The following is a 56,978-nucleotide window of genomic DNA, read 5'->3' as shown; positions in this document are numbered from 1 at the left end:
TCTCGGCAGCGGCCGAGGCAGCGCGGCTGGCACGCGCGGGGCGCGCAGCGATGGAGCCAGCAGACAGAACATGAGATGCAGACATTGCCATGGTGTTTTCCTTTGCAGGGCCCTGGTCTCGTTTCGATCCTAGGGTTTACCCGATATGCGTATCTTGCGCCTGGGCAGCGCCTGCGTCCAATGAATAAAACAGGGCCGATCGATGCAGCCGCAGCATTAATGGTTTACCCTAGGTTTTGGTCTTTCCGCAGCCCCAAGGCCACACCAAGCCAGCGGCAGCTATCGAAGCAGGAGCATGATGGTTGGCCTGCCCCGGGCATACACCCTGGCGCAGTGTGTACTTCTTGCTACAGTGCCTCCACCATGCCAGACCTGCCTCTGCCGCCTTCCCTGCTCCGCACCCGGCCCATCGCCGTGGGCCATCTGCGCGCTTTTCTGGCGGTAGCTCGCTACCTGAACTTTCGCGCCGCTGCCGAGGAGCTGGCGTTGACCCAGTCGGCCGTCAGCCGGCAGATCCAGGCGCTGGAAGACGAGGTCGGCATTGCGCTGTTTTTGCGCCATACCCGCGCGGTGGAGCTGACCAGCGCTGGCGCCCAGCTGCAGCGCGCCGTCTCGCCGGCCATCGAGCGCATCGACTCGGCCGTGCGCCTGATCCGCCAGACCAGTGGCCGCAAGAGCGTGGCCATCACCACCTGGGCCAGCTTTGCGTCGATGTGGCTGATCCCGCGCATGGAGGCTTTTCAGCGCGACAACCCCGAGATCGACATCCGCATTGATGCCACCGACAACGTCCTCGACTTGGAAACCTCGGATGTGGACCTGGCGCTGCGCTACAGCCTGCCCCAGCACGCCACCGCCAACGCGCAGCGCCTGTTTGGCGAGCAACTGGCCGTTGTCGCCAGCCCCTGGCTGCTGCAAAGCCACCCGCGCATCAGCCAACCCGCCGACGTGGCCCGCCACACCTTGATCGAGGCAGGCGACGCCCACCGCCTGCAGCACCTGGACTGGCTGACCTGGGAGCGCTGGCTGGAGCTGCACGGCTGCGGCAATCTGCAACCCAAACGCTGGCTGTACCTCAACTACGCGCACCAGATCGCACAAGCCGCCCTGACCGGCCAGGGCCTGGCGCTGGCACGCATGCCACTGGTGGCCGATGCGCTGGCCAATGGCGATCTGGTCGAGGTGCTGCCCGAATACCGCATGGATTCACCGCTCGCCTACTGGCTGATCATTGGCCCGCGCAGCCAGCAACGCCCCGAAGTCACCGCCTTTTGCGCCTGGCTGCAGTTGCAGGCCGCCGCCACGCGCACGGCGATTGGTGACCGACCGGAGCCATGAGCGAGGAGCGCAAAGCGCCGCACATCAACCAGCACTTTCGGCGCGAGGGCAAGCTGATGCTATGGTGGCTGCTGGGGGTGCCGGTGGTCTTGGTGGCGTTGGCCGGCTTGGTGGCGCCCTATGTACTTAAGCACCTGAAAACCTCATCCCACAGCGAAAGCGCCATGACCGAAGCACAATGTTGGACATTGATTGAGCAAGCCAAAGGCCCAGGTGGCGATGCGGAGCACGCGCAGCGCCTTGCGCAGTTGCTGGCACAGCGCCCTGCGCAAGACATTGTCGATTTTCAAATGCAGCTTGAGCGGTTGCGTGGAAAGGCAGACCAAGGGGATGTCTGGGCTGCGGGGCTGCTGCTCAACCGGGGCCATGGGACGGACAGTGGCTTTGAATACTTTCGCCTATGGCTGATCGGGCAAGGGCAAGCCGTGTACGAGCGCGCCTTGACCGATGCCGACTCGCTGGCTGAACTGGCAGCGGTTGTTGCCAGCCATCCCGATGAGGGAGCCGAGTGGGGAACCTACGGTACTGCCCCTTATTACGCCTACCAGGCAGTGACAGGAAAAGACCTGTTTGACGCGATGCCCACGCGTCCACCAAAGGGCATGCCAAAAACCACTTGGAATTGGCAGGACTACAGCGACCTGGTGCTGGAGCAGCGCCTGCCACGCCTGTGGGCAAGGTTTGGCAAGGACAAGCAGGACTCAGACCTGGCCGTACAAGCCGCCATCGACGCCTACCAAAGCCCGGAATCGCTTCCAGTCGCGGACCTGGGTACCGTTTCGCTGGGTGATGTTCTGATTCACAAGAACTACGGGCCTGCCCGTGTCAAAACCTTGTTCGCCAACGATGGGCAACACGTCACCGCGATCATGGTCTTTGAAGACCGGGAGAGCAATATGTCGCTGGTCACGCTCGACCCCAACAGCCCGGCGCTTTGGTCAAAGCCCGCCTCTTGATACACCTGACGTATCAACCCCAAGCAAATCGCACATAGACAGGCCTGAGCACCCTCCCTACAGTCAAAGCGGCTGCATGCGCGTTCCACGCCCGCAGGCAGCCACCTATAACGACACAAGGAGACAGCCATGTTCAACCCTCGCTTTGCCCGCCGGCGGGCGCTGGCGCTGTGTGCGGCGCTGCTCGCGGGCGCCGCCAGCCCGGCGCTGCAGGCCCAGGACTTTCCCAGCAAGCCCATCAAATTCATCGTGCCCTTTGGGCCGGGCAGCGGCACCGATACGTCGGCGCGCTACTACGCCAAAAAGCTGCAGCAGCTCAGCGGCCAGCCGGTGGTGGTGGAGAACCGGCCCGGCGGCAATGGTTTTATAGCGGTCAAGCAGGCCTTGTCGGCCCCGGCCGATGGCTACACCGTCTTTATTGGCAGCAACTCCACCCTGGCGGTGAACACAGCGCTGTTCAAGGAGCTGCCCTATGACCCGCAAAAGGACTTTGCACCGCTGACGATGATGATGCGCGCCCCGGCCATCGTCGTGGCGCCGGGGGATGCCGATACCAGGCAGCTCAAGGATCTGGTGGCCAAGGCCCAGGCCAGCCCTGGCAAGATCAACTTTGGCGCGGGCTCGGCCGGCTACCAGCTGATGGGTGAGCTGTTCAACGATGTGGCCAAGGTGCAGACGGTGCATGTGCCCTTCAAGGGCGCGGGCGAAGTCGCTACCGCTGTGGCCGGCCACACGGTGGATTACGCCTTTGCCGAGGCCACCTCGGTGCAGGAGCTGATCAAGGCCGGGCGGCTGACGGGTCTGGCCGTCGCCTCCGACAGCCGCGTGGCCGCCCTGCCCCATGTGCCCACCGCCCGCGAAGCGGGCCTGCCCGGCATCGAGGCCTACACCTGGGTGGGCGCGATGGTCAACAGCAAGACGCCGGCGGACACCAGCGCCAAGCTGGCGGGCTGGTTCATGCAGATTGCGGCCGAGCCCGAAACCCAGCAGTTCTATGCCAACCTGGGCGCCACGGCGATGAGCGGCGGCCCGGCGCAGATGCGCCAGTTCCAGGCCGATGAGATTGCGCTGTGGAAGCGCATTGCGACCCAGGCCAAGATCGAGCTGCAGTAGGTCTGCCTGCTGACTGGCGCATGCCAGCAGCCGTCAAAAAGAAGCGCTCAGAAAAAAGAGCCGCTTCCCCACAAAGGGAAGCGGCTCTTGGATCAAACAGCCAGCCGGGCCAGACCAGCCCGGCCAACCCAGCTTTAGGCCAAGGTCACGCGGGCAAACTTGCGCTTACCCACTTGCACGACAAAGCTGCCGGCGGGCAGCTTCAGGCCCTTGTCTTCGATCACCACGCCGTCCACCCGCACACCGCCGCCGTCGATCAGGCGGTTGGCTTCGCTGGTCGAAGGGGCGAGGTTGGCCTGCTTGAGCAGGGCGCCAATGCCCAACGGCGCGCCGCTGAGCGCGACTTCGGGGATGTCGTCCGGGATACCGCCCTTGCTGCGGTTGATGAAATCCTGCTCGGCCGCCTCGGCTGCAGCGGCGCTGTGGAAGCGCGCGGTGATTTCCTTGGCCAGCAGCACCTTGGCGTCCTTGGGGTTGCGGCCGCCTTCGATCTCCAGCTTGAGCGCGGCGATTTCCGGCAGGCTCATGAAGGACAGCAGCGTGAACCAGTCCCACATCAGGTCGTCCGAGATCGACAGCACCTTGGCGAACATGGTGTTGGCGTCTTCGGTGATGCCGATGTAGTTGTTCTTGGACTTGGACATCTTGTGCACGCCGTCCAGGCCCACCAGAAGCGGCATGGTCAGCACGCACTGCGATTCCTGGCCGTACTCGGCCTGCAGATGGCGGCCCATCATCAGATTGAACTTCTGGTCGGTGCCGCCCAGCTCCAGGTCGCTCTTGAGCGCCACCGAGTCATAGCCCTGCAGCAGCGGGTAGAGAAACTCGTGCAGGCTGATCGAGCTGCCTTCGTGGAAGCGGGTGTGGAAGTCGTTGCGCTCCATCATGCGCGCCACGGTGTACTTGGCCGACAGCTCGATCATGCCGCGCGCGCCCAGCTTGTCGCACCACTCACTGTTGTAGCGCAGCTCGGTCTTGCTCGGGTCGAGCACCTTGTAGGCCTGCTCGCGGTAGGTCTCGGCATTCACCTGGATCTGCGCCGCAGTCAGCGGCGGCCGGGTGCTGTTGCGGCCCGACGGGTCGCCAATCAGGGTGGTGAAATCGCCGATCAGGAAGATCACGGTATGGCCCAGGTCCTGCAGCTGGCGCATCTTGTTGAGCACCACGGTATGGCCAATGTGGATGTCCGGGGCGGTGGGATCCAGGCCCAGCTTGATGCGCAGGGGCACGTCCGTCGCCTCGGATTTGGCCAGTTTTTTGACCCATTCCTCCTGTGGCAGCAGCTCATCCACCCCACGCAGACTTACCTGCAAAGCCTCTTGCACACGGTCGGTAACAGGGTAAGTTGTAACAGTCGATTGATTCATATGGGGTTTCTCAGGTTGCCAGCAAAGCCGAGGGCGTTATACTGCGTCCCTTGCGTTGCAGCGTTTTATTCTAGCCGCGTCTGTCAGACGATGTCCCAAGGGGACTTCATCCAGACCCGCGAACGCTGCTCATGAAGTTTTTTTGTGCCATCTTGTTAAAAAACACCCTACCGCGCCTGCAGACGCGGTTTGTTTTGGCTCCGACTACGCAGCCGGCAAGATGGCCATCCATAACCGGGATGGAACATTGAACAACGGATTCATCACCGCTGGCAGCCTCGTCATTCGCCAGCTGGTCAATACCGCCCAAGCACACCCCAAGCGTCTCGCTGCAGCCCTCGCCGTCATGTTGATGACTGGCGGCGGCGCCGCTTTTGCCGTGGCTGAGCTGGGCCCCAATCCGTCCGACATGCCAGTGCAGACCGTGGAATACCCCGTCGAGTCGCTGGTTTCGGACATTTCGATCGCAGACCTGGTCGACGGACCAGGTTTTTCTTTGTACCGCACCGATGAAGTGCGCAGCAACGACACGCCGGAATCCCTGCTGCGCCGCCTGGGCGTGGCGGACCCGGCAGCCGCGGCCTTTATCCGTAGCAACGCCAAGGCGCGCAGCGCCATCATTGGCAAGGCTGGCCGCCAGATCACCGCCGAGACCACCCAAAGCCATGAGCTGACCACCCTCACGGTACGCTGGGCCGGTGACAGCAGCGATGTGTTCCAGCGCTTTAGCATCCGCAAGGCCGATGGCAAGTTCGACACCCTGACCGAATTCCTGCCGCTGACCCATGGCACGCGCCTGTCGGGCGGCATCATCCGCAGCTCGCTGTATGCGGCCACCGATGCAGCCAGCCTGCCTGACAACGTCTCGAACCAGATGGTCGAGGTGTTTGCCGACAAGATCGATTTCCGCCGTGCGCTGCGCGCCGGTGACCGCTTCTCGCTGGTCTACGAAACGCTGGAAGCCGATGGCGAGGTGCTGGGCACCGGCCGCCTGCTGAGCGCCGAGTTCCGCAACAACGGCAAGACCCATGAGGCGCTGTGGTTCCAGGACTCGCCCAAGGACAAGGGCGCCTACTACAACTTCGCCGGCGAAAGCGGCGAGCGCAGCTACATCGGCTCGCCGGTCAAATACACCCGCGTCTCCAGCGCCTTTGCGATGCGCGTGCACCCCATCCACAAGACCTGGTCGGCCCACAAGGGCACCGACCTGGCAGCCCCGCAAGGCACGCCGGTGCGCACCGTGGGCGACGGTCTGGTGACCTTTGCCGGCGTGCAAAACGGCTACGGCAATGTGATCTACATCGACCACGGCAACAAGCACGAAACCGTCTACGCCCACCTGAGCCGCATCGCCGTCAAGCAAGGCGCGCGCGTGGGCAAGGGCGACGAGATCGGTGCCGTCGGCCAGACCGGCTGGGCCACCGGCCCACACCTGCACTTTGAGTTCCGCGTCGCTGGCGAGCAGCGTGACCCGCTGGCCATGGTGGCCGAGAGCGAAACCAGCAAGCCGATCAGCCGCCAGGCCCGCGCCAAGTTTGACAACCTGGCCAACAGCATGCGCCTGGCCCTGAACGACCAGATGCTGATGCTCGAGACCAGCGCCAACCAGTAAGCCGTTACGCCCGTCCGCCGGTAAGCAGCACGTAACAGCCGCTGCCGCTGCCCCCAGGCCCCCACAATCTTGGTATTGTTGGGGCCTTTGCTTTTGCACCTTTGAAGACAATGACTGAACGCTTTATGGGCCTGATGTCCGGCACCTCGCTGGATGGGGTGGATGGGGTGATTGCCCAGTGGCAGGACGGCCGCATGGAGGTGCTGCAGTACGCCAGCACCGGTTTTGCCCCCGAGCTGCGGGCCGAGCTGCTGGCGCTCAACAGCGCCGGCGAGCAGGAGCTGCACCGCGCAGCACTCGCGGGCAATGCGCTGGCACGCAGCTATGCGCAGGTGGTCGATCGGCTGCTGGCGCGCAGCGGCCTGCAGCCCGGCGATATCAGCGCCATTGGCGCCCATGGCCAGACCGTGCGCCACCAACCAGGCCTGTGGGATGGCACTGGCTATACCTTGCAGCTCAACAACCCGGCGCTGCTGGCGGAGCTCAGCGGCATTGCCGTGGTGGCCGATTTCCGCAGCCGCGATGTGGCCGCTGGCGGCCAGGGCGCGCCGCTGGTGCCCGCCTTTCACCACAGCGTGTTTGGCGGCGGCGACGCGGCAGGCAGTCTGCGCTGGGTGCTCAATATCGGCGGCATCTCCAACATCAGCCGCCTCGACGGCGATGACATCCGCGGCTGGGACTGCGGCCCGGGCAATGCGCTGATGGACCACTGGTGCCAGCTGAACACCGGCAACCCCTATGACGATGGCGGCCACTGGGCGGCCAGCGGCCAGGTGATTCCGGACTTGCTGGCGGCCTTCATGGAAGAGCCTTTTTTCCAGCTGCCACCGCCCAAGAGCACCGGGCGCGACCTGTTCAACCCCGGCTGGCTGGCCCCGTTGCTGGAGCGCCATGCGCCCGGTGCGGCCCCTGCCGATGTGCAGGCCAGCCTGACCGCCTTCACCGCGCTGGCGATTGCGCAGGACATGCAGCGCCATGGCGCAGCCGAGGGCCAGACCTTGATCGTCTGCGGCGGCGGCGCGCTCAACCAGCAGCTGCTGCAACGCCTGGCGGATCTGCTGCCCGGCATCGCGGTGGACAGTTCGGCCGCACATGGCCTGCCCCCGCAGCAGGTCGAGGCCAGCGCCTTTGCCTGGCTGGCCCGCCAATGCTGGCAGCGCCTGCCCGGCAACCTGCCGGCGGTGACCGGTGCGCGCGGGCCCCGGGTGCTGGGGGCGATCTACCCACGTTGAGCGGCTAAGAATTGACGCTCAAGCATCCCCGCCATCGGGCGCCGGCTTGACCGGCTCATCCTTGTCGAGCTGGCTGAACACCAAGGTGGCAGCCAAGGTCATCAAGGCCACGGTCAGGAAGGTGGCGTGGATGGCGCGCAGCGACTTGTCCGGGTCGGTGATCCAGCGGTCGGCATAGCCTGACAGCAGCGCGCCGGCCAAGGCCACGCCAATGCCCATGGCCAGCATCTGCACCATCGACAAGAGACTGTTGCCGCTGCTGGCAAATTCGCCATCCAGGTCCTTCAGGGTGACCGAGTTCATCGCCGAGAACTGCATGGAGTTGAAGCCGCCAAACACAAACAGCTGCAGCAGCAGCAACCAGGGCGGCTGCTGGGCGCTGGTCAACGCAAAGCTCGCCAGCATGAAGGCGACCATCACCGAGTTGACCTGCAGCACGCGGCGGTAGCCAAAGTGCTGCACCGTCTGCACCGCAAAGCGCTTGACCAGCATGCTGCCCATGACGGTGGCCAGCATCATCATGCCGGCGTTCATCGGTGCCATGCCCAGACCCACCTGCAGCAGCAGCGGAATCAGAAATGGCGCAGCCCCCGTGCCGAAGCGGGCAAACAGATTGCCCAGCAGGCCTACGCGCAGCGAGCGCACGCGGAACAGCATCGGCGGAAACAGCGGCTCGGGCACACGCAGCGCATGCATCCAGTAGCTGGCCAGGCTGGCCAGGCCAAACACCATCAGCACCACGACCATCGCCATGCCCAGGCCCATGCCGGACATGCCATCGAGGGCCACCGAAATGGCCACCATGCCAAAAGACAGCAGCGCATAGCCCAGGCCATCGAACTTGCGCGGCACCGACCAGGTGGTCTCGGGCATCCAGCGGCGCGCGGCCCAGACGCCAAAGAGGCCGACCGGCACATTGATCCAGAAAATCCAGTTCCAGGTCGCCACCTCCACCAGCCAGCCGCCCAGGGTCGGGCCCAGCAAGGGGCCGATCTGGCCGGGAATGGCGATAAAGCTCATCGCGCGGATGAAATCCCCCTTGGGGTGGCTGCGCAGCACCGCCAGGCGTCCGACAGGCAGCATCATCGCGCCGCCCACGCCTTGCACCACGCGCGCGGCGATCAGAAAGCCCAGGCTGGGCGAGAGCGCGCAGAGCACCGAGCCCAGCACAAACAGCGCAATCGCCCACATGAAGACGCGGCGCGTGCCAAAACGGTCGGCGATCCAGCCCGAGGCCGGAATCAGCATGGCCGTGGTCAGCGAGTAGGCGACAATCACCGACTGCATTTTCAGCGGGCTTTGGCCCAGCGAATGGGCCATGGCCGGCAGCGCGATGTTCAGGATCGTGGCGTCGAGCGATTGCAGAAAAAAGGCAATCGCCACCAGCCAGAGCAGGCGCTCCTTGTGGGGCGCAACGGGGCGGGGGGTCAGTTCAGCGGACATGGACAAAACAAAAGCCGCTGGTCAACAGCGGCTTGTGGCAAGGTGGTGGACCAGAAGGCAAGCACAGGAGCAATGCCTTCCATCACAGACTGCGCGGCTTATACCGAGAAGCTCGATCCGCAACCGCAGGTGGTCGTGGCGTTCGGGTTCTTGATCACGAACTGCGCGCCCTGCAGGTCTTCCTTGTAATCGATCTCGGCGCCCAGCAGGTACTGGTAGCTCATCGCATCGATCAGCAGCGACACGCCATTCTTGGTCATGGTCGTGTCGTCGTCGTTGGCAATCTCGTCAAAGGTAAAGCCATACTGGAAGCCCGAGCAGCCGCCGCCTTGCACGAACACGCGCAGCTTCAGATCCGGATTGCCTTCTTCGGCAATCAGATCGGCCACCTTCGCCGCTGCACTGTCGGTAAAGACAATCGGGGTGGGCATTTCCGTCATGGTGTTTTCAGCAACTTCGCTCATGGGAGACGACTCCTGTCTTATTTGATGTACTGCAAAGAATGGTACTCCAATCGCATGTTTCTCGCAGCCTGGGGGCCGGGTGACGCCAATTGCAGTGTGGGAATAGCCCACCCGCAGCGAGCAGCCATAAAAAAAACCGCCCCGAGGGGCGGTTTCTTGGCAAGTAGCCAGCAATTAACGCTTGGAGAACTGCTTTGCGCGGCGTGCAGAGTGCAGACCGACCTTCTTACGCTCGACTTCACGTGCGTCACGGGTCACGAAGCCAGCTTGGCTCAGTTGCGACTTCAGTGCTGCGTCGTAATCGATCAGAGCGCGGGTGATGCCGTGGCGGGTGGCACCGGCTTGGCCGGATTCACCGCCGCCGTGCACGTTGACCTGGATGTCGAAGGTTTCGACATTGCCGGTCAGCACCAGGGGCTGCTTTGCAATCATGATCGAGGTTTCGCGGCCGAAATATTGTTGAATGTCCTTGCCATTCACAACAATCTTGCCGGAGCCCTTCTTCAGAAACACACGGGCGACGCTGGATTTGCGACGGCCGGTGCCATTGTTCCAATCACCAATCATCTCGGGACTCCTTAGATTTCCAGCACTTTAGGCTGTTGGGCGGTGTGAGGATGCTCATCACCACCGTAGACCTTCAGCTTCTTGATCATGGCGTAGCCCAGAGGACCCTTGGGCAGCATGCCCTTGACAGCCTTTTCGAGAGCACGGCCAGGGAACTTCACTTGCATGTCGCGGAAGTTGGTGGCAGTGATGCCGCCTGGGAAGCCCGAATGACGGTAGTACACCTTGTCCGTGTTCTTGGTACCAGTGACCTTGATCTTGGAGGCGTTGATGATGACGATGTAGTCACCGGTGTCAACGTGAGGTGTGTAAATGGCTTTGTGTTTGCCGCGCAGACGGAGTGCCACTTCGCTGGCGACACGTCCGAGCACCTTATCGGTGGCGTCAATCACAAACCACTCGTGTTGCACCTCAGCGGGTTTTGCGCTGAATGTAGACATGAGTTTTCTCTTTCAATAGAGGGTTTGGCGAATCCTTTTCCGCGGTCGGTGCTTCTTCTAGACGCAACTCTCGTCACGCAGGAAGCCTCTTAGGCGGTACTCCCTCACATGCAGCGCCTGGGCACTGCACGCAAAGTCTTCGCCGCGGGATTCATAAAAATCGCTGCGAAGCTCTCCATTATAAAAGTTTTTCGGCAAGACGTAAAGTGCCTCCTTACATCCCACCAATGGACACGGTTCAGGCATTTTTTCGGTGTTTTTGGGGCTTGTAGCAGCTGCTGCATGCCCCTTTGGCGCCGTAGCGTGGCGCATATCGCTACCATTGGCGCCCTATGTTCAGTTACCGCCACGCCTTCCATGCCGGCAATCACGCCGATGTGCTCAAGCACACCATCCTGATTGCCTCCCTGCAATACATGACGCAAAAAGAGGCGGCATTGGTTGCACTGGACACCCATGCCGGGGCGGGCCTGTACCGCCTGGACGGCGACTATGCCACCACCAGCGCCGAGGCCGACGAGGGCATTCGCCGCCTTGAAGGTGCCAAGGACCTGTGCCCGATGCTGCAGGACTATGTGGACATGGTCAAAGCCTTCAACACCAGCAATACCTACAAGGTCTACCCGGGCTCGCCCTTTATCGCGCAGCGGCTGCTGGGCGACCGCGACAAGCTCAAGCTGTTTGAACTGCACCCCACTGACTGCCGCTCGCTGAGTGGCAATATCGCGCAGCTGAAGGCCGGCCGCCAGGTCCAGGTGCTGCTGGAAGACGGTTTTGAGGGCGTGAAGAAATTCTTGCCCCCGCCATCGCGCCGCGCCTTTTTGCTGTGCGACCCCAGCTACGAAATGAAGACCGACTACGGCCGTGTGCTCGACATGGTGGCCGACAGCATGCAGCGCTTTCCCACGGGCACCTATGCGGTCTGGTACCCGATCATTCCGCGCCAGGAAGCCCATGACCTGCCGCGCCGCCTCAAGACCCTGGCCAACAAGTTTGGCAAGAGCTGGCTCAATGCCGAGCTGACGGTCAAGAACAGCAAGATCACCACCGCCATGCGCCAGGGCGAAGAAAAGCGCCCCGGTCTGCCCGCCAGCGGCATGTTCCTGATCAACCCGCCCTTCACCTTGAAGGACCAGCTCAAGGTGGCCCTGCCCCAGATGGCCGAGCTGCTGCAGCAGGACAGCAATGCCGGCTATGTGCTGGAGAGCGGCGGCAAGTAAGCAGCGCAGGCGGGAAACACACCACCGGCCGGGTCAACCCCGGACAGAAAAACGCAGGCCATCGCCAAAGATGGGCCTGCGTTTTTGCTTTTGTGTGCTGCGGTTTTACTTTTTGCGCCGTGCTGTGGGCGCAGCCTTGGCAGGCTTGGCCCGGGCCTTGGTGGCGGGGACCACGGCCCGCACGCGGCCATGGTGTGCCGCGGCCTTGGCGTTCTGGTGACCGCGGGGCGCCGCATCACCGGCCAGTGCCCCGCTGCCGCGCCGCCCGGCCAGCACAAATGAGGGGCAGTCGTCGTCATCGTCGTCCAGGGTCCAGAGCTCCACCGGCTTGATACCCAGGCCCAGCATGCCCAGCTCCTGGGCGGCGCCCTGGCTCAGGTCGATGATGCGGTCGCCCGCATAGGGGCCCCGGTCATTGATGCGCACCACCACCGCCTTGCCGGTGACCATGCTGCGCACGCAGACCTGGGTGCCAAAAGGCAGGGTCTTGTGTGCTGCTGTCAGCCCTTCCTTGTCAAAGCGCTCGCCATTGGCCGTCTTGCGGCCATGGAACTGGCCGCCATACCAGGAAGCCATGCCTTGCTGGTCGGCCGAGCGGTAAGGGTCTTGCTTGAGGGCGGGAGGAATATCGGGCACATCCCAGGGGCGCGAGAGCCCATCGATGCTGCTGAGCGGCGCCGACGGCGGCAGCACCAGGCCCAGGCCTCGGCGCTCACCGGACAGCGCGGCCAGCTCCTCAGGCGCGGTGGAGGTGATGGCCGACTCGGCGGCCGAGCGCTCGGGTGCTGTGAATGCGGCTTCGGGATGCACAGGGCCTTGCGCTGTGCTCTGCGCCACGCCATCGGGCGCCGCGCCATCGCTGTCGCTGGGCACATGCACGCAGCCACCGGCGAGCGCAGCCAGGCTGACAGCGGCCAGCCAGCCTCGGCATCGCGATCGTGTGGATGAGGACAACAGCAACTCCTGGTCTTTCCGCGTTCGGCACATTCGGGGCCACCGCGCTGCAAGACCACAGCGCTGTTGGCTACAGCCCCAGCCGGTCGCAGATCGCCAGTGTGGCTGCGCTTTGGTTCATGGTGTAGAAGTGCAGACCGACGGCACCACGGCGGCGCAGGTCCTCGCACATCTGGGTCACCACATCCAGGCCAAAGGCACGGATGCTGGCAACATCATCTCCATAGCCTTGCAGTCGCAGACGAATCCAGCGCGGGATCTCGGCGCCGCAGGCATCCGAAAAGCGCATCAGTTGCGTCGATCCGGTGATCGGCATAATACCCGGGATGACCGGCAGGTCTACCCCGCGTTTTTGTAAATCTTCTTGAAATCTGCAAAAGGCATCGGCGTTGAAGAAGTACTGCGTAATGGCCGAATCGGCACCGGCTTTCACCTTGGCCAGAAAGGCCTGCAGATCGGCCTCGGGGTTGCGCGCCTGCGGGTGCATCTCCGGATAGGCGGCCACTTCGATGTGGAAATCCTGGCCGAATTCGTCGCGGATAAACGTCACCAGATCGCTGGCGTAGTGGAACTCGCCGCCCAGGCCATAGCCGCTGGGCAGGTCGCCGCGCAAGGCCACCAGGCGCTTGACGCCCATGTCCTTGAGCTGCTGCAGCTGCGCACGAACGGTCTGCTTGGTCGCGCCCACGCAGGAGAAGTGCGATGCCGCATCCACCCCCTCGTCGAGGATGGCCTTGACCACGCCAAAGGTGCCCTCTTGCGTGGAGCCGCCCGCCCCATAGGTCACCGAGCAGAACTGGGGCTTGCGCGCATACAGCGCCTGGCGCACCACGCGCAGCTTGTCAGCGCCCTCGGGCGTCTTGGGCGGGAAAAATTCAAAACTGATGGGAAAGGTCATGGCCGTCTTCCAGGTCGTCAATACTCAGCGCTCGTTGCGTTTTTTCTGCTTGCTGCGTGCCGGGCCGGGCTGGCCAAAGCTGGCCGCTTCCGGGTCCACATACAGCTCCTGCAGATCGCGCTTGGCTCGCATATCGGCCCGCGATGGGCGCTTGGCAGCGGCCTTCTTCGCTGGCGCGGCAGGGGCCTCATCGCTGGCATCGGCTGCCGCAGACGCAGGCAGCTTCACCACGGCGCCTTGCTGGGCATGCACAAAGAACTCGTGGTTGCCGTCACCGCCATCGATGGCCGAATCCATCCATTGCTTGACCTCCAGGCCCAGCTCGGCGAGGCAGGCGCGGATGCGCTGCTCCACCTCGGCGTACAAGGCCTTGTCGCGCACAATGCCGCCCTTGCCGATCTGGCCGGGCTGCAGCTCGAACTGGGGCTTGACCAGCATCAGCAGCTGGCCGCCGGGCTTGAGCACGCTCACCACCGCTGGCAGCACCAGGGTCAGCGAGATAAAGGACAGATCGCCAGTGACAAAGTCAAACTCGGGGCGGATATCGACGTTCTCGGTGCCGGCGCGGCGGCGGCGCTCGACCGGAGCCGTGCCTTCTGCCTTGGCGCGCTGCTTGGCATTGCGCTCGGCCTTGAAGTCCTCGATCTCCTGCTCTTTGGCGTCCTGGCTGTCGTCGTATTCCTCATCGACCTGGCCGCCATTGCGCATCCAGGCATAAGGGGCCACCGGCTGGGTGTCGTTGTCCTCTTCTTCGAGCACGATCTCGGTCAAGGCCAGATCGCAGGCCGCCTGCAAGGACTCAGGCGTCAGCGCGCGGGCATTGAAGCCCTCGACACAGACCACGCGCGCATCGGCGCGCAGGCGCTCGTGCAGTTGCCCCGTGCCCACATCGACACCGATCACCTGCTGGGCGCCGGCCTGCAGCAGGCAGTCGGTAAAGCCCCCGGTGCTCTGGCCCACGTCCAGGCAGCGCAGGTCCCGGACCACCAGGCCCGTCGCGGCCAAGGCGCCTTCGAGCTTCAAGCCGCCGCGCGAGATGTACTTGGCTTCCGAGTCATCGAGCAGCTCCACATCGGCGCCTGCTGGAATCTCGTCCCCGTTCTTGGCCACCTTGATCCAGGGGGCCAGCGAGGTGGTGCGCCATTGCACACCCGCAGCAATCAGGCGCTGCGCCTGCGAGCGGGTCGACGCCAGGCCCGTTTCCACCAAAAACACATCTGCGCGCATGCGCGTTCCTTCAATCAAAACGACCGGCTGGCCCGCCCAAGCGGAGCAGCCCGTCTTCACAACAAATGCCCAACAGGGCTGCAGCGCCTGGCGGCACACAAGGGTGTCACCAGGCGCTGGGATTACCGCTCCATTTAATAACGGTAGGTTTCAGGCTTGTACGGGCCTTCCTTCTTCACGCCGATGTAGTCCGCTTGCGCCTGGGTCAGCTCGGTCAGCTGGGCGCCCACCTTCTTCAGGTGTAGGCGTGCAACCTTCTCGTCCAGCACCTTGGGCAGCACATAGACCTTGCCCACTTCGTAGGCGTCGGGGCGGGTGAACAGCTCGATCTGCGCCAGCGTCTGGTTGGCAAAAGAGTTGGACATCACAAAGCTGGGGTGGCCGGTGGCGCAACCCAGGTTCACCAGTCGGCCCTTGGCCAGCAGGATGATCTTCTTCCCATCGGGGAAGGTGATGTGGTCGACCTGCGGCTTGATCTCCTCCCACTCGTACTTCTCGATCGATGCGACATCGATTTCGTTGTCGAAGTGACCGATGTTGCAGACGATGGCCTCGTCCTTCATCGCGACCATGTGCTCGTGGCGGATGATGTCCTTGTTGCCGGTGGTGGTCACGAAGATGTCGCACTTGTCAGCGGCGTACTCCATGGTCACAACCTTGTAGCCTTCCATCGCCGCTTGCAGGGCGTTGATCGGGTCGATTTCGGTCACCCAGACTTGCGCGCGCAGCGCAGTCAGCGCCTGGGCGCAGCCCTTGCCCACGTCACCGTAGCCAGCCACCACAGCCACCTTGCCGGCGATCATCACATCGGTGGCGCGCTTGATGCCGTCCACCAGCGATTCGCGGCAGCCGTAGAGGTTGTCGAACTTGGACTTGGTCACCGAGTCGTTGACGTTGATCGCGCGGAACAGCAGCGAGCCGTTGGCCGACATTTCGTTCAGGCGGTGCACGCCGGTGGTGGTCTCTTCGGTCACGCCCATGATCTGGGCCGACTTGCGGCTGTACCAGGTCGCGTCCACGGCCAGCTTGGCCTTGATCGCGGCAAACACGATCTTCTCTTCTTCGCTGCCGGGGTTGGCCAGCACGGAGATGTCCTTTTCGGCCTTCTTGCCCAGGTGCATCAGCATGGTGGCATCGCCGCCGTCGTCCAGGATCATGTTCGGGCCTTCGCCTTCGGTGCCCTTGGCGCCGAATTCAAAGATCGCGTGGGTGTAGTCCCAGTAGTCCTTGAGCGACTCGCCCTTGATCGCGTACACGGGCACGCCGGTCTCGGCGATGGCGGCAGCGGCGTGGTCCTGGGTCGAGAAGATGTTGCACGAGGCCCAGCGCACTTGGGCGCCCAGCGCCGTCAGCGTTTCGATCAGCACAGCGGTCTGGATGGTCATGTGCAGCGAGCCGGTGATGCGCGCGCCCTTCAGGGGCTGGGCAGCGGCGAACTCTTCACGCACGGCCATCAGGCCAGGCATTTCGGTTTCGGCGATCTTGATTTCCTTTCGGCCCCAAGCGGCCAGGGAAATATCGGTAATCGCGGAGTCAGCGGGATTGAAGCGAACAGCAGCGTTCATGGTTTTCTCCAAAAATTGAATGAAAAACCACGTTCCGCGGAAGAAGGGAAGGACCATCTCACCGCACAGAAAGCGTGGGTGAGCGTCGTTGCGAGATGAAATCCGAGCCTCACGCCCCAGGGTGGTCTGGCGCCTGGCCAGACTGGGAAACGTTGCAACGCTCCTCGGATGGAGTGCGATTATAAGGGCATCAGCCCTGTAACCCCACCAGGCGGTAGCCCACTTGCAGCTCGGTAAGCAGATGGCGGGGCTGGGCCGGCTCGGCCTCGATCTTCTGGCGCAGGTTGGCCATGTGCACGCGCAGGTAGTGCGGCCGGTCCAGGTATTCCGGCCCCCAGACCTGCAGCAACAGCTGGCGATGCGTCAGCACCCGGCCCTGGCCGGCGATCAGCGCTGCCAGCAGCCGGAACTCGATCGGCGTCAGGTGCACGGCAGCGCCCGCCTGGCGCACCTCGTGCGTGGCCAGGTCCACCTCCACATCGCCAAAGTGCACCGTGCTGCCGGGCTGCTCGCCGCCACTGCGCTGGCTGCGGCGCAGCATCACGCGCAGGCGCGCCAGCAGCTCGGGCACGCCAAAGGGTTTGCTCAGGTAGTCGTCCGCGCCCGCATCGAGCGCCGCCACTTTCTCGTCCTCCTGGTCGCGGGCCGAGAGCACCAGCACCGGCAGGCCGCTCCAGCCGCGCAGCTCGGTGATCAGCGTCTTGCCATCGGCATCGGGCAGGCCCAGGTCCAGCACCAGCGCATCGGGCTGGCGGCTGGCCGCCTCGATCAGGCCACGCCTTGCGCTGTCGGCCTCGAAGACCTGCCAGCCTTCGTCCTCCATGGCCAGACGCACAAAGCGGCGGATATGCGGATCATCGTCCACCAAGAGGATGCGGGGGGCAGCAAGCGTCATGCGCCCGATTGTGACAAAAAACCGGGGTGGTTTGCGCCTGCTGCCCGGCGGCAAGCGGGCACTTCGCTACACTTCAGCACCCCGGCATTGCGACTGCGCTGCCGCCTGCTCCATGTTTGCCACCCCACCCTCTCCCCTTCCACAGACCCAAGGCTGGTGCCCTGGCGCCTGGCAGCCCATGGCTTCTGGCGATGGGCTGGTGGTGCGGGTGCGCCCACCGCTGGGCAGGTTGTCGGCCGCGCAGGCGCTGCGCTTGGCCGAGCTGGCCAGCGAGCATGGCGCCGGCCTGCTGGAGCTCACCAGCCGCGCCAATATCCAGCTGCGCGGTGTCGCCCCCAATCAGCACGGCGCGCTGCTGGCGGCCCTGGCCGCCCAGGGCCTGCTCGATGGCGATGCCCGCCAGGAGCAGCTGCGCAACCTGGTCATCGACCCGCTGAGCCAGCCCGCTGACGGCGTGCTCGCACTGGCCGAGCCCTTGCAGCAGGCGCTGCTGGCCGATACCGCGCTGGAGGGCCTGCCCGCCAAGTTTGGCGTCTCGCTGGCCAGCGGCCGCCATGGCGGCCTGGCCGAGGTCGCGGCCGATGTGCAATTGGTTCGCGATGGCGCCCAAGGCTGGCTGCTGCAGGTACCCGGCTACCCCATCGCCTGGCAGGCAGACACCCCCCTACTCAGCGTGCAAGCCGCCCTGGCGCTGGCCCGCTGGTGCGCGGCGCAGGCGCGCGCGCGGCGTGCGGCCGGCGAACACCCCGGCCGCCTGCCCCAGCTGCTGCGCCAGGCGCAAGCCAAGCCAGGCGCGCAGCCACCGCTGGCCTTGCCCGCTGGCCTGCATGAAGCGCCCCCTTACCTGCCCGCAGCGAGCCAGCCAAAACCGGGCTGGCAGTGCGGTCTTGGCCTGTTGGTGGCCGCTCCGCTGGGCCGGGTCGCTGCCAGTGCGCTGGCGCGCCTGGCACGCAGCGGCATCATGGGCCTGCGGCTGACACCCTGGCGCATGCTGCTGGTCGAAGGCCTTGCGCCCCAGGGCATGCCAGGGGCGGGCTTGAACGAGCACGAACACTGGATCTGCGATCCGCAAGATGCGCGGCTGCGCGTCTCGGCCTGCAGCGGCGCGCCTGGTTGCCGCCAAGCCTTGGCCCCCACGCAGGATCTGGCGCTGGCCCTGGCCCCCCATGTGCCCGAGGGCGCCCACCTGCATGTCTCGGGCTGCAGCAAAGGCTGCGCACGCCAGCTGCCCGCCAGCGTCACTTTGGTGGCCCAAGCGGGCAGCGAAGGCCCCCTGTTTGGACTCGCCCGCCATGCCACGGCCCAGGCCGTCCCCGATTCCCGCTGGAGCGAGCGCAGTCTGCGCGACAATCCCGGGCTGTTGTTTGAAGAAATGTAATGGTTCATACCTACGAAACCAATGGCGCCGAGATCTACCGGCAGTCCTTCGCCACCATTCGCCGCGAGGCCGATCTGCAGCGCTTCACCCCCGGTGAGGAGCGCGTGGCGGTGCGCATGATCCATGCCGCCGGCATGGTGGAGCTGGCCGCGCATGTGCAGTTTTCCGCCGGTGCGGTCGCCGCAGGCCAGCGCGCGCTGGAGGCCGGCGCGCCCGTGCTCTGCGATGTGCGCATGGTCAGCGAAGGCATTACCCGCTCGCGCCTCCCCGCTGGCAACCCGGTGATCTGCACCTTGCACGAGCCCGCTGTGGCCGAGCTGGCGCAGCAAATGAACAATACCCGCAGCGCTGCGGCGCTGGAGCTGTGGCGCCCGCACCTGGCCGGCGCCGTAGTGGCGATTGGCAATGCGCCGACCGCCCTCTTTCACCTGCTCAACATGCTGCAGGACCCGAGCTGCCCCCGCCCTGCGGCCATCATTGGCTTTCCGGTCGGTTTTATCGGCGCGGCCGAGTCCAAAGAGGCGCTGATGCAGGACCTGCCAGTGCCGGCGATGATCGTACGCGGGCGCCTGGGCGGCTCGGCGATGACCGTGGCCGCCGTCAACGCCATGGCCAGCCATGTTGAATAAGACCAGCGTCGCCGCACCGGGCATCATCTGCGTGGGCCTGGGCCCGGGCGACCCCGAACTGATGAGCATCAAGGCCGACCGCCTGGTGCGCGGCGCCCGTCATGTGGCCTTTTTCCGCAAGAAAGGCCGGCCCGGCAAGGCGCGCCAGCTGGTCGAGGGCATGCTCAGCGTCCAGGCCGCCGAGTACCCGATGGAGTACCCGGTGACCACCGAAATCCCGGTGGACAGCCCCGCCTATGTGCAGCAGCTGGCCCAGTTCTACGACGACTGGTGCCTGCGTCTGGCCGCGCTGGCCCGGCAGGAACAGGTCATCGTGCTCTGCGAAGGCGACCCCTTTCTCTACGGCTCCTTCATGCACCTCTACACCCGGCTGCGCGCAAGGGGCGATGTGGACCTGCAGGTGGTCCCCGGCATCCCCGGCATGGTGGGCTGCTGGCATGCCACCGGTGAGCCCATCACCTGGGGCGACGATGTGCTGAGCGTGATGACCGGCACCCTGTCTGAAGACGAGCTAGTGCGCCGCATGGACACGGCCGATGCGCTGGTGGTGATGAAGGTGGGCCGCAACCTGCCGCGCATCCGCCGCGCGCTCGCCCGCGCGGGCCGCGCCGACGCCGCCTGGCTGGTGCAAAACGGCACCACCGAGCAGCAGCAGGTGGCGCGCCTCAGCGACGTGGGCGACGAAGTCTGCCCCTATTTCGCGATCGTGCTGGTGCATGGCCAGGGCCGCCGCCCGGAGGCCGCATGGTAAGCAACGGCCAGCTGACCATTGCCGGCCTGGGCCCCGGCGACCTGGACCAGATCACGCCTGCGGTGCTGCAGGCCTTGCTGGCGGCCGACGCGGTTGTGGGCTACTTCCCCTATGTGGCGCGTGCGCAGGCCTTGCTGGCGCAAAGCGCGCCGGCTGGCAGCCGCGAGCCGCAGTGGCTGGCCTCGGACAACCGGGTGGAGCTCGACCGCGCCAGGCAAGCGCTGGAGTTGGCCGCCCAGGGCCGGCAGGTCGTCGTGGTGTCGTCTGGCGATCCGGGCGTGTTCGCCATGGCATCGGCAGTGTTTGAAGCCATCGAAAGCGCCGAGGAACCGCAGGCACAGGACTGGCTGGCGCTGGACGTGCAGGTCTTGCCCGGCGTTACCGCGATGCTCGCCGCCGCCGCCCGCGCAGGCGCGCCGCTGGGCCATGATTTTTGCTGTATCAATCTGTCGGACAACCTCAAGCCCTGGCCGGTGATTGCCCGCCGGGTGGAGCTGGCGGCCGAAGCCGATTTTGCGATGGCCTTTTACAACCCGCGCTCGCACAGCCGGCCGCAAGGCTTTATCCGCCTGCTGGAGCTGCTGCGCAGGCATTGCGAGCCCGAGCGCCTGCTGATTTTTGCCCGCGCCGTCTCTACGCCCGAGGAATCGCTGCAGGTCTGCAGCCTGGCCGAAGCCCAGCCCGAGATGGCCGACATGCGCACCGTCGTGCTGGTGGGCAATAGCCTCACCCGCCGCGTGGGGCGCTACGCCTATACGCCACGCTACTACGGCGCAGTGGATGGCAAGGCGCCATGACGGAGCCAATGCATGACCGCCGCCACGCTGTCGGTACGCGGCCGCAGCGGCAGTGCCGGGCGCTGCACCATCAGGACCGGCAGACCCAGCGCACGGGCGGCATCGATCTTGCCGCGCGTGGCCGATCCACCGGCATTCTTGGCCACCAGCCAGGCGATGCCGTGCTGCTGCAGCAAGGCCAGGTCGTCCTGCATGCCAAAGGGGCCCCGGCCCAGCACCACGGTGTGCCGGGGCAGCGGCAAGCTGCCGGGCACAGGTGCATCGACCAGGCGCAGCAGGTAGTGGTGCTGCGGGTAGGCGGCAAAGGCATCGAGCTGTTTGCGCCCCACGGCCAGAAACACCCGGCTGGGTGCCTGGGGCAGCGCGCTGGCGGCATCGGCCATGCTGGCGACCTCGGTCCAGCTATCGCCGGGCTGCGCCTGCCAGGGCGCGCGCTCCAGCGCCAGCAAGGGCGTGCCGGTAGCGGCGCAGGCCGCGCAGGCATGGCGGCTCATCTGCGCGGCAAAGGGATGGGTGGCATCCAGCACATGGCTGATGCCCTGGGCGCGGATAAAGGCGGCCAGGCCTTCGGGCCCGCCAAAGCCGCCGCTGCGCGTGGGCAGCGGCTGGGCCAGTGGTTGCTGGGTGACGCCGGCATACGAGAAGCAGGCGCGCACCCCCGCCTGGTGCAGGGCCTGGGCCAACTCGCTGGCGCCGCTGGTGCCGCCCAGCAGGAGAACATGCGTCATGGCTGATCCGTGGTTGACATTGATAGGGTTGAACGAGGATGGATTGTCAGGCCTGAGCGCTGCGGCCAAAGACGCATTGGACCAGGCCGAGCTGGTATTTGGCGGCCCCCGCCATCTGCAGCTGGCCGCCATCGATGCGCGTGGCCGCCCCTGGCCCCAGCCTTTTGATGTGGCCCCGGTGCTGGCCGCGCGCGGCCGGCGGGTGGTGGTGCTGGCCTCGGGCGACCCCTTCTGGCATGGCGTGGGCGGCAGCCTGGCGGCGCACTTGTCGCCTGAGGAATGGCGCTGCCATGCCCAGCCCTCGACTTTTTCACTGGTTGCCGCCCGCCTGGGCTGGCGGCTGGAAGCCTGCGACTGCCTGGGTCTGCATGCCAGCCCGATTGCGCAGTTGCTGCCCCGCCTGGCGCCTGGCCGCCAGCTGATCACCCTGCTGCGCGATGGCGCGGCCGTCGTGCAGCTGGCCGATTGGCTCAGCCACGAAGGCTGGGGCCAGAGCCCCTTGTGGGTGATGGAAGCGGTGGGCGGCCCGCGCGAGCGCTGCCGCATGCTGCGCGCCGATACGGCAGCCGCTGCGCTGCAGGCCGATCCGGCGCAGGCGCCGGTGACCGTCGCCTTGATCGCCCAAGGCGGCGCTGCGCTGCCAGCGGTGCCCGGCAGGCCCGACGACTGGTATGCCCACGATGGCCAGATCACCAAGGCGCCTGCGCGCGCGCTGACCCTGGCCACCCTGGCCCCCCGGCCGGGCGAGCGGCTCTGGGACATTGGCGGCGGCTCGGGCTCGGTGGCCGTCGAATGGTGCCTGGCCGGAGGCCTCGCCACCAGCATTGAGCAGCATGCCGCGCGCGTGGCCAATATCCGCAGCAATGCCGCGCGCTTTGGTCTGCAGGCCCGCATGCAGGTGGTGCACGGCCTGGCGCCGGAAGCTTTGCAGGACCTGCCCGCACCCCAGGCCATCTTTGTTGGCGGCGGTTTTGATGCGGCGCTGTTTGCGGCATTGCGCGCCCACATGCCGCCCGGCTGCCGCCTGGTGGTAAATGCGGTGACTTTGGAGACCCAGGCGCTGTTGGTGCAGCTGCATGGCGAGCAGGGCGGCCAGCTGCTGCAGCTGGAGCTATCCAGCGCGGCAGCGCTGGGCCGCATGCGCAGCTGGAAGGCCGCACGCCCGCTGGTGCAATGGAGCTGGCAGGCATGACCGGGCCAGCGCCGCACCGCTGCGTGGTGCTGGGGCTGGGCTTGCGCGCGCAGGCCCAGGCGGCAGACCTGCAGGCGCTGTGGCTGCAGGCCCGGCAGCAGCAGCCTGCGCTGGCCGAATTTTGCGCAGTGGCGGTGCTGCAAGGCAAGGAGCAGCGGCCCGCGCTGCAGCAGTGGGCCGCGCAGCTGCCTTTTGCGGTGGCGATGGTGGCGGTGGCGCAAGAGGCCCTGCCCGCGCAGCCGGTGGTCACGCAGTCGCCGCGCCTATTGGCGCGTTATGGCACCGGCAGCGTGGCCGAGGCCGTGGCCCTGTCTGCGGCCGCGCCCGCGCCCCGCTTGCTGCTGGCCCGCCTGGTGGCGGGCGATGGCAGCGCCACCCTGGCTGCCGCGCGACGCGCGCGCGGCAGCACCCCCTATTGTTGTCTGGCAGCGGGCCTGCGCCCGGCTGATCCACAAACCCAAGGAGTTACGGCATGACCGTGCATTTCATCGGCGCCGGCCCCGGCGCTGCCGACCTGATCACCGTGCGCGGCCGCGATCGGATGGCCCGTTGCCCCGTTTGCCTCTATGCGGGCTCGCTGATTCCGCGCGAGCTGCTGGCCCATTGCCCGCCCGGCGCGCGCATTGTCAACACCGCATCGATGAGCCTGGACGAGATCATCGAAGAGATTCGCGCCGCCGATGCGCAGGGCCAGGATGTGGCGCGCCTGCATTCGGGCGATCTGTCGGTCTGGTCGGCCATGGGCGAGCAGCTGCGCCGCCTGCGCGCACTGGGCATTGCCTACAGCGTGACGCCGGGCGTGCCCTCGTTTGCCGCGGCTGCCGCCACCCTGGGCGCCGAATTGACCTTGCCGGGCCTGTGCCAGTCGGTGGTGCTGACGCGCACCTCGGGCCGCGCCACTGCGATGCCCGAGGGCGAGCAGCTGGCCGCCTTTGCCGCGACTGGCGCGGTGCTGGCGATCCATTTGTCCATCCATGTGGCCGAGAAAGTGCAAAGCGAGCTGCTGCCGCACTATGGCGCCGACTGCCCGGCCGCCATCGTCTGGCGCGCCAGCTGGCCCGATGAAACCGTTGTACGCACCACTGTCGGCCAACTGGCCCAGGCCGTGGCCGCCAGCATGGAGCGCACCGCCATCATCCTGGTGGGCCGCAGCATCAGCGCCGAGGACTTTGGCGAAAGCCGCCTCTACGCCACCGACTACGACCGCCGCTACCGGCCCCAGGGCACCGAGCCGCGCTTTCCGGCGCCGCAGGCTGCGGTGGATACCGCCACCGACCGGCCGCTGGCAGCCGCGCCCGCGAACAGCGAAGGCCAGGCATGAGCAGCAGCTTGCCGCTGGTCGCGCTGAGCCTGATCGGCATTGGCACCGGCAACCCAGACCACCTGACGCGCCAGGCCATCGCCGCAATGAATGCGGCCGACCTGCTGCTGCTGCCCCACAAGGGCGAGGACAAGGCTGAGCTGGCAGCCCTGCGCCAGGCGCTCTGCGATGCCGTGCTGCAGCAGCCCGCTCCGCAGACCGCCGGCTTTGACATGCCCGAGCGCCGCAGCCAAGGCGATGACTACCTGAACCAGGTCGATGAATGGCATGCCGCCATCACCCTGCGCTGGCAAGCCGCGATTGCGCAGGCGCTGGAGAACGGCTTGAAGCCGCGTGCGGATAACGGCGTGCTGCAGGTGGCGCTGCTGGTCTGGGGCGATCCATCGCTCTACGACAGCACCCTGCGCATTGCTGCACGCATGCAGCCCGCGCCGCAGCAGGTCACGGTCATCGCAGGCATCACCTCGATGCAGGCACTCACGGCCGCGCATGCGATCGCCGTCAATGACATTGGCCAGCCCTTTACCGTCACCACCGGCCGCCAGCTGCGCGAGCAAGGCTGGCCAGCCGGGGTGGACACGCTGGTGGTGATGCTGGACGGCCAGTGCAGCTTTCGCAGCCTGCCGGCGGCGCAGGCCCGTGGTGTCTACATCTGGTGGGGCGCCTACCTGGGCATGGCCCAGCAGTGCCTGGCACACGGCCCGCTGGCCGAGACAGCCGAGCGCATTGTGGCCACACGCGCCGCTGCACGCGCGGCGCATGGCTGGATCATGGATATCTATCTGCTGCGCCGCATGCCACTCAATCCAGCGCCGGCTGAGGCAGCACCGGCAGCGCCAGGCTGAACACGGCCCCCGGCCCGGGCTCGGCCGCGGCGGCATCCAGATGGCCGCCATGGGCCTGCACAATGCGCTGGGCCAGCGCCAGGCCCAGGCCAATGCCGGAGATACTGGACTCGGCATGGCCCCGGCTGAAGGGCGCAAACAGCTGCTCGGGCGCCAGGTGCGCGGGCAGGCCCGGCCCGCTGTCCTGCACGCGCAAGAGCAGCTGGTCGCGCTCCACCTGCGCCGTCACCCGCACGGCGGTGCCCACGGGGGTGTATTTGCTGGCGTTGTCCAGCAGGTTGACGAGCACCCGCTCCATCATCGCCGCATCAATCCACAGCAGCGGTAAATCGGCCGGTAGCTGCAGCTGCACCGGGTGATCGGCCAGGCGGCCGCCCAGCTGGCGCAAGGCACTGCCCACCAGCTCATCGACAGGGATCCAGGCGCGCTGCAGGTGCACGCCATCCTGCTGCAGCCGGGCCATGGCCAGCAGGTTGTCCACCAGCTGCTGCAAGGCCTGGGCCTGGTTGCGGATTTGCACCAGCATGTCTTGCGCCGGGCCAGGCGGCGCATGCGGCAGGCCCGCCTGGGCGGCACCCAGGATGCTGGTGAGCGGCGTGCGCAAGTCATGCGACACCGACGACAGCAAGGTGTTGCGCATGCGCTCGCCCTCCATCGCCACCTGGGTCTGCTGGGCCACCTCGACAAAATGCACGCGCTCGAGCGCCAGCGCAATCTGGCTGGCACAGGCATCCAGCAGGCGCCGCTCCTCGGGCACGCGCAAGCGCTCGGGTGTGCGCAGCTGCAGCACCAGCACGCCGCGCGCCCGCACCGGCGCCATCAGCGGCACATACAGCGCGTCCGACGCGGCCAGGGTGTCCGTACCCCGGCCCGCCATCTGGCTGTGCTCCATGCTCCAGCGGCCCACGCTGGCGTCAATCGCCGCCTCGCTGCCGGGCGCCACATGCAGCTGCTCTTGCGCATCGGGCAGCAGCAGGCCGGTGCGCGCATCGAACACGCCCGAGACCGTCGTCAGCGCCGTCTGCACCACCTGCGCCTGTGTGAGCGCCCCCGACAGATCACGGGCCAGGCGCGCCAGCGCGCCGGCGCGGCGTTCGCGCTCGGCTGCCACCCGGGCCTCATGCCGCAGCCGCGCCATCAGCTGGCCGCAGACCAGGGCCACGCCCAGCATCAGGCAGAAGGTGAAGATGTACTGGGTGTCATTCACGCCAAAGGAGTTGCGCGGCGGTACAAAGCAAAAATCAAACAGCAGCACCGATAAGAGCGCCGCCCAGGCGCCCGGCCCCCGGCCCCAGCGCAAGGCCGACAGCACGACCACCAGCAAAAACAGCATCACCACATTGGCAGGGTCAAACACCTGCAGCAGCGCCTGCGCCAGCAGCGCGGCCGCACCGCAGGCCAGGCTCGCGCCCAGGTAGCCGCGCCAGGGCCAGGGCGCCTCCCGCGCCGGCGCGGGTTCGGGCCGGTTGCGCGGCCGGGGCACGGACAGCAGCAGCACGTCGAGCCCCGGGTCCAGCCGAGCAATCTGCTCGGGCAGGCCGGACGGCGCCCAGGGCCACCAGCGCATCGCCGTTGGCGGCACGCGGGCGAGCACCAGGTGGCTGGCATTGCGCTCGCGCGCAAAATCGACCAGCGCAGCGGCGACCTGGGCTCCGGGGATCGTCGCGGTATCGGCCCCCAGGCGCGCGGCCAGCGCCAGGGTTTTGAGCACGGCCTGCTGCGACTGCGCCGAGCGGTGCTGGCGCGCGGGCGCATCCACATAGACCACCATCCAGTCGGCCTCCAGGCGCCGGGCCAGGCGCGCTACCTGGCGCACCAAGGCATCGTCCCCCGCCTGACCGCCTACGGCGACCAGCAGACGCTCACGCGTGGGCCAGACATCGCCGATGGAGCGCTCGCGCCGGTAGTCGCGCATGTCCTCATCAACGCGGTCGGCCGTACGGCGCAGCGCCAGCTCGCGCAGGGCCAGCAGGTTGCCCAGGCGGAAGAAATGGTGCGAGGCCCGCTCGGCCTGCTCCAGCGGGTAGATCTTGCCGGCCTTGAGGCGCTTGAGCAGCTCCTCGGGCGGCAGGTCGACAACGATGACCTCGCTGGCATCGTCAAAGATGTGGTCGGGCACGGTCTCATGCACCTGGATGCCGACAATGCCGCCCACCACATCGTTGAGGCTCTCCAGATGCTGCACATTGAGCGTCGTCCAGACATCGATGCCGGCATCGAGCAACTCCTGCACATCCTGCCAGCGCTTGGGGTGGCGCGAGCCGGGCGCATTGCTGTGGGCCAGCTCGTCCAGCAGCAGCACTTGCGGGTGGCGTGCCAGCGCCGCATCCAGGTCAAAGGCCTCGCGCTGGCGGCCCTGGTGGGGCAACAGGCGGCGCGGCAGCAGCTCCAGGCCATGGAGCTGCTGCACGGTCTCGGCCCGGTCATGGGTTTCCACCAGTCCCACCAGCACCTGGCGGCCGGCCTGGCGCTCGCGCTGCGCCGCTGCCAGCATCGCATAGGTCTTGCCCACCCCGGCATTGGAGCCAAAATAGATGCGCAGCTTGCCGCGGGCCGCTTGCTGCTGGTCGGCCTTGAGCTGGGCGACCAACGCGTCCGGGTCGGGCCGGGCGGCAGGTGCGCTGGGGGTGTTGCTGGGGTGGGGCATGGTGGCGCTATTGTGGGGCAAGCGCTTAGACCAGGCCTGTTGCGGTCAGCAGCATGTCGATCAGCTTGATGCCCACAAACGGCACCAGCAAACCACCCAGACCGTAGACCAGCAGATTGCGGCGCAGCAACGCAGCCGCGCCCACCGCCCGGTAGCGCACGCCGTGCAAGGCCAGCGGCACCAGCGCGATGATGATCAGCGCGTTGAAGATGACGGCGCTCAGAATGGCGGAATCGGCGCTGTGCAAGCCCATGATGTTGAGCGAGGCCAGCTGCGGGTAGGTGGCGACAAAGGCGGCCGGGATGATGGCAAAGTACTTGGCCACATCGTTGGCAATGCTGAAGGTGGTGAGTGCGCCGCGCGTCATCAGCATCTGCTTGCCGGTCTCCACCACCTCGATGAGCTTGGTGGGGTTGCTGTCCAGGTCCACCATGTTGGCCGCTTCCTTGGCGGCCTGCGTGCCGCTGTTCATCGCGACCGCCACATCGGCCTGGGCCAGTGCGGGTGCATCGTTGGTGCCGTCGCCCGTCATCGCCACCAAACGGCCTGCGGCCTGGTGGCTGCGGATCAGCTGCAGCTTGTCCTCGGGCCGGGCCTCGGCCAGGTAGTCGTCCACCCCCGCCTCGGCGGCAATGGCAGCGGCGGTCAGCGGGTTGTCGCCGGTGACCATCACGGTCTGGATACCCATACGGCGCAGCTGTGCAAAGCGCTCGCGCATGCCGGGTTTGACGACATCCTTGAGCTCAATCACGCCCAGCACCCGCGCACCATCGGCGACGACCAGCGGCGTGCTGCCCTTGCGCGAGACGCTCTCCACCGCCAGCTGCACCGCCTGCGGAAACTGCCCACCCAGCGACTCGACATGGCGGCGCAGCGCATCGGCCGCGCCTTTGCGCAGGCTGCGCGGGCCTGTGGCGCCAGCCAGGTCCAGGCCGCTCATGCGGGTCTGGGCGGTAAAGGGCACCGGCTGGGCCTGGGCGGGGTCGAGCACAGCGGGGCTCAGCCCATGGCGCTCCTGGGCCAGTGCCACCACGCTGCGGCCTTCGGGGGTGTCATCGGCCAGCGACGACAGCTGAGCGGCTTCGGCCAGCTGCGCGGCGCTCACGCCAGGCGCTGGCAAGAATTCGCTCGCCTGGCGGTTGCCCAAGGTGATGGTGCCGGTCTTGTCCAGCAGCAGCACATCCACATCGCCTGCGGCCTCCACCGCGCGGCCCGAGGTGGCAATCACATTGGCCTGCATCATGCGCCCCATGCCGGCCACGCCGATCGCAGACAGCAAGCCGCCGATGGTGGTCGGGATCAGGCAAACCAGCAGCGCCACCAGCACGGCCACGCTGACGGCGCTGCCGCTGCCCGATTGCGCCACCGCAAACACCGAGAACGGCCAGAGCGTGACGATGACCATCAGGAACACCAAGGTGAGCCCCACCAGCAAGATGCCCAGCGCCAGCTCGTTGGGGGTCTTCTGGCGCTTGGCCGATTCGACCATGGAGATCATGCGGTCCAGAAACGACTCGCCCGGGTTCACCGTGACCTCGACCACCAGCCAGTCGGACAGCACGCGCGTGCCACCGGTGACCGACGAGAAATCGCCACCGGCCTCGCGCACCACAGGGGCCGATTCGCCGGTGATGGCGCTCTCATCGACCGAGGCCACGCCTTCGACCACGGTGCCGTCGAGCGCAATCACATCGCCCGCCTCCACCAGCAAGAACGTGCCCTTGCTCAGGCTGCTGGCGGGCTGGGCCGTCCAGGCGGCGCCATGCTGCGCTTGCTGCAGCACCTTGGCGACCGTGTCGCGCTTCATGCCGCGCAGGCTGGCGGCCTGGGCGCGGCTGCGGCCTTCGGCCAGCGCCTCGGCAAAGTTGGCAAACAGCACGGTGAACCACAGCCAGCCGGCAATGGCCAACGTAAAACCGCTGCCCTCCTGCGCCATGAACAGCGCTTGCAGCCACAGCAGGCTGGTGAGCCAGGCACCCAGGTAGACCACAAACATGACCGGGTTGGTCCATTGCAGGCGGGGCGAGAGTTTGCGCAGTGCATCCCAGGCGGCGGCCTGCAGCAGCGCCAGATCGCCGAGGCCAGCGGATGCCGTCCGTTTTTTCGTGTTCATGGTTGGCTCCGGGTTGGCAGAGCATCCAGCGCCATATTGAGCGCCAGCACGTTCACGCGCGGCTCACCAAGCAGGTAGCCGGTGCGCTGCTGCGTGGCCTGGTCCAGCAACTGCTGCACCTGGGCGGGGGGCAATTGCCGCTCGCGCGCCACGCGGGCCAGCTGCAGCTGGGCATTGGCGACCGAGATATGCGGATCCAGGCCCGATGCCGATGCGGTGACCGCATCAACCGGCACGGCGGCATCGGCCGCCAGGCCATTGGTACTGCGGTACTGCGCCACGCGCTCGGCCACGCTATCGGCCAGCCCCTGGCTGCTGACGCCCTGGTTGCTGGCGCCGGACAAGCCGGCGTTGTAGGGCGCAGCGATGCTGGCCCCGTCCTGCTTGGGGTCGGGTGCCGTCGTGGCGCTGGGCCGGCCATGGAAGTAGCGGGCGCTGTCAAAGTACTGGCCGATCAGGACCGAGCCCACGATCTGGCCATTGCGCAGCACCAGCGAGCCATTGGCGGCATGGGGCAGCAGCGCCTGGGCGACGCCCGTGGTCGCCAGCGGGTAGGCCACGCCGCAGAGCAGCAGCACCAGCACGGCGGCGCGGGCACTGCTGCCCAAGGTGCGGCCCCAGCCTGCGGCGGCGGGGGCGGCGGCCTGCTGCGCAGGCAGCGCGGGCAGGCGTTTATCGGAATCAAGGCTTGTCATGGTTTTCTCCTGCGGGCACGGCCTGGCCGTGCCCCGGTTCGCTTCACATCAGTTGCAAGTTCGGTTCAAAAGGTGGGGGCTCATGGGTAGAGCTGCCCCGCCAGCATCTGCAGGTGCTCGACGACCGGGCCCAGTGCCAGCGCTGGCAGAAAGGTGAGGCCACCGACAACCAGCACCACAAACACCAGCAATCCAGTGAACAGCGGCGTGGCAGTGGGGAAGGTGCCGGCACCGGCGGGCACGCTGGCCTTGCTGGCCATGCTGCCGGCCACAGCCAGCAGCGGCAGCAAGGTCAGGTAGCGGCCCATCAGCATCGCCAGGCCGATGGTGGTGTTGAAGAAGGGCGTGTTGGCATTGAGGCCCGCAAAGGCCGAGCCGTTGTTGGCGGTGGCCGAGGCATAGGCGTACAAGATTTCTGAGAAGCCATGCGGGCCCCGGTTGTTCAGGCTGTCGGCAGCGCCCGGCCAGAGCATGGCCAGCGCCGTCCAGCCCAGAATGCAGGCCGGGTGGGCCAGCACGGAGAGCATCACCAGCTTGATCTCGCGCACCTCGATCTTCTTGCCCAGGAACTCAGGTGTGCGCCCGATCATCATCCCGGCCAGGAACACCGTCAGGATGGCGTACTGCAGCAGGTTGATGAGGCCCACGCCATCGCCGCCAAACACGCAGTTGAGCATCATCAGCGCCAGGGGCGTGATGCTGCCCAGCGGGGTGAGCGAGTCATGCATGGCGTTGACCGAGCCGGTGGTGGCCGCCGTGGTGGCCGTCACAAACAAGGCGGTATCGGTGATGCCAAAGCGCAGCTCCTTGCCTTCCATATTGCCGCCCGCTTGGGTGGCGCTCCATTGCTGGTCGGCACCGGCGCGGGCCAGCAGGCTGCTGCCGTTTTGCTCGCCCGTCCAGACCAGGGCCAGAAAGCCCAGGAAGATGACCAGGCTCGCCCCAAAGAACACCCAGCCCTGGCGCCGCTTGAGCAGCATGGCGCCCAGCGCATAGGTCATGCCCGCCGGGATCAGCAGCATCGCCAGGATGTGCAGCATATTGGTGAGCGGCGTGGGGTTCTCAAAAGGATGGGCCGCATTCATGCTGAAGAAGCCGCCGCCATTCGTGCCCAGGTGCTTGATGCTCTCCAGGCTGGCGACCGGCCCCATCAGCAGCTGCTGGATGCGGCCGCCATCGATGCTGTGGGCCAGCACCTCGGTGCCCAGGGTTTGGGGCACGCCTTGCCAGACATAGACCAGCGCCAGCAGCAGCGACAGCGGCAGCAGCACGCGCCAGAGCATGCGCACAAAGTCCACCCAGTAGTTGCCAATGTCCTGGCTGCCTGCACGGGCCAGCCCACGCACAAAACCGGCCGCGGCTGCCAGGCCGGCGGCCGAGCCAGCAAACATCAGGCCGGTGATCACAACCATCTGCGTGGCATTGCTCAGGCTGCTTTCGCCCGCATAGGCCTGCCAGTTGGTGTTGGTGATGAAGGAGGCGGCGGTGTTGAACGCCAGATCCGGCGTCTGCGCGGCATTCTGCAGCGGGTTGAGCGGCAGCAAACCCTGCAGCCGCAGCAGCAGGTAGCCCAGCAGCATCAGCAGGCCATTGCTGAGCACCAGCACCGCGCCATAGCGCTGCCAGCCCATGCGCTCTTGCGGATCCACGCCGATGGCGGCGTAGGTCCAGCGCTCCAGCCGGCTGTCGTGCGGGCTGGTAAAGCAGCGTGCCAGCCACCATCCCATAGGGATGGTGAGCAGCACCAGCACCGCCACAAAGGCGGCATATTCGATCCAGACTAAACCCATGTCAGCCCCCGTTCAGATGCGCACCAAGGCGCGAACAAAGCCCAGCAGGCCGACAAAACAGGCCAGCGTGAGTGCGACGAATACCAGGTCTTGCAGCATGTACATGGCCCTCTCCCCTTTTTTCAGAATTTTTCGGGCCGCAGCAGCGCGTAACCCAGATAGACAAACAGCGCAGCACTGACCAGCGCGGCCAGCACCTCCACTCCATGGATCCACATGGTCTTCTCCTCATACACTGCAGCCAGGCCGCCCAATTCGGCCCCGCGCAGCGTGGTGTTGCACAGGCAAAACGCCTGCAGTGGAGCCAATGTAGGTTTGCGCGCATCAAGCAGGCGCTGAGAATGCGCGGCGGGATATCAAGATGGCATCAAGATGGCCGAGAGAAGGGGTGGCTAAGCCCGGGTGACGCGGCTGTGCCGCTGCGGCGGCCTGGGCAAAGGCGCTGGCGCCCTGCCTGCCCAAGCCCGGGTAAAACGCTTTCCGTTAAAATGCCCGCAGTCCCAGCCAGCACCTGCTGGCTTTGTTTTTTGGCAGCCCAGTCCCGGGTCTGCGCCCTTTGCTCTTCCGTACTGTGTCCTACGCTCCCGAAACCCAACGCCGCCGCACCTTTGCGATCATCTCCCACCCGGACGCGGGTAAGACCACCCTGACCGAAAAGCTGCTGCTGTTCTCCGGTGCGATCCAGATCGCGGGCGCGGTGAAGGGCCGCAAGGCCTCGCGCCACGCCACCTCGGACTGGATGGAGATTGAAAAGCAGCGCGGTATTTCGGTGGCCTCGTCGGTGATGCAGATGAGCTACCGCGACCATGTCATCAACCTGCTCGACACCCCCGGCCACAAGGACTTCTCGGAGGACACCTACCGGGTGCTGACCGCCGTGGACTCGGCGCTGATGGTGATTGATGCGGCCAACGGTGTGGAATCGCAGACCCGCCGCCTGATCGAGGTCTGCCGCCAGCGCGATACGCCCATCATCACCTTCGTCAACAAGATGGACCGCGAAGTGCGCGATCCGCTGGACATCATGGATGAGGTCGAGCGCGAGCTGGGCATGCCCTGCTGCCCCATCACCTGGCCCGTGGGCCAGGGCAAGAGCTTTGGCGGCATCATCAACCTGCTGACCCAAAGCATGACCGTGTTCGCGCCAGGCAGCGACCGCGGCCCCAAGGATTTTGAAGTCATCCCGCTGAGCGAGGCCGACAAGCTGCGCAGCCGCTTTGGCCAGGCCTTTGACGATGCGCTCGATTCGATGGAACTGGCCCAGGGCGCCTCTGCCGAATGGAACCATGCCGACTTCCTGGCCGGCAAGCTGACCCCGGTGTTCTTCGGCTCCGGTGTGAACAACTTCGGTGTGATGGAAGTGCTCGACGCCGTGGTGGACATGTCGCCACCGCCCGGCCCGCGCATCGCCTACACCGAGGTCAACCGCAACCGCGAAGAAAAAACCATCCACCCGGAAGACAGCAGCTTCTCGGGCGTGGTGTTCAAGGTGCAGGCCAACATGGACAGCAACCACCGCGACCGCATCGCCTTTGTGCGCGTGGCCTCGGGCAAGTACACCCCCGGCATGAAGATGAAGGTGCAGCGCACCGCCAAGGAGCTGCGTCCCACCAGCGTGGTGACCTTCATGAGCCAGCGCCGCGAAGCGGTGGACGAGGCCTATGCCGGCGACATCATCGGCTTTACCACGCACGGCGGCGTGCAGCTGGGCGACACCATCACCGATGGGCCCAACCTGCAGTTCACCGGCCTGCCGTTCTTCGCGCCAGAAATGTTTATGACCGTGGTGCTGAAGAACCCGCTGCGCACCAAGCAGTTGCAGCAAGGTCTGATGCAGCTGGGCGAAGAAGGCGCCATCCAGGTCTTCAAGCCTGATGCCGGCGGCAATATGCTGCTGGGCGCCGTGGGCCAGCTGCAGTTTGAAGTGGTGCAGCACCGCCTGAAGACCGAGTACGACTGCGAAGTGCGCCTGGAAGGCTGCCAGTACACCGGCGCCCGCTGGATCACCGCCGATACCCCCGCCGAGCTGCGCGAGTTTGAACACGCCTACCCGCTGCGCCTGGCGCATGACGCGGCCAATACCCTGGCGTATCTGTGCACCAGCCCCTATGACGTGCGCCTGGCGCAGGAGCGTTTTCCGAAGATCCACTTCCATCCGCTGCGCGAGCATGCGGGGTTGGAATTGCAGACCTCTTGACGCATCAAGCCAGTAGCCTGGCAGACCTGTCTCCTCATTCCGGGCGTCTCCAGGAGAGGAGCATGGCGACTGCCACATGGACTGGCAGTGATCGATGCACAAGCGATTGCCGCAGATCAAAGCGAGTCTTTGCTGAATCTGGGGTGAATGCGACGAATATGCAACAGATAGCAGATCTTTGCCACCACATGGGCCCTTGCATGCAGCCATGGCCCATCGTGGCTTTTCCTTTGGCCGGGGGTGGCCCGTGCTGTCACCATTTTCTCCTGCAACGTGGGATGCATGGCTCTTCCTAATACGCCTGCAGGCTCCCCCCGGTGAGTCATTTTGTGACCAATGCAGCGATGTATTGGCATCTCGGCGTCACGGTGACCACTAGAATCTGGCAGCACAGTGGCTGCAGCATTCACTCAGAAATAGGGCTTTGACGCCCCGAGGACGCACACCGGACTGCCTCCGGCTGTGGTGTATCAGCCTGCGCTTTTGCAATATTTTTAATGATTACAGCTTGACCGCGCGATGCATCCGTATCGTTTGAGGCCGTGATTTTTCTGGGGGATTTTGATGCGAATGAGCAGCTGGCGTTGGGCTTGTTTGGGTTTATGGCTGGTAGCTGCCTTGGTGTACATCGGCAACACCTGGTCGCCGTCCTCTTATGCATTCACACTGAAGACGCACTACGGTTACCAGGATATTGAGCCCACACTCGGTAAGGCGAGATCCATCCGTGCGGATGAGTGGGCCGTGGTAACGCCGCTGACGCAAGCGACCGTGCGCAATCATTTCGAGCGCTATAACAAAACTTCGCTCTACCAAGAAGACTTGCGCATCAACTATGGCCTACCCATCGCAGACTGGGGCATGGCATTCAAGCCCACGATGTGGCTCTACGGGCTGGTGAACCCGGCGTATGCGTATTCATTCCACTGGTTTGCCATTTTTGCACTCTTCATCACCGGCTACGCCTTCCTCTTCAGACAATTTGGCGCCAGCAATACCACGGCTATGCTGCTGTCGTTTGGCCTATATTTCACTGGATTCAGCCAGTTTTGGTGGAATGAGAAAGGCCCGATCATTGCGATATTCCCATGGGTCATCATGCCCTTTTGGCTGAATTTACGCTTGCACTGGCAGCTCATCTGGTTTTATTACGCGGCAGTCTTCTGGCTGCTGACCAACTTCTACCCCCCCGTTCAAATTTCACTCGCCTTTGTGGGTCTGGTGCTATTGGTCGCCGGCAAGCCCCGACTCTTTCAGCCTCGCACCCTTGTCTGGGTGGCCCTTGCCGCAGCCTTGGCCGCCGGCACGGCAGGGCTGTATCTCTATGACTATCTTTCTGCCACCAGTGCCACCATTTATCCTGGAAGCCGTCACTCCATGGGCGGAGGGGTCAGCGATCGCTTCATGCTCTCGTGGATCTTTCCGTCGGTCAATTTCAGCTGGGTGTACAACAGCCTGATTGGCCTCAACATGAGCGAGATCGGAACCGTGGGGATGTACTACTACGTCGCTGTGCTGTTCTTTCTCGATTACCGCAATATTGGTTTGCTGTGGAGGGATACCAGCAAGCGCAGAATGTTCCTTGTATTGCTCGCAGGGTTCATGGTGCAGTTTGTCTGGATGGTTCTGCCGATCCCTTCCGTATTTGGCAAAGTACTGCTCTGGGACCACGTGGAGCCAGCACGCATGCAGTATGCAAGCGGCGTGCTGTTGACGATCATCGTTTTGTACGCAGCCAATGTGCTGGGTTTGGCCTTATCGCTTGGCCGATTGCTTGCACTCAGCGCCTTCGTCGTCGCGGGCTGGTGGATCTTCAAGCATCCGCTAGGACCCAAGCGGGCCGAAGATCTGTTTTTTCTGTTTCCGCTGATCGTGCTGTACTTGCTTGCACGCAAGCGCAAAGTTCAGAGCCATGAAGCGTTGGCGCTGGCCTCCCTGGTGTTTGGAGCGGTTCTGTTTGGGCGCTTCAACCCTTTGCAGTCAGCCTGGCCCATCTTCAACCTCCAACCCAATGCAGTGGTCAAATACTTGCAAGAGCAAGAAAAGAAAAACGATGGCGTTCTGGTATTCCCGCACCTGCATGCGGCAACAGCCAATGGCCTGGGGTTTCGCTCCCTCAGCCATACAAATGCCGTGCCACCGATGGCATTTTGGGACCAGCACTTTGCAGATATTCCAGCACAAGAGCGCAACCTGATCTTCAACCGCTACGCGCATGTGTCTCCAGATCTAATGCCCGGCCCACGCCTCCAGCAAACCGATGGCGTGCAGGTGCCCATGGACCGTTTTCTCAAGGTCGCCCATGCTGATGTGGTGACCCGCTTCCCCGAAGGCCTTCCGCAAGAAGGAGGCTTCGACCTCAATAAGCAATACCCCAACGCCTTGGTGCTGCATGGTTGGGCTGGCTGGACCAGTGACCCCGATGCGCATGGACTGGAGATCATGACTCGGCCACCCACCGAAGATGTGGTGGAGCTGACACCCATGGTTCGCTCTGACCTGCCGTTGAACACCCAACAGAGAATCTCAGCGCTCAATGGCTTTAAAGTCATGATCCCGCATGCAGATGCCTCGCCGCCCCAGTGCATCACCCTGATATCGCTGGACAAACGCACGGGTGAACGAAAACTGCTCAACAATCCAGCCGGCTTGCCCATGTGTCAACCAGAAACTCCATGATTGCCAACACTGGCGCTGGCCTGAAAAGCGTGCTGCACCTTCCAGCGTTTTTCAGATTGTGATATTTCACTTGATAGAATGAGCCGCCAATACCGGCAGCGGTTCGGTCGCGCTGCACTGTTCATTCAGTTGGTATTTTTGCAAGAGCATCAGGCATCGCTGATGAAAATTTCAGATATGAAATATTTCAGATATTGAAATACAGGGATTCATGCAAGCAATAACAAACAGCAAAGAGACACACTTGGTCAACATGGATGCACTGCGTGCCATTGCGGTGATAGGCGTTGTGGCGCACCATACCAAAGCAGTAACGGGATTCAGCATCCCCTTCATTGGTGATTATGGCGGTCTTCTGGGCGTAGAGCTTTTCTTCATCATCAGTGGATTCTTGATCACGGAAAGCGCTTGCAGGAGCGACCTCAAAAAATATGTGATCCATCGCTTATTCAGAATCTTCCCGGCCTATTGGTTCACCTACCTGCTATTTGCAATACCTGCTGGTATCTACTTGAAATCCAACCAGGACTGGACTGCATTCTTTCTGAATATCGTCAACCTTCAACAGCTCTCGCCAAAAGCGTTGATTGCCTATGATGTGCTGCATGTCACCTGGACGTTGACCGTTGAACTGATCTGGTACGTTATTGCTCCCCTCTTCATACTTGGCAGAGCACGCTGGGCGCTGTGGTGGCTACTGGCCAGCGTCGTGATATCGACCTGCTGGAGCTACTTTGCCGCACAAGGCTATTTCAATGCCTGGTTCGCCGATGCTTTCGCATCACTGCAAAACCCGGCGGATCCGGGCCAGGTGGGAATCATCATCAACAATGCCTTTCCTGCACAAATGTTCTTTTTTATATTTGGCGGTTGCATTTATTTTTATAAGGACTTTTTCTTTCGGATCAGTGAAACCCTCATCAATGCGACCATCATTGCGCTCCTGCTTTTGATTGGGGTATACCAAGGAAAGCTCCCATCACCCATCTTCCTGACTGGCATTGGCCTTGGCGCCTTGTTGATCAAGGTGTTGAGAGCACCACCCACACAAGACAAGATTCTTCCACGCATCGGGAAAATCTCATATTCGATCTACCTCGTTCATTTCCCCATCATTATATTTTTTGCGCAAAAATTCAGTGGACCGCTGGGGAATATCTCTATCGCCTTGGGGTACTTGACAATATTCATCGTCTCCAATGTGATTTACGAATTGATCGAGAAGAAATTCATCGCCCTTGGCCGAAAGCTCTCCTGAGCCCCGTGCTATGCCCCCGAGACCTTGTGAGTAGCACCGCGCCCATGCAAACAGTTCAGTCCCCTGATTCCTCTACGACCTCCTTTGCTGAAAAATCTGGATGGTATTCACCCCTCTCTTACTGGGGGTGGATTGCAGTCGTCAGCGCGCTGTCCCTCTGGCTGCGTATGGCCTTTCCTATATTGGCCGTGGGCTGGGCTGCACATGATGACCTGCTGTTTGTACGTCTGGCCGCAGAAATCGGGATGGGCAATTGGTTGGGCAAATACAACGAGCTGACCCATGCCAAAGGCGTCGGCTACCCGCTGTTCCTGCTGCTCAACCATGCGACGGCACTGCCTTTGAAGTTCACGGAGCACGCGCTGTATCTGGCATCCGCCGCTTTCTTTGTGCATACGGTGGGTCAGATGACCCGCTCGCGGTTGCTTACGTTGGTGCTGTTTACGGTGATGGCCTTTCAGCCCACAGCCTGGTTGGAACAATCGGGCGGCCGGGTAATGCGCGAAGGTATCTATGTCTCGCAGACCCTGTTGCTGCTGACCTTGGGGCTGCGTTGCTGGGTAGCCGCAGCTGCAAAGGCTTTGCCGGGCGAGCAACTGCGTATGCAATGGCGCTCTCTGCTGGCCATGGGTCTGGTCGGCGGCTGGTTCTGGCTGACGCGTGAGGAAGGCGTATGGCTGCTGCCCGCACTGTCATTGCTGCTGGCCTATTGGCTATGGACGCAGCACTCAGTGCTGCTGCGCCATTGGAAGCCTGCATTGGCGTTTGCTGCACTGCCCATTGTGGTGGCCACGGTCATGGTCGCGGCCGTCAACACCACCAATTACGCGGTATATGGGGTCTTTCGCAACAACGATTTTCGCTCGAACGACTTTCTGGCTGGCTATGGCGCACTCACGCGTATTCGCCACGACCATTGGCAGCGTTATGTCCCATTTCCCAAGGATGCCCGTGAGCGCGCCTATGCGATGAGTGAAGCCGCACATGAGCTGAAGCCTTATTTCGAGGGTGATGGTGGCGAGTTCTGGCGCCAAGGCGGCTGCGCGCAGACGCAGACCTCGCCCTGCCCAGAAATTCTCTCGGGCTGGTTCATGTGGGCGCTGCGCCGTGCGGTTGCTGCCAACGGGCACTATGAGACAGCCAGGGACGCAAGGGCGTTCTACCGCAGACTGGCCTCGGAAATCGATGCCGGCTGCCGCCAGCGTCCTGGAGACTGTCTTCCAGCCCGTGCCACCATGGTGCCACCATGGCACGAAGGCTACGCGCTCGATGCCATCAAGGCATCCGGCGAGGTCTTTTGGACGCTTGCCACGCTGGACCAGGCCCAGCTCAAGACTTATCACAGCATAGGCGAGCCCCTGCACCTGAGGCTGTTCGAAGTGGTGACCAATGGCCCAATCGCCCCCACGACCGACCCAGAGCCACTGGCGGTGGACCTGACATCGCCCCGTGACACGTTCCGGCTTCAGCTTGCACAAGGCATCGCCACCGCCATGAGCAAAGCGTCGGCGGTAGCACTGCCCTTGGCATTCGCGTTCTGGCTCCTATGGTCTGTGGCACTGTTGGCCAAAAGGCGCCTGCCTGATATGGCCTGGATGCTGGCAACATGCCTGGCAGCAGCGCTGGTCACCCGCGTGGCACTGCTCGGCTTTCTGGAAGCGACATCCATCCCCAGCAACTACATCCTCTACCTGTACCCTGCCGTGCCCCTTTCGCTTGCATTCCCGGTCATCGTGGCCTGGTGCATGGCCCAGCGTCTCAAGGGCCGTAAAAACAGCAGGCACAATGCGGCAACTGCCTGAATGATTGAGAAGAATACTGAAAAATGACTGCACAACAACCGGCCAATCTCTACCGCAACCAGCGCATCGCCGTCATCCTCCCCTGCCACAACGAAGAGCTGACGGTGCGCCCCGTGGTGGAAGGCTTTCGCCAGGCCTTGCCAGAGGCTGAGATTTACATCTTCAACAATCTCTCGACGGACCGCACCGCCGAGATCGCTGTTGAAGTGGGCGCACATCTGCGCAATGTCCATCTCAAGGGCAAAGGCAATGTCGTGCGCCGCATGTTTGCCGATGTGGATGCCGATATCTATGTGATGGCCGATGGGGATGCAACCTACCATGCGCCATCGGCACGCAAGCTCATCGACATGCTGATTGACCAGCAGTTGGACATGGTGGTGGGTGCACGTGTCGAAGCGGAGCCTGAGCCCGGCGATACCGGCGTCACCTACCGGCCAGGCCATCGCTGGGGCAACAAGCTGTTGACCGGCACGGTGCAGCAAATCTTTGGCGGCAGCTTTCGCGACATGCTCTCGGGCTACCGGGTGTTTTCGCGCCGCTATGTCAAATCCTTCCCTGCACATTCGCAGGGCTTCGAGATCGAGACCGAGCTGAATGTCCATGCGCTGGAGCTGCGCATGCCTTGCACCGAGGTCGATACGCCTTACGGCGCCCGGCCCGAGGGCTCGGCCAGCAAGCTGTCCACCTACCGCGACGGTTGGCGCATCCTCAAGACCATCGGCCGCCTGGTGGTCAGCGAAAAGCCTTTGCAGTTCTTTGGCTGGCTGGGTGCTGCACTGGCGCTGGTCGCCATTGCACTGGCCATCCCCATCGTGATGGAGTACAGCCACACGGGCATGGTGCGGCGCTTTCCGACCTTGGGCCTGGTGTCCGCCATGGTCGTCTGCGGCGGGGTGTCCTTTGTCACCGGTCTGATCCTGCAAGCCATTACCTTGACGCGGCGCGAGATCAAGCAGATTGCTTATCTCGCTTCTGTGGCCAACACGCCGAGCAAGTGATGCAGTTCAAGATCAAGCGCTCGGTGCTCTGGTTCCTGATTGCCGGCTCACTTGCCTTTGTCGTTGATGTCGTGGTGTTGACCTTGCTGCGGGATGCCCTGGGCGTGTATGCCGCGCGGGCCGTGTCGTTCTGGCTGGCGGCCACCACGACCTGGCTGATCAACCGCAATATCTCCTTTGCGGGACGCAGCGCCAACGGCAGCTTGCTGGCCGAGTACCTGCGCTATCTGGGTCTAATGCTGGGCGGCGGTGCCGTCAACGTTGCCGTCTATTCGTTGCTGGCCTGGACCTTTCCCCAAGGCCCGCTATGGCTGATGCTGTATGTGGCTGCGGGTACCTTGGTCGCGATGACGGTGAATTACCTGAGCATGACCCGGTTGTTGTACCGCCAGCGCGCTGAAAACTGAGTTCTACTGACCCAGGCACTGGCCCCATTTTTACGCTGACCTCTCGCCGTTCCCTTCTCTATGCTAGCTTTGACCCAATGGCAGCCGACTGCCCCCATCCTCGGCCTGCTGACCGATATCGACGACACCCTGACCACCGAAGGCAGCGTCCCTGACAACGTGGTGCAGGCCATCGCTGCCCTCAAGGCCAAAGGTCTGGCCGTTATCCCCATCACCGGCCGGCCGGTGGGCTGGAGCAAGCCTTTTGCCGCTGCCTGGCCGGTGGATGCCATCGTCGCCGAGAACGGTGCCGTCGCGCTGCGCCGCAATGCCAGCGGCGGGCTGGACAAGCTCTACCAGCAGGATGAGGCCACGCGCATAGCCAACTTTGCCAAGATGCAGGCGGTGCTCACGCAGATCGAGCAGACGGTGCCGGGCGCGCAGCGCGCCACCGATTCGGCCGGGCGCGAATGCGATATTGCCGTGGACCACAGCGAGTTCACGCAGATGCCGCAGGCCGATATCGACCGTTGCGTTGCGCTGATGCAGGCAGCCGGCATGAATGCCACCGTCAGTTCCATCCACATCAATGGCTGGTTTGGCGGGCACAACAAGCTCGAAGGCGCACGCTGGATCGTCAAGACCTTGTTCGGGCGCGATCTCGACGCGGAAATCGGCCAGTGGTGCTATATCGGCGACTCCACCAACGACCAGCTGATGTTCCAGCACTTTGATAACAGCTTTGGCGTGGCCAATATCGCGCGCTTTGTGCCCCAGCTGCAGCACCTGCCGCGCTATGTGACGCGCGGCGAGCGCGGCGCTGGCTTTATCGAGCTGGCCGAGCGCATCTGCGCGCTGAAGTAAACGATTGGGCGGCGAACTGATCGCCCTCTACAACGCAAAAAACGCCCGCGGCACCTGAAGTGCAGCGGGCGTTTTGCCATGTAGAACGCGCGAAGGCGCGGTCTGTCTCAGGGCTTGAAGTCGAACTGCTGCTGCAGGATGACCTTCATCGGCTGGTTGTTCTTCATCGCGGGGCGGTATTTCCACTGGCGCACCGCGCGCTCCACCTCGGTGGCCATGTCGCGGGAGGTAGTGGTCAAGGTCTTCACATCGCTGACGGCGCCATCGGTGTTGACGACGAACTGCACGCGCACGCTGGCCGGCTGGGGCTGGGCACCAGCGGGGTAGGGGAAGCGGGGCGATGCACCGGTCAGCAGCTGGGGCGCCGTGTCGCAGGCATTGCCGGCGCAGCCAGCCGCTGCAGGGGCGGCATTGGCGGCAGTGGCCGTGGTCGCAGCAGCGCCAGCATCAGGCGTGGGAGCCGGCGCATTGGTGGCGCACCCTGCCAGCAATGCGGCAAGAACGGTGACAACGGCAGAACTGGTACGGATCAATGGCATGGTCTGAAGCTTCCAAAAGTCTCATGGTGGTGCGGCCCAGGCCAACCTGGCGTGCACAGGGCGCGGCGCAACAACGCTGCCCGCGCGGCAAACCCCATGTTTTACCACGGGCCTGCGGCTCTATTGTGGAGAAATCCGGTACATGCCCGCCCCAGCATGTCGAAATTGCCTTGCGCGACTACGCACACCGGCACGAACGGTTAGGATTTGCAGTTGTTCGCCCGCAGCCATCCATTGGCTGCCCGCGACGGCCCGACCACTGGATACCTCCAAGACACGCAAGGAAAAATGGCAATGACCGCTGCATATCCGGATACCCGACTGCTGATCAACAACGAATGGTGCGATGCCTCCGACGGCAAGACCATCGACGTGGTGAACCCTGCCACGGGCAAGCCCATCGGCAAGGTGGCCCACGCCACCAAGAAAGACATGGACCGTGCATTGGAAGCCGCGCAGGCGGGTTTCCTGGTCTGGCGTGCCACCCCCGCGATCGAGCGCGCCAACATCATGCGCCGAGCCGCTGGCCTGCTGCGTGAGCGTGCCGAGCAGATCGGCCGCCTGCTGACCCAGGAACAAGGCAAGCCCTTTGCCGAAGCCAAGGGCGAAGTGCTGGCCGGTGCCGGCATCATTGAATGGTTTGCCGATGAAGGCCTGCGCGTCTACGGCCGCATCGTGCCCGCCCGCGTGCCCAATGTGCAGCAGCTGGTGATCAAAGAGCCGGTCGGCCCCATCGCCGCGTTCACGCCTTGGAACTTCCCGGTCAACCAAGTGGTGCGCAAGCTCGGCGCTGCACTGGGCACCGGTTGCTCCTTCCTGGTGAAGGCGCCTGAAGAAACCCCCGCATCGCCTGCCGCGCTGCTGCAGTGCTTTGTGGACGCCGGCCTGCCCAAGGGCGTGCTGGGTCTGCTGTTTGGCTCGCCTTCCGAGATCTCCGAGTACCTGATCCCCCACCCGATCATCCGCAAGGTGACCTTCACCGGCTCGACCGTCGTGGGCAAGCAGCTGGCCGCGCTGGCTGGCGCCCACATGAAGCGCGTGACGATGGAGCTGGGCGGCCACGCCCCGGTCATCGTCGCCGACGACGCCGATGTGGAGCTGGCCGTCAAGGCCACGGCAGCTGCCAAGTTCCGCAATGCCGGCCAGGTCTGCATCTCGCCCACCCGTTTCCTGGTGCACCGCGATGTGAAGGACGCCTTTGTCAGCGCCTTCGTCAAGCACGCCGAGAGCCTGAAGCTGGGTGATGGCCTGACGGACGGCACCACCCTGGGGCCCCTGGCCAATGCCCGCCGCCTGACTGCCATGGCCCAGGTCGTCGAAGACGCCGCTGCCAAGGGCGCCAAGGTTGCCACCGGTGGCGCACGTGTGGGCAGCGAAGGCAACTTCTTCGCACCCACCATCCTGGCCGATGTGCCGATGAACGCCTCGGTGTTCAATGACGAGCCCTTTGGCCCGATCGCCGCGATCCGCACCTTTGAAAAGCTCGAAGACGCGATCACCGAAGCCAACCGCCTGCCTTTTGGCCTGGCTGCCTATGCCTACACCCGTTCGTACAAGAACGTGCAGCTGCTGTCCAACCAGATCGAAGCGGGCATGGTCTGGATCAACCAAGCCGCGACGCCAACGGCCGAGTTCCCCTTCGGCGGCGTGAAGGATTCGGGCTACGGCAGCGAAGGCGGCCCCGAAGCCATGGAGGCCTACCTGAACTCCAAGGCCGTGTCGATCACCGCCGTGTAAAAACTGCCCAAGGGCCTGTGCGCAGGCCTTGGGCACAAAAAAGCAAGTCTGCGGACTTGCTTTTTTCTTGGGTGCAACCACCAGGCCGCGCAGCCGATTCAGGATGCTGCATCCGCCTCGCGCTCGCGCTGGCTGGGCAGACCAAAGGCAATGGCTCCCAGCGCGCCCTGCACCAGCGCATACACGCCATAGATCAGCCCCACGCCGACGGCCAAGGCTGCCGGCACGCCAAAGGGCGCCAGCGCCGCCGCACTGGCCGCTTCCCGCGTGCCCCAGCCGCCCACGCTGACCGGCAAGGCCGCCATCAGAAAAATGGGCGCCATCGCAAAGGCCCAGGCGGCCAAGTCCAGATGGATGCCCAGCGCCAGCCCGCCCAGCGCCAGGGCTGCGGCGGACAGCAGCTGCACCAGCGCTGATGAACCCGCCTGCACGAGCATCTGGCGGTTAAAGTCCGGCCGCCCAGCGGCCTGCAGCAGGGGCTGCAACCAGCCCGGCAGGCTGGCCGCCTGGCGCCGGCCCAGCCACCACAGCAGCAGCCAGGGCAAAGCGATCCAGAGGGCGGTGCCCAGCAGCATCAAAACCTGCAGCGCTGCTGGAGAAATACGCAGCACGGGCGCCAAGGCGCTGGCGGACAGCGCCGCGCCGATGGCGCCAATGGCGCAGAGCATCCACAGGCCGCTGAAGCGGTCCAGCAGCACCGACAGCGAAGCAGCGGCCTTGCCCTGGCCACTGCGCTGCAGCACCACGGCGCGGTAGACATCGCCGCCCACCACAGCGCCGGGCAGCAAGGCATTGAGGCCAATGGCCTGGAAATACCAGCGCAGCGCATCGGGCCAGCGCATCGGCGCGCCCAGCCACTGGGCGAGCGCACGCCAGCGCCAGGCAGACACCACGTTCGACGCGATGGCGGCCGCCAGCCCCGCCAGCAGCCAGCGCCCATCGGCCGCGCGCAGCCGGGCCCAGAGGGCCGCAGGATCGGCAAAGTAGGCCACGGCGCCCAGCAAAGCGGCGCCACACAAGGCCTTGATGCAGGCTTTTTGTGTACGGTTCACACCAAGGGGCGCTTAAATGTGGGAGGCGGCAGCGGGCTGCACAGCTTGCGCGCGTGCGGCATGGGCATCCAGGCGCACCATGCGGGGGGTCTCGCCCGTCTCGTCGATCACATAGTCGTCCGCATAGTACTGGCGGCCACCGCCCGACTCGTAGTAGATGCGGGTCAGCAGCTCGCCAATGAGGCCCGCGGCGACAAAGGTCATGCCCATCAGCACCAGCATCACGCCAATGATCAGCAAGGGACGGCCGCCAATGCTCTCCCCCATCAGCTTGACGATGAACAAATAGGCCAGGATCAGAAAGCCGGGGGTGGCCAGCCACAGGCCCAGGCCGCCAAAGGCGTGCAGCGGGCGCTGGCGGTAGCGCATCAGGAAGACCATCAGGATCAAATCCAGAATCACGCGGAAGGTGCGGTCAATGCCGTACTTGGAGACCCCCGCCGTGCGGGCATGGTGGCGCACCGGCACTTCGGTGATGCGGGCACCAGCATCGCGCGCCAGCGAGGGGATAAAGCGGTGCAGCTCGCCGTAGAGGTGCACGCGGTCGATGATGTGGCGGCGGTAGGCCTTGAGCGCGCAGCCATAGTCGTGCAGCTGCACGCCGGTGGCGTTGGAGATCAAACGATTGGCGATCTTGGAGGGCAGCTTGCGCGAGATGGCCGCATCCTGGCGGTCCTTGCGCCAGCCCGAGACCATGTCCACGCTCGGGTCGGTCTCCAGGCGGTTGAGCAGCAGGGGGATGTCGTCGGGCTCGTTTTGCAGGTCGGCGTCCAGGGTCACCACATAGCGGCCTTGCACCCGGTCAAAACCGGCCTGCAGCGCGCTCGATTGGCCGTAGTTGCGCGCCAGGATCACCGGGCGCAGCCAGGGGCGCGTAGCAGCCAGCTCCAGCAGGCGCTTGGCGCTGTCGTCCTTGGAGCCATCGTCGACGGCAATCAGCTCATAGCTCAGCGGCTGCGAGCGCATGGCCGCGTCAATCCGGTCGACCAGGGCGATCAGATTGTCGAACTCGTTGTAGATGGGGACGACGATGGAAACAGCAGGAGACATAGAGGGCACATTGCAAAAAGCCGCTCAAACAGGCGGCTGGACCGAGACCGGAACCGGCATGCGGCGCAGCCCAACCGGGGTTGGCGACTCTTGTGGCATTGGTAAAACAGTGGTCGCCTATACTACCTGATCCGCTCTTTCCTCTGCTGCTGATGCGACAGGCTGGTGCCGCGCCCCAGGGCTGCGGGCCCTGTATGCACCTGCATTTCGTGTTTCTGCCATGACGTCTGCGTCCCCCTCCTCCGCCAAAGATTGGCAGTCCCAGCTCTACCGCCACCCCCTGGCCTGGGTGCTGGTGCTGGCCTGTGCACATGTCATCTCGCGTGTGGCCATCTCGGACGGCATGAAATGGGACGAATCCGAACAAATCCTCTGGTCCCAGCAGTTCCTGCTGGGCTACGGCGCCCAGCCGCCCGCCTACAGCTGGCTGCAATGGCTGGTGGGCCAGTTGCTGGGGCCCACGGTGCTGTCGCTGTCGCTGGTCAAACACAGCCTGATCGTGCTGACCTATGTGCTGGCCTGGCAAACCGGCCGCGCGCTGCTGCCGGCCAAGGGCGCCTTCTGGGTCGCCGGTGGCCTGCTGCTGATGCTGCCCTTTGGCTGGGACAGCGTGCGCGACCAGACCCACACCATCCTGGTCACCGCAATGGCCTTTGGCGCCTGGTGGATGGCTCTGCGCCAGGTGCGCGCGCCAGCTTTGGTCAATTTTGTCGGCCTGGGCATCTTCTGCGGCGTGGGCATGCTGGCCAAATACAGTTTTGCGATGCTGATCGGCGTGTTTGCCGTGGCCGCCTTCAGCGTGCCCCAGGTGCGCCGCGCGCTGCTGGGCCGGGGCTGGTGGCTGGCACCCCTGATTGGCCTGCTGATCTTTGCACCGCACGGCTTTTGGCTGCTGCAGCACTGGCGTGAGGCCACGACCGAAACCATCCACAAGATGGACATCTCCACCCAGGTCTCCCACCTCAAGGGCCTGGGCGCGCTGGCGACGGCCGTGTTCTCGACCCTGGGTCTGTGGCTGCTGGTCAGCCTGGCCAGCTACCGCAGCCGCTTGTGGAAAGCCGATGCGGCACCATCCCCCGCCGCAGATGCAGCCCTTCCTGAATGGCGCATCTGGGCCTGGCCGCTGCTGTGGCGCTACCTGGCGCTGGTGTTTGCGATCCTCGTGGGCATGGTGCTGGTGGGCGATGTCAGCAGCTTCAAGCAGCGCTGGGTGCTGCCGCTGACGGCCGTGGCACCTCTGGCCCTGTATGTCTGGCGCCCGCGCCTGCTGGCCGAGGGCGTGGGCCGGGGCTACACCACCACGGTGGTGGTGTTTGCGCTGGTCTTTCTGACCCTGGCAACGGTGCGCCCCTGGCAGTCCAACCTGCGCAAGGATCCCGACGAGCTCAACCACCCCGTCGCGCAGCTGAGCGCCGCGCTCGCGGCCGCAGGCTATGACGGCCAAGGCGTCATCGTTGGCTCGGACAATATGGTCGCTGCCATGCTGCGCTCGCGCAACCCCGGGGCCTATGCGACGGCCTGCACGGCCGAGTTTGGCCGCATGGCCGACTGCCTGGCTCAAGCCCGCGCCAAGGCCGCGCAAACCGGTCGCGGCCTGCTGTACATTGCCCGCATGGACAAGGCCACACCCGCCTGGTGGGAGCCGGTGCTGGCGGCGGCGCCCGGCGCGTCCGTGCAAGATCTGACCCTTCCGTTTTCCCATATGCGTGCCAGCACGCCACCCATGCACTACCAATTTGTGTGGCTGCCCGCACCCATCACACCATGAAACCTGTTCTCGTCACCGGCGCTGCCGGTTTTATCGGCATGCACTGCGCGCTGCGCCTGCTGGAGCGCGGCCTGCCCGTTGTCGGCATCGACAACCTCAACAGCTACTACGATGTTGCACTCAAAGAGGCGCGGCTCGCGCAGCTGCAAGGCCATCCCAATTTCCGCTTTATCCAGCTCGATCTGGCCGACCGCGCCGGCATGGCCGCGCTGTTTGATGAGGTTAAGCCCCAGCGCGTGCTGCACCTGGCCGCCCAGGCAGGGGTGCGCTACTCCATCGACCAGCCCGACGACTACACAGACTCGAACCTGCTGGGCTTTGGCCATGTGCTGCAGGGCTGCCGCAAGCACCAGGTGGCGCACCTGGTCTACGCCAGCAGCTCCAGCGTCTACGGCGGCAATGCCAAGATGCCCTACGCCGAGAGCGATGCGGTGGACCACCCGATCAGCTACTACGCGGCCACCAAGAAGGCCAATGAGCTGATGGCCCACACCTACTCGCACCTCTACCAGATGCCCACCACCGGACTGCGCTTTTTCACGGTCTACGGGCCCTGGGGCCGGCCGGACATGGCCTTGTTCAAGTTCACCAAGGCCATCCTGGCGGGCGAGACCATCGATGTTTACGGCAATGGCCAGCTGGTGCGCGATTTCACCTTTATCGACGACATCGTCGAAGGCATTCTGCGTGTGCTGGACAAACCGGCCACGCCAGACAGCCACTATGACGCGCTGCAGCCCAACCCGGGCACCAGCACCGCGCCCTACCGCATCTTCAATATCGGCAACAGCCAGCCCACCGTGCTGATGGACTACATCGCCGCACTGGAGTCTGCCCTGGGCATGCAGGCGAACAAGCGCATGCTGCCCATCCAGCCGGGCGACATGCACAGCACCTCGGCCGACACCCGGGCCTTGCAGGCCTGGGTGCAGTTCGCCCCTTCTTTCACTGTCACAGACGGAATCCAGCGCTTTGTCGACTGGTACCGCTCGTTCTACCGCGTATGAAAGTCACTGTTTTTGGAACCGGCTATGTCGGTCTTGTTCAAGGCGCTGTGCTGGCCGATGTCGGCCACCAGGTGCTCTGTGTCGATGTCGATGCCGCCAAGGTCGCCGCGCTGCAGGCCGGCCAGATCCCCATCCATGAGCCGGGCCTGGACAAGCTGGTCACCAGCAACCATGCCAACGGCCGCTTGCGCTTTACCACCGATGCAGCGCTGGGCGTGGCGCACAGCGAGGTCATCTTTTTAGCAGTGGGCACGCCCCCTGACGAAGACGGCAGCGCCGACCTGCAGTATGTGCTGGCCGTGGCCCGCACCATTGCCCGGCACATGGATGGCCCGCGCATCGTCATCAACAAATCCACCGTGCCGGTGGGCACGGCCGACAAGGTACGCGCGGTCATTGCCGAGGGCCTGGCAGCTCGCGGCGCCAGCCACGGTTACGACGTGGTCTCCAACCCGGAATTCCTCAAGGAAGGCGCGGCCGTGGCCGACTGCCAGCGGCCCGACCGCATCATCATCGGCACCAGCAACCCGGCGTCTGAGGCGCGGCTGCGCGAGCTGTATGCGCCCTTCAACCGCAACCACGACAAGATCGTGGTGATGGATGTGCGGAGTGCCGAGCTGACCAAGTACGCCGCCAATGCGATGCTGGCCACCAAGATCAGCTTCATGAACGAGATCGCCAACCTGGCCGAGCGCCTGGGCGCCAATGTGGAAGCGGTGCGCCGCGGCATTGGCAGCGATCCGCGCATTGGCTACCACTTTATCTACCCGGGGGTGGGCTACGGCGGCAGCTGCTTCCCCAAGGATGTGAAGGCCCTGGTGCGCACGGCCGAGGAGATCGGCTTTGATCCCCTGCTGCTCAACGCTGTCGAAGCCCGCAACGAAGCCCAGCGCAACGTGCTGTTCGAGCGCATCAGCGCCTTCTACGGCGGCCAGTTGCAGGGCAAGACGATTGCGCTGTGGGGCCTGGCCTTCAAGCCCAATACCGACGACATGCGCGAGGCGCCCAGCCGCAACCTGCTCGAAGCGCTGTGGGCTGCAGGCGCCCGCGTGCAGGCCTATGACCCCGTCGCCATGCAGGAAGCCCAGCGCATCTATGGTGAGCGCAGCGACCTGGTGCTGGTTGCCGACCCCGAGGCCACCCTGCAGGGCGCCGACTGCCTGGCCATCGTCACCGAGTGGCAGATCTTCCGCGCGCCCGATTTTGGCCAGCTGGCCCAGAGCCTGCGCGACCGCATGGTCTTTGACGGCCGCAACCTCTATGACCCGGCCCTGGTGGCCGGTTATGGCCTGGGCTATGTGTCGATTGGCCGCCAACCGGTGCCACGCAGCGAATAAGGCCGCTGGCGATCAATCACAAAAAAGCGAGTCCTCGGACTCGCTTTTTGCTATCTACGGGCCACCAGAGTAGACAGCCGATTTACTTCGCGCTCTCCACCTGGCCATCAAAACGCATATCGGCATAGGCCACGGTGCGGCTGCCTTTGGCCCAGCGGTAGCCCCACCAGATCAGCAGAAACACCGGCAGACCGATATAGGTGGCCACCACGCCGCCCCAGTCGATATGGTCCTTCAGGAAGGCCTCGTAGTTCTGGCCCAGGGTGATGACCAGGCAGAGCACAAACGCAAAGATGGGACCAAACGGGAACCAGGGCGAGACATAGGGCAGCTGCGACACATCATGGCCCTGCGCCAGAAAGCCCTTGCGGAAGCGGTAGTGGCTGATGGCAATGCCCAGCCAGGCGATAAAGCCGGTCATGCCCGAGAGGTTGAGCAGCCACAGGTAGACGGTCTGCGGGCTGAACAAAAAGCTGAAAAAGCACAGCCCGGCCATCACCGTGGTCGCCAGCAAGGCCATCACCGGCACGCCATGGCGTGAGAGGCGGCCAAAAATGCGCGGCGCCATGCCCTGGCAGGCCAGCGTGTAGAGCATGCGGGTGGAGGCATACATACCCGAGTTGCCGGCCGACAGCACCGAAGTCAGCACCACGGCATTCATGATGACGGCCGCCGACAGCAGGCCCGCCTTCTGGAACACCAGCGTGAAGGGGCTGACGCTGATATCGCCGATGTCATTGCGCAGCAGATGCGGGTCGGTGTAGCTCACCAGCGAGCCGATCACCGCAATCGCCAGCACATAGAACAGCAGGATGCGCCAGAACACCTGGCGCACCGCGCGCGGGATGTTCTTGGCGGGGTTCTCGGACTCGGCTGCCGCAATGCCGATGAGCTCGGTGCCCTGGAAGGAAAAGCCCACGATCATCGCCACACCGATCAAGGCCGCAAAGCCGCCGGCAAAGGGCGCATCGGCCACCTGCCAGTTGGCGATGGCGCCCCAGACGCCGTCCGTCGGGCCGCCGCGCAGAATGCCAAAAATCATCGCCACGCCCAGCGCGATGAAGACCAGTACCGTCGTCACCTTGATCGCGGCAAACCAGTACTCGGCCTCACCAAAACCGCGCACCGAGATGGCATTGAGGGCCACCATCAGCAGCAGGAACAGCGCGCTCCACCAGTAGCCCGGCACATCGGGGAACCAGTAGGCCATCACCAGCTGCGAGGCCACCAGATCGACCGCAATCGTGATCGCCCAGTTGTACCAGTAGTTCCAGCCCAGCGCGAAGCCAAAGCCCTCGTCCACATAGCGCGCACCATAGGTGGCAAACGAGCCCGACACCGGCATGAAGGCCGCCAACTCGCCCAGGCTGGTCATCAAAAAGTAGACCATCAGGCCGATGACGCCATAGGCCAGCAGCGCGCCGCCGGGCCCCGCCTGCGCAATGGTGGCGCCCGAGGCCACAAACAGCCCCGTGCCGATGGAGCCACCAATGGCGATCATCGACAAATGGCGCGCCTTGAGATCACGGCGCAGTTCATTGACTGGCGCGGAAGAAGAGGAAGACCCAGAACCCGGCATAAACAAAAAAGCATGGCCACAAGCGCCATGCCGACAATGACAAGGCCGCCATTATCGGGTTTTCCCCTGGTCTGCGGTAGTGGCCGCCCACAATTCCGCCACAGCGCTTGTGTTTCCAGCTAGCTGGCCAAGTCTCAGGCCAGGGTCAGGGTCTGGCTGATCGACCAAGGCTGGCCCGGCGCCAGCAGCACCGGCGTGTCGATGCTGGCCGCCTCCACACACAGCATCTGGCGCCAGCCGTCATCGGGCATATCGGCCAGGCTGTGGCTCAGCAACACGCCCGGGTTCCAGACGACGATTTCGCTGGCCGTGCTGCTGTGGCGAATTTCCAGCCTGCGGCCGGCGGGCACATCGGGCTGCTGCAGCTGCAACGCTGCGCCCGGCGCGGAGAACACCCGGTCAAAGCCCTGCTCGGTGGTCGCGGCAAAGCCCACATCGCCCGGCGGCTGCACAAAGCGGGTGTCCGCCAGCGCATCCCAGCAGGCCAGGCCCTGCAGGCCGGACAACCGCGTTTGCGCCACATCGTCCACCTGCAGGTAGCTGTGCAGCGCGCAGGTCATGGACCAGGCGACCTGGTCGGTGTTCTGCACATCGAGGCGAATCGACAGGCTCCCCGCCTGCACGCCAATGCGCAAGCGCGCATCAAAGGCATGGGGCCAGAAGGCCCGCGTGGCCTCGCTGTCCGTCAGCTGCATGACGATGCCGGCTTCATCGGCCTCCCGCATCTGCCAGGGCAGGTTGCGTGCAAAGCCATGCTTGGGCAGCGGCCCGCGCGTGTTGAACTGCGGAAAGCAGACCGGCACGCCGCCGCGAATCGCCGCCTGGCCATCGCGCTGGCTGGCCGGGCTCAGGTAGAGGTGCTCGCGGCCACCGGCCGTCTTCCAGGACAGCAGCTGCGCGCCCTGCTCGGCCACCACGGCCGACGAACCATCGGCCCACTGGGCACACCAGGCGGCAAAGCCTTCGTAGCTGATTCGGGTCCACGCATGCGCCATCTTTTTTGCTCCTCTAAATGCAGCGATTGTGACATTGGCAGCGGGCCCCACTGCCGCTGGCGAGCCATACAGCGGACAGCAAAAAGGACAGCCGCAGCTGTCCTTGGTAGATACCTATTGAAGCCAGTGCCCCGCCTCAGCCGGGCATGCTGGCGATCAATATTCCCAGAAAATGCGCTGGATTTCCTTGGGGTCGTTGGTCTTGGTCAGCGCCAGCGCTGCCAGCAAGCGGGCTTTCTCAGGGCGCAGGTCATGCGCAACCACCCAGTCATACTTGTCATCGGGCTGCTCTGCATTGCGCAGCACAAAGCCATAAGGCACGCGCGCCGAGCGGATCACCTGCACGCCCTTGCTGCGCGCTTCCTGCAGTGCGGGGACGATGCGGTCGGCCACCGAGCCATTGCCGGTACCGGCATGCACGATCGCCTTGGCGCCGGTGCCGACAAAGGCATCAATCGCGGTGCGCGGCACATTGCCGTAGCTGTAGACCACTTCGACAGCAGGCAGGCTGGAGATGGTGTCGATGTTGAACTCGGACTGCATCGTGTGGCGCTTGATCGGCGCACGGAACCAGTAATTCTTGCCTTCCACCACCATGCCCAGCGGGCCCCACTGGCTTTGGAACGCGCTGGTCTTGATGTTCACATCCTTGTTCACATCACGCGCGGTCTGGATCTCGTCGTTCATCGTCACGACCACGCCCTTGCCCTCGGCGTCCTTGGACGCTGCCACGCTCACGGCGTTGACCAGGTTCAGCGCGCCATCGGCCGACAGCGCGGTGCCTGGGCGCATCGAGCCCACGACCACGATGGGCTTGTTGGTGTGCACCGTCAGGCTCAGGAAATAGGCTGTCTCGGCCAGCGTGTCGGTGCCGTGGGTGATGACCACGCCATCCACATCGGGCTGCTTGACCAGCGCGGAGACGCGCTTGGCCAGCACCAGCAGGTTGTCGTTGGTAAAGCTCTCGGAGGCAATCTGGAAGACCTGCTCACCGCGCACCTGGGCGACCTTGGACAGCTCAGGCAGGCCGGCGAGCAGCTTGTCCACCGGCACCTTGGCGGCGCTGTAGGTGGCGCTGTTCATCGCCGATGCACCGGCGCCGGCAATCGTGCCGCCGGTGGCCAGCACGACCACATTGCGCTGGCCTTGCTGGGCCACCTGAGGCGCAGCCGCTGGCGCTGCAGCAGGTGCGGCGGCAACGGCAGGGGCCGCCGCAGCGGCTTGGGTGTTTTGGGGGCCGCTGGCGCAAGCGCCCAGGCTCAGCGTGACCGCCAGGGTCACAGCACTCAGTGCGGGAAGCCGCCAGCGGGACGCTTGGGACACCTGCAGCATTGTTGTCGATTTGTGTGGCATCAGTAGCACCTCGTGTCAAAAGCCGCTATCTTAGAAACTGTGTGCAGGCTGCGCATTGGTGAACACACCTATGGTTTTTTGCAAGCCCATAGGCTGCAAGATTGACGCCCAGGTGACGATTCGCCGACACAAAGACACCCACCCGTCTAGGGCTATGTTGGCCACCCGCCAAGGGGGTCGCAGCCGCCGCTAGACTTGCCGGATCGGGGTTGTTACCACTGTCAATATCAACAGTTTCTAAGCTGCTTACCATGCAGCACCGGGGCAGGCCAAGCAACTTTTCCAAGACCCAAGGCCCAGCCTCATTGCAGGAGATCAGTGCATGTTTTCGTTTTTCGAGCGGCGGGTGCCGCCCTATCCCAGCGCCGAGCCCCAGGTTCCGCCCAAGGGGTTTTTTGCTTTCATGTGGGCCTGTACGCAGGGCATGCGGGGCTGGATCGGCCTGCTCACGGCCACCTCGGCGCTGCTGGCCATGTACGAGGCCATGCTGTTTGCAGTGATGGGTCATGTGGTCGATTGGCTGGCGACCATGTCGCCCAACAACTTCTGGGCCGAGCAAGGCCGCACGGCACTGGGCATTGCCGGCATCTTGCTGGGCAGCGTGCTGCTGCTGGCACTGCACACCCAGGTGATGCACCAGGTGCTGGCCATCAACTTCCCGATGCGGCTGCGCTGGGTGTTCCACCGCCTGATGCTGGGCCAGAGCATGTCCTTCTACGCCGACGAGTTTGCCGGCCGCATTACGACCAAGATCATGCAGACGGCGCTGTCCGTGCGCGAAGTGGTGTTCATGATCGTCGATGTGCTGGTGGGTGTGAGCGTCTACATGATCGGCATCCTGATCCTGGCGGCCAGCTTTGAGTGGCGGCTGATGCTGCCCTTCCTGCTGTGGCTGCTCGCCTATATCGGCGCCTGCTTCTACTTTGTGCCGCGCCTGGGCAAGATCGGCAAGGCCCAGGCCGATGCGCGCTCGATGATGACCGGCCGCGTGACCGACGCCTATACCAATATCGCCACCGTCAAGCTGTTCGCCCACACCAAGCGCGAGGCCGACTACGCCCGCAGCGCGATGGAAGCCTTCAAGCAGACCGGCCATGCACAGATGCGCCTGGTCAGCCTGTTCGAGATCACCAACCACCTGATGATCACGCTGCTGCTGCTGGGCGCCTCGGGCACCGCGCTCTACCTGTGGTTGAACGGCCAGGCCAGCGCCGGTGTGGTGGCGGCCGTGATCGCCATGGCCCTGCGCCTGATGGGCTATTCGCACTGGGTGATGTGGCAGATGACGGGCCTGTTTGAGAACGTGGGCACCATCCAGGACGGCATCAACACCTTGACCAAGCCGCGCAGCATCGTCGATGCCAGCGGTGCCAAGCCGCTGGTGGTGCAGCAAGGCCGCATCGAGTTCGACAACGTCAGCTTTGCCTACAAGGATGCCGGCCGCCCGGTCATCGACCAGCTCAACCTGACCATCCACCCCGGCGAGCGCATTGGCCTCATTGGCCGCTCGGGCGCCGGCAAGTCGACCCTGGTCAACCTGCTGCTGCGCTTCCACGACCTGGCCGGTGGCCAGATCCGCATCGATGGCCAGGACATTGCCAAGGTCACGCAAGACAGCCTACGCAGCAATATCGGCATGGTGACGCAAGACACCTCCTTGCTGCACCGCTCGATGCGCGACAACATTCTGTATGGCCGCCCCGACGCCAGCGAAGAAGACATGCGCCGCGCCACCGAGCGTGCCGAGGCATCCGACTTTATCGCCACGCTGAGCGACCGCTTTGGCCGCACCGGCTACGACGCCCAGGTGGGCGAGCGCGGCGTCAAGCTCTCGGGCGGCCAGCGCCAGCGCGTGGCCATTGCCCGCGTGATGCTCAAAGACGCGCCCATCCTGCTGCTGGACGAAGCCACCAGCGCGCTCGACAGCGAGGTCGAGGCTGCCATCCAGGAGAGCCTGGACAGCCTCATGCATGGCAAGACCGTCATCGCCATTGCGCACCGCCTGTCCACCATCGCCGCGATGGACCGCCTGATCGTCATGGACAAGGGCCAGATCATCGAGCAAGGCAGCCACCAGCAGCTGCTCGCCCAAGGCGGCATCTACGCCAAGCTCTGGGCCCACCAGAGCGGCGGCTTCCTGGCCGAGCCGGTCGATGGACCTCTGTAAATCTGCATATGGCTATTGAACTCAAAAAGG

The 56,978-nt window shown here is 64.6% G+C and carries 50 protein-coding genes and 1 riboswitch (2 of these 51 running past the window's edge); of the genes, 27 read left to right on the top strand and 23 right to left on the bottom strand.

Annotated elements, in window-relative coordinates; translation table 11 throughout:
- Positions 1–91, bottom strand: the start of a protein-coding gene (locus WH265_RS15825) for a DUF2917 domain-containing protein (RefSeq protein WP_339558903.1). Its footprint begins 332 nt before the window's first position; 91 of the gene's 423 nt are visible here — the first part of the coding sequence; its start codon is at positions 89–91; its stop codon lies beyond the left edge, outside the window.
- Between the two features lie 272 nt (positions 92–363).
- Here WH265_RS15825 and WH265_RS15820 point away from each other — a divergent pair, with 272 nt between their 5' ends.
- The 3 genes from WH265_RS15820 (at position 364) to WH265_RS15810 (ending at position 3,407) form a co-directional block, all read left to right on the top strand.
- Positions 364–1,338, top strand: coding sequence for a LysR substrate-binding domain-containing protein (locus tag WH265_RS15820; RefSeq protein WP_339558902.1), 975 nt, complete (start codon positions 364–366; stop codon positions 1,336–1,338).
- Positions 1,335–2,294, top strand: a complete 960-nt coding sequence (locus WH265_RS15815) for a DUF4240 domain-containing protein (RefSeq protein WP_339558901.1) — start codon at positions 1,335–1,337, stop codon at positions 2,292–2,294. Before WH265_RS15820 ends, WH265_RS15815 begins: the two co-directional genes overlap by 4 nt.
- A 129-nt stretch (positions 2,295–2,423) precedes the next feature.
- On the top strand, positions 2,424–3,407 hold the full coding sequence (locus WH265_RS15810) for a Bug family tripartite tricarboxylate transporter substrate binding protein (RefSeq protein WP_339558900.1): 984 nt from the start codon (positions 2,424–2,426) through the stop codon (positions 3,405–3,407).
- Between the two features lie 134 nt (positions 3,408–3,541).
- On the opposite strand, the gene tyrS is transcribed toward WH265_RS15810, so the two are convergent.
- Positions 3,542–4,774, bottom strand: a complete 1,233-nt coding sequence (gene tyrS, locus WH265_RS15805; protein WP_339558899.1) for a tyrosine--tRNA ligase — start codon at positions 4,772–4,774, stop codon at positions 3,542–3,544.
- Between the two features lie 247 nt (positions 4,775–5,021).
- Here tyrS and WH265_RS15800 point away from each other — a divergent pair, with 247 nt between their 5' ends.
- Positions 5,022–6,386: a M23 family metallopeptidase gene (locus tag WH265_RS15800; protein WP_339558898.1), complete on the top strand. Its 1,365-nt coding sequence runs from the start codon at positions 5,022–5,024 to the stop codon at positions 6,384–6,386.
- Between the two features lie 110 nt (positions 6,387–6,496).
- On the top strand, positions 6,497–7,618 hold the full coding sequence (locus WH265_RS15795; RefSeq protein WP_339558897.1) for an anhydro-N-acetylmuramic acid kinase: 1,122 nt from the start codon (positions 6,497–6,499) through the stop codon (positions 7,616–7,618).
- Positions 7,619–7,636: 18 nt separating this feature from the next.
- Here the strand turns inward: WH265_RS15795 and mdtD are convergent, their stop codons facing one another.
- From mdtD to rplM, 4 genes are all read right to left on the bottom strand, one after another.
- Positions 7,637–9,061, bottom strand: coding sequence for a multidrug transporter subunit MdtD (mdtD, locus tag WH265_RS15790; protein ID WP_021026898.1), 1,425 nt, complete (start codon positions 9,059–9,061; stop codon positions 7,637–7,639).
- A 98-nt stretch (positions 9,062–9,159) separates the two neighbouring features.
- Positions 9,160–9,525, bottom strand: coding sequence for an iron-sulfur cluster insertion protein ErpA (gene erpA / locus WH265_RS15785; RefSeq protein ID WP_021026899.1), 366 nt, complete (start codon positions 9,523–9,525; stop codon positions 9,160–9,162).
- A gap of 174 nt (positions 9,526–9,699) precedes the next feature.
- Positions 9,700–10,092 (bottom strand): 30S ribosomal protein S9, encoded by a 393-nt coding sequence (gene rpsI, locus WH265_RS15780; RefSeq protein ID WP_021026900.1) that lies wholly within the window; start codon positions 10,090–10,092, stop codon positions 9,700–9,702.
- A gap of 11 nt (positions 10,093–10,103) precedes the next feature.
- Entirely contained in the window at positions 10,104–10,532 is a 429-nt protein-coding gene (gene rplM, locus WH265_RS15775; RefSeq protein ID WP_021026901.1) for a 50S ribosomal protein L13, read from the bottom strand.
- A gap of 332 nt (positions 10,533–10,864) precedes the next feature.
- Here rplM and WH265_RS15770 point away from each other — a divergent pair, with 332 nt between their 5' ends.
- Entirely contained in the window at positions 10,865–11,752 is an 888-nt protein-coding gene (locus WH265_RS15770) for a 23S rRNA (adenine(2030)-N(6))-methyltransferase RlmJ (RefSeq protein WP_021026902.1), read from the top strand.
- Positions 11,753–11,857: 105 nt separating this feature from the next.
- Here the strand turns inward: WH265_RS15770 and WH265_RS15765 are convergent, their stop codons facing one another.
- From WH265_RS15765 to WH265_RS15745, 5 genes are all read right to left on the bottom strand, one after another.
- Positions 11,858–12,706, bottom strand: coding sequence for a septal ring lytic transglycosylase RlpA family protein (locus tag WH265_RS15765; RefSeq protein ID WP_339558896.1), 849 nt, complete (start codon positions 12,704–12,706; stop codon positions 11,858–11,860).
- Between the two features lie 70 nt (positions 12,707–12,776).
- Positions 12,777–13,604 (bottom strand): methylenetetrahydrofolate reductase [NAD(P)H], encoded by an 828-nt coding sequence (gene metF, locus WH265_RS15760; RefSeq protein ID WP_021026904.1) that lies wholly within the window; start codon positions 13,602–13,604, stop codon positions 12,777–12,779.
- A gap of 24 nt (positions 13,605–13,628) precedes the next feature.
- Complete coding sequence (locus WH265_RS15755) at positions 13,629–14,831, bottom strand: TlyA family RNA methyltransferase (protein ID WP_339558895.1); 1,203 nt, start codon at positions 14,829–14,831, stop codon at positions 13,629–13,631.
- A 134-nt stretch (positions 14,832–14,965) separates the two neighbouring features.
- Positions 14,966–16,396 (bottom strand): adenosylhomocysteinase, encoded by a 1,431-nt coding sequence (gene ahcY / locus WH265_RS15750; protein ID WP_339534961.1) that lies wholly within the window; start codon positions 16,394–16,396, stop codon positions 14,966–14,968.
- 73 nt (positions 16,397–16,469) lie between these two features.
- Positions 16,470–16,568, bottom strand: a riboswitch (S-adenosyl-L-homocysteine riboswitch).
- Positions 16,569–16,586: 18 nt separating this feature from the next.
- On the bottom strand, positions 16,587–17,291 hold the full coding sequence (locus tag WH265_RS15745; RefSeq protein ID WP_182344951.1) for a response regulator: 705 nt from the start codon (positions 17,289–17,291) through the stop codon (positions 16,587–16,589).
- A gap of 112 nt (positions 17,292–17,403) precedes the next feature.
- Here WH265_RS15745 and cobG point away from each other — a divergent pair, with 112 nt between their 5' ends.
- Genes cobG through cobJ form a run of 4 tightly spaced genes read left to right on the top strand, consistent with a single transcriptional unit; the run spans position 17,404 to position 20,846 of the window.
- Positions 17,404–18,669 (top strand): precorrin-3B synthase, encoded by a 1,266-nt coding sequence (gene cobG / locus WH265_RS15740; RefSeq protein ID WP_339558894.1) that lies wholly within the window; start codon positions 17,404–17,406, stop codon positions 18,667–18,669.
- Positions 18,669–19,298, top strand: coding sequence for a precorrin-8X methylmutase (locus WH265_RS15735; RefSeq protein WP_116927860.1), 630 nt, complete (start codon positions 18,669–18,671; stop codon positions 19,296–19,298). Before cobG ends, WH265_RS15735 begins: the two co-directional genes overlap by 1 nt.
- Positions 19,288–20,049, top strand: a complete 762-nt coding sequence (cobI, locus tag WH265_RS15730; RefSeq protein ID WP_339558893.1) for a precorrin-2 C(20)-methyltransferase — start codon at positions 19,288–19,290, stop codon at positions 20,047–20,049. The genes WH265_RS15735 and cobI overlap by 11 nt, the downstream gene beginning before the upstream one ends.
- Positions 20,043–20,846 (top strand): precorrin-3B C(17)-methyltransferase, encoded by an 804-nt coding sequence (gene cobJ / locus WH265_RS15725; RefSeq protein ID WP_339558892.1) that lies wholly within the window; start codon positions 20,043–20,045, stop codon positions 20,844–20,846. The genes cobI and cobJ overlap by 7 nt, the downstream gene beginning before the upstream one ends.
- Here cobJ and WH265_RS15720 read toward each other — a convergent pair.
- The gene (locus WH265_RS15720) at positions 20,816–21,574 is read right to left on the bottom strand and encodes a cobalt-precorrin-6A reductase (RefSeq protein ID WP_339558891.1); all 759 of its coding nucleotides are present in this window, start codon (positions 21,572–21,574) and stop codon (positions 20,816–20,818) included. The genes cobJ and WH265_RS15720 overlap by 31 nt on opposite strands.
- On the opposite strand from WH265_RS15720, the gene cbiE reads away from it, so the two are divergent.
- From cbiE to cobF, 4 genes are read left to right on the top strand one after another with little or no spacing between them, the layout of a single operon-like run.
- Positions 21,573–22,766: a precorrin-6y C5,15-methyltransferase (decarboxylating) subunit CbiE gene (gene cbiE / locus WH265_RS15715; RefSeq protein WP_339558890.1), complete on the top strand. Its 1,194-nt coding sequence runs from the start codon at positions 21,573–21,575 to the stop codon at positions 22,764–22,766. The two genes, WH265_RS15720 and cbiE, sit on opposite strands and share 2 nt — an antisense overlap.
- Positions 22,763–23,242 (top strand): cobalamin biosynthesis protein, encoded by a 480-nt coding sequence (locus tag WH265_RS15710; RefSeq protein WP_339558889.1) that lies wholly within the window; start codon positions 22,763–22,765, stop codon positions 23,240–23,242. Before cbiE ends, WH265_RS15710 begins: the two co-directional genes overlap by 4 nt.
- Positions 23,239–24,087, top strand: coding sequence for a precorrin-4 C(11)-methyltransferase (gene cobM / locus WH265_RS15705; RefSeq protein WP_339558888.1), 849 nt, complete (start codon positions 23,239–23,241; stop codon positions 24,085–24,087). The genes WH265_RS15710 and cobM overlap by 4 nt, the downstream gene beginning before the upstream one ends.
- Positions 24,084–24,932, top strand: a complete 849-nt coding sequence (gene cobF, locus WH265_RS15700) for a precorrin-6A synthase (deacetylating) (RefSeq protein WP_339558887.1) — start codon at positions 24,084–24,086, stop codon at positions 24,930–24,932. Before cobM ends, cobF begins: the two co-directional genes overlap by 4 nt.
- On the opposite strand, the gene WH265_RS15695 is transcribed toward cobF, so the two are convergent.
- The 5 genes from WH265_RS15695 to kdpF all read right to left on the bottom strand — a co-directional run bounded on the left by WH265_RS15695 (position 24,889) and on the right by kdpF (position 32,395).
- Positions 24,889–27,579, bottom strand: a complete 2,691-nt coding sequence (locus WH265_RS15695; RefSeq protein ID WP_339558886.1) for a sensor histidine kinase KdpD — start codon at positions 27,577–27,579, stop codon at positions 24,889–24,891. The genes cobF and WH265_RS15695 overlap by 44 nt on opposite strands.
- A gap of 25 nt (positions 27,580–27,604) precedes the next feature.
- Entirely contained in the window at positions 27,605–29,692 is a 2,088-nt protein-coding gene (kdpB, locus tag WH265_RS15690) for a potassium-transporting ATPase subunit KdpB (protein WP_339558885.1), read from the bottom strand.
- Positions 29,689–30,387, bottom strand: coding sequence for a potassium-transporting ATPase subunit KdpC (gene kdpC / locus WH265_RS15685; RefSeq protein WP_339558884.1), 699 nt, complete (start codon positions 30,385–30,387; stop codon positions 29,689–29,691). The genes kdpB and kdpC overlap by 4 nt, the downstream gene beginning before the upstream one ends.
- Before the next feature lie 80 nt (positions 30,388–30,467).
- Complete coding sequence (kdpA, locus tag WH265_RS15680; protein ID WP_339558883.1) at positions 30,468–32,177, bottom strand: potassium-transporting ATPase subunit KdpA; 1,710 nt, start codon at positions 32,175–32,177, stop codon at positions 30,468–30,470.
- Positions 32,178–32,299: 122 nt separating this feature from the next.
- Positions 32,300–32,395, bottom strand: a complete 96-nt coding sequence (gene kdpF / locus WH265_RS15675; protein ID WP_027010947.1) for a K(+)-transporting ATPase subunit F — start codon at positions 32,393–32,395, stop codon at positions 32,300–32,302.
- A 353-nt stretch (positions 32,396–32,748) separates the two neighbouring features.
- Here kdpF and WH265_RS15670 point away from each other — a divergent pair, with 353 nt between their 5' ends.
- The 7 genes from WH265_RS15670 (at position 32,749) to WH265_RS15640 (ending at position 42,364) form a co-directional block, all read left to right on the top strand.
- Positions 32,749–34,374, top strand: a complete 1,626-nt coding sequence (locus tag WH265_RS15670; protein WP_116926707.1) for a peptide chain release factor 3 — start codon at positions 32,749–32,751, stop codon at positions 34,372–34,374.
- 570 nt (positions 34,375–34,944) lie between these two features.
- Entirely contained in the window at positions 34,945–37,053 is a 2,109-nt protein-coding gene (locus WH265_RS15665) for a DUF7657 domain-containing protein (protein WP_339558882.1), read from the top strand.
- A gap of 253 nt (positions 37,054–37,306) precedes the next feature.
- On the top strand, positions 37,307–38,311 hold the full coding sequence (locus WH265_RS15660) for an acyltransferase family protein (RefSeq protein WP_339558881.1): 1,005 nt from the start codon (positions 37,307–37,309) through the stop codon (positions 38,309–38,311).
- A gap of 44 nt (positions 38,312–38,355) precedes the next feature.
- Positions 38,356–40,113: a hypothetical protein gene (locus tag WH265_RS15655; protein WP_339558880.1), complete on the top strand. Its 1,758-nt coding sequence runs from the start codon at positions 38,356–38,358 to the stop codon at positions 40,111–40,113.
- 23 nt (positions 40,114–40,136) lie between these two features.
- Positions 40,137–41,114 (top strand): glycosyltransferase family 2 protein, encoded by a 978-nt coding sequence (locus WH265_RS15650; protein ID WP_339558879.1) that lies wholly within the window; start codon positions 40,137–40,139, stop codon positions 41,112–41,114.
- Positions 41,114–41,521 (top strand): GtrA family protein, encoded by a 408-nt coding sequence (locus WH265_RS15645; RefSeq protein ID WP_339558878.1) that lies wholly within the window; start codon positions 41,114–41,116, stop codon positions 41,519–41,521. Before WH265_RS15650 ends, WH265_RS15645 begins: the two co-directional genes overlap by 1 nt.
- A gap of 60 nt (positions 41,522–41,581) precedes the next feature.
- Positions 41,582–42,364: an HAD-IIB family hydrolase gene (locus tag WH265_RS15640; RefSeq protein ID WP_339558877.1), complete on the top strand. Its 783-nt coding sequence runs from the start codon at positions 41,582–41,584 to the stop codon at positions 42,362–42,364.
- A gap of 107 nt (positions 42,365–42,471) precedes the next feature.
- Here WH265_RS15640 and WH265_RS15635 read toward each other — a convergent pair whose 3' ends face one another.
- Positions 42,472–42,903 carry a TonB family protein gene (locus tag WH265_RS15635; RefSeq protein ID WP_312989325.1) on the bottom strand — a complete coding sequence of 144 codons (432 nt, stop codon included), beginning with the start codon at positions 42,901–42,903 and terminating at the stop codon, positions 42,472–42,474.
- Between the two features lie 294 nt (positions 42,904–43,197).
- Here WH265_RS15635 and WH265_RS15630 point away from each other — a divergent pair, with 294 nt between their 5' ends.
- Positions 43,198–44,640 carry an NAD-dependent succinate-semialdehyde dehydrogenase gene (locus WH265_RS15630; protein WP_445228539.1) on the top strand — a complete coding sequence of 481 codons (1,443 nt, stop codon included), beginning with the start codon at positions 43,198–43,200 and terminating at the stop codon, positions 44,638–44,640.
- 98 nt (positions 44,641–44,738) lie between these two features.
- Here WH265_RS15630 and WH265_RS15625 read toward each other — a convergent pair whose 3' ends face one another.
- Positions 44,739–45,692 (bottom strand): lysylphosphatidylglycerol synthase transmembrane domain-containing protein, encoded by a 954-nt coding sequence (locus WH265_RS15625; protein ID WP_339558875.1) that lies wholly within the window; start codon positions 45,690–45,692, stop codon positions 44,739–44,741.
- A 12-nt stretch (positions 45,693–45,704) separates the two neighbouring features.
- Positions 45,705–46,742 (bottom strand): glycosyltransferase family 2 protein, encoded by a 1,038-nt coding sequence (locus tag WH265_RS15620; protein WP_339516589.1) that lies wholly within the window; start codon positions 46,740–46,742, stop codon positions 45,705–45,707.
- 220 nt (positions 46,743–46,962) lie between these two features.
- Between WH265_RS15620 and WH265_RS15615 the strand changes: the two genes are divergently transcribed.
- From WH265_RS15615 to WH265_RS15605, 3 genes are read left to right on the top strand one after another with little or no spacing between them, the layout of a single operon-like run.
- Positions 46,963–48,510 (top strand): ArnT family glycosyltransferase, encoded by a 1,548-nt coding sequence (locus WH265_RS15615; RefSeq protein ID WP_339558874.1) that lies wholly within the window; start codon positions 46,963–46,965, stop codon positions 48,508–48,510.
- Positions 48,507–49,517 carry an NAD-dependent epimerase gene (locus tag WH265_RS15610; protein WP_339558873.1) on the top strand — a complete coding sequence of 337 codons (1,011 nt, stop codon included), beginning with the start codon at positions 48,507–48,509 and terminating at the stop codon, positions 49,515–49,517. The genes WH265_RS15615 and WH265_RS15610 overlap by 4 nt, the downstream gene beginning before the upstream one ends.
- Positions 49,514–50,854: a UDP-glucose dehydrogenase family protein gene (locus WH265_RS15605; RefSeq protein WP_339558872.1), complete on the top strand. Its 1,341-nt coding sequence runs from the start codon at positions 49,514–49,516 to the stop codon at positions 50,852–50,854. The genes WH265_RS15610 and WH265_RS15605 overlap by 4 nt, the downstream gene beginning before the upstream one ends.
- An 82-nt stretch (positions 50,855–50,936) precedes the next feature.
- Here the strand turns inward: WH265_RS15605 and WH265_RS15600 are convergent, their stop codons facing one another.
- The 3 genes from WH265_RS15600 to WH265_RS15590 form a co-directional block, all read right to left on the bottom strand.
- Positions 50,937–52,433, bottom strand: coding sequence for an amino acid permease (locus tag WH265_RS15600; protein WP_339558871.1), 1,497 nt, complete (start codon positions 52,431–52,433; stop codon positions 50,937–50,939).
- A 134-nt stretch (positions 52,434–52,567) separates the two neighbouring features.
- Positions 52,568–53,428: a D-hexose-6-phosphate mutarotase gene (locus WH265_RS15595; protein ID WP_339558870.1), complete on the bottom strand. Its 861-nt coding sequence runs from the start codon at positions 53,426–53,428 to the stop codon at positions 52,568–52,570.
- A 156-nt stretch (positions 53,429–53,584) separates the two neighbouring features.
- Positions 53,585–54,685 (bottom strand): type II asparaginase, encoded by a 1,101-nt coding sequence (locus tag WH265_RS15590; RefSeq protein ID WP_052329993.1) that lies wholly within the window; start codon positions 54,683–54,685, stop codon positions 53,585–53,587.
- A 418-nt stretch (positions 54,686–55,103) separates the two neighbouring features.
- Here WH265_RS15590 and WH265_RS15585 point away from each other — a divergent pair, with 418 nt between their 5' ends.
- Together WH265_RS15585 and WH265_RS15580 are read left to right on the top strand one after the other, a co-directional pair.
- Positions 55,104–56,948 carry an ABC transporter ATP-binding protein gene (locus WH265_RS15585; protein WP_021027112.1) on the top strand — a complete coding sequence of 615 codons (1,845 nt, stop codon included), beginning with the start codon at positions 55,104–55,106 and terminating at the stop codon, positions 56,946–56,948.
- An 8-nt stretch (positions 56,949–56,956) separates the two neighbouring features.
- On the top strand, positions 56,957–56,978 hold the 5' end (the start) of the coding sequence (locus WH265_RS15580) for a DUF2164 domain-containing protein (protein ID WP_021027113.1). Its footprint extends 254 nt past the window's final position; only the first 22 of its 276 coding nucleotides appear in the window; the start codon lies at positions 56,957–56,959; the stop codon falls past the right edge of the window.

The sequence above is a fragment of the Comamonas sp. MYb396 genome, from assembly GCF_037479555.1.
Lineage (GTDB): Bacteria > Pseudomonadota > Gammaproteobacteria > Burkholderiales > Burkholderiaceae_C > Comamonas.
The sequence above is the reverse complement of the archived record's forward strand: the minus strand, read 5'-3'. Positions and strand labels throughout refer to the sequence as shown.

Excerpts from the sequence above, each read along its gene's own strand:
- WH265_RS15820 (WP_339558902.1), top strand. The coding sequence starts at position 364 with ATGCCAGACCTGCCTCTGCCGCCTTCCCTGCTCCGCACCCGGCCCATC.
- WH265_RS15815 (WP_339558901.1), top strand. The coding sequence starts at position 1,335 with ATGAGCGAGGAGCGCAAAGCGCCGCACATCAACCAGCACTTTCGGCGC.
- WH265_RS15810 (WP_339558900.1), top strand. The coding sequence starts at position 2,424 with ATGTTCAACCCTCGCTTTGCCCGCCGGCGGGCGCTGGCGCTGTGTGCG.
- tyrS (WP_339558899.1), bottom strand. The coding sequence starts at position 4,774 with ATGAATCAATCGACTGTTACAACTTACCCTGTTACCGACCGTGTGCAA.
- WH265_RS15795 (WP_339558897.1), top strand. The coding sequence starts at position 6,497 with ATGACTGAACGCTTTATGGGCCTGATGTCCGGCACCTCGCTGGATGGG.
- mdtD (WP_021026898.1), bottom strand. The coding sequence starts at position 9,061 with ATGTCCGCTGAACTGACCCCCCGCCCCGTTGCGCCCCACAAGGAGCGC.
- erpA (WP_021026899.1), bottom strand. The coding sequence starts at position 9,525 with ATGAGCGAAGTTGCTGAAAACACCATGACGGAAATGCCCACCCCGATT.
- rpsI (WP_021026900.1), bottom strand. The coding sequence starts at position 10,092 with ATGATTGGTGATTGGAACAATGGCACCGGCCGTCGCAAATCCAGCGTC.
- rplM (WP_021026901.1), bottom strand. The coding sequence starts at position 10,532 with ATGTCTACATTCAGCGCAAAACCCGCTGAGGTGCAACACGAGTGGTTT.
- WH265_RS15770 (WP_021026902.1), top strand. The coding sequence starts at position 10,865 with ATGTTCAGTTACCGCCACGCCTTCCATGCCGGCAATCACGCCGATGTG.
- metF (WP_021026904.1), bottom strand. The coding sequence starts at position 13,604 with ATGACCTTTCCCATCAGTTTTGAATTTTTCCCGCCCAAGACGCCCGAG.
- WH265_RS15755 (WP_339558895.1), bottom strand. The coding sequence starts at position 14,831 with ATGCGCGCAGATGTGTTTTTGGTGGAAACGGGCCTGGCGTCGACCCGC.
- ahcY (WP_339534961.1), bottom strand. The coding sequence starts at position 16,396 with ATGAACGCTGCTGTTCGCTTCAATCCCGCTGACTCCGCGATTACCGAT.
- WH265_RS15745 (WP_182344951.1), bottom strand. The coding sequence starts at position 17,291 with ATGACGCTTGCTGCCCCCCGCATCCTCTTGGTGGACGATGATCCGCAT.
- cobG (WP_339558894.1), top strand. The coding sequence starts at position 17,404 with ATGTTTGCCACCCCACCCTCTCCCCTTCCACAGACCCAAGGCTGGTGC.
- WH265_RS15735 (WP_116927860.1), top strand. The coding sequence starts at position 18,669 with ATGGTTCATACCTACGAAACCAATGGCGCCGAGATCTACCGGCAGTCC.
- cobI (WP_339558893.1), top strand. The coding sequence starts at position 19,288 with ATGTTGAATAAGACCAGCGTCGCCGCACCGGGCATCATCTGCGTGGGC.
- cobJ (WP_339558892.1), top strand. The coding sequence starts at position 20,043 with ATGGTAAGCAACGGCCAGCTGACCATTGCCGGCCTGGGCCCCGGCGAC.
- cbiE (WP_339558890.1), top strand. The coding sequence starts at position 21,573 with ATGGCTGATCCGTGGTTGACATTGATAGGGTTGAACGAGGATGGATTG.
- WH265_RS15720 (WP_339558891.1), bottom strand. The coding sequence starts at position 21,574 with ATGACGCATGTTCTCCTGCTGGGCGGCACCAGCGGCGCCAGCGAGTTG.
- WH265_RS15710 (WP_339558889.1), top strand. The coding sequence starts at position 22,763 with ATGACCGGGCCAGCGCCGCACCGCTGCGTGGTGCTGGGGCTGGGCTTG.
- cobM (WP_339558888.1), top strand. The coding sequence starts at position 23,239 with ATGACCGTGCATTTCATCGGCGCCGGCCCCGGCGCTGCCGACCTGATC.
- cobF (WP_339558887.1), top strand. The coding sequence starts at position 24,084 with ATGAGCAGCAGCTTGCCGCTGGTCGCGCTGAGCCTGATCGGCATTGGC.
- WH265_RS15695 (WP_339558886.1), bottom strand. The coding sequence starts at position 27,579 with ATGCCCCACCCCAGCAACACCCCCAGCGCACCTGCCGCCCGGCCCGAC.
- kdpB (WP_339558885.1), bottom strand. The coding sequence starts at position 29,692 with ATGAACACGAAAAAACGGACGGCATCCGCTGGCCTCGGCGATCTGGCG.
- kdpC (WP_339558884.1), bottom strand. The coding sequence starts at position 30,387 with ATGACAAGCCTTGATTCCGATAAACGCCTGCCCGCGCTGCCTGCGCAG.
- kdpA (WP_339558883.1), bottom strand. The coding sequence starts at position 32,177 with ATGGGTTTAGTCTGGATCGAATATGCCGCCTTTGTGGCGGTGCTGGTG.
- kdpF (WP_027010947.1), bottom strand. The coding sequence starts at position 32,395 with ATGTGGATCCATGGAGTGGAGGTGCTGGCCGCGCTGGTCAGTGCTGCG.
- WH265_RS15665 (WP_339558882.1), top strand. The coding sequence starts at position 34,945 with ATGAGCAGCTGGCGTTGGGCTTGTTTGGGTTTATGGCTGGTAGCTGCC.
- WH265_RS15660 (WP_339558881.1), top strand. The coding sequence starts at position 37,307 with ATGGATGCACTGCGTGCCATTGCGGTGATAGGCGTTGTGGCGCACCAT.
- WH265_RS15655 (WP_339558880.1), top strand. The coding sequence starts at position 38,356 with ATGCAAACAGTTCAGTCCCCTGATTCCTCTACGACCTCCTTTGCTGAA.
- WH265_RS15650 (WP_339558879.1), top strand. The coding sequence starts at position 40,137 with ATGACTGCACAACAACCGGCCAATCTCTACCGCAACCAGCGCATCGCC.
- WH265_RS15645 (WP_339558878.1), top strand. The coding sequence starts at position 41,114 with ATGCAGTTCAAGATCAAGCGCTCGGTGCTCTGGTTCCTGATTGCCGGC.
- WH265_RS15640 (WP_339558877.1), top strand. The coding sequence starts at position 41,582 with ATGCTAGCTTTGACCCAATGGCAGCCGACTGCCCCCATCCTCGGCCTG.
- WH265_RS15635 (WP_312989325.1), bottom strand. The coding sequence starts at position 42,903 with ATGCCATTGATCCGTACCAGTTCTGCCGTTGTCACCGTTCTTGCCGCA.
- WH265_RS15630 (WP_445228539.1), top strand. The coding sequence starts at position 43,198 with ATGACCGCTGCATATCCGGATACCCGACTGCTGATCAACAACGAATGG.
- WH265_RS15620 (WP_339516589.1), bottom strand. The coding sequence starts at position 46,742 with ATGTCTCCTGCTGTTTCCATCGTCGTCCCCATCTACAACGAGTTCGAC.
- WH265_RS15615 (WP_339558874.1), top strand. The coding sequence starts at position 46,963 with ATGACGTCTGCGTCCCCCTCCTCCGCCAAAGATTGGCAGTCCCAGCTC.
- WH265_RS15610 (WP_339558873.1), top strand. The coding sequence starts at position 48,507 with ATGAAACCTGTTCTCGTCACCGGCGCTGCCGGTTTTATCGGCATGCAC.
- WH265_RS15605 (WP_339558872.1), top strand. The coding sequence starts at position 49,514 with ATGAAAGTCACTGTTTTTGGAACCGGCTATGTCGGTCTTGTTCAAGGC.
- WH265_RS15600 (WP_339558871.1), bottom strand. The coding sequence starts at position 52,433 with ATGCCGGGTTCTGGGTCTTCCTCTTCTTCCGCGCCAGTCAATGAACTG.
- WH265_RS15595 (WP_339558870.1), bottom strand. The coding sequence starts at position 53,428 with ATGGCGCATGCGTGGACCCGAATCAGCTACGAAGGCTTTGCCGCCTGG.
- WH265_RS15585 (WP_021027112.1), top strand. The coding sequence starts at position 55,104 with ATGTTTTCGTTTTTCGAGCGGCGGGTGCCGCCCTATCCCAGCGCCGAG.